Origin of the sequence: Actinomyces israelii, from assembly GCF_030253495.1 — a bacterium.
Taxonomy (GTDB): Bacteria; Actinomycetota; Actinomycetes; order Actinomycetales; family Actinomycetaceae; genus Actinomyces; species Actinomyces israelii.
On record NZ_CP124548.1, the window covers coordinates 1,317,311 to 1,374,981 of the forward strand.

Here is a 57,671-nt window from a genome sequence, read left to right on the forward strand (position 1 = left end):
CGCGGGGTTTACATCAACAAGATCCTCGACGGCCTCGGAGAGTACGGATCATCCCTGCTCGCGCGGGGTTTACCGGCCTGTGGACGAGGACTGATTAGAGGCGCCGGATCATCCCCGCTCGCGCGGGGTTTACTTCTTGCCAGCGACCTTCGTCTGAACAATATACGGATCATCCCCGCTCGCGCGGGGTTTACCGCTTCGCCGCGCTTTTCTTGACGAGTCGGGTCGGATCATCCCCGCTCGCGCGGGGTTTACCTGAGACCCAGCACTGTCAGAGATTGCGGCAGAGGATCATCCCCGCTCGCGCGGGGTTTACGGCAGGGACGTGGCTGACCTGCTCGACCCGGCTCGGATCATCCCCGCTCGCGCGGGGTTTACGCAGCCAGGGCGCCGCCGAACACCTTCAGCACGGGATCATCCCCGCTCGCGCGGGGTTTACTGAGGTCGGTGATGCGGTTCTTGCCCTCGTGAAGGATCATCCCCGCTCGCGCGGGGTTTACGCGAGACGGGGATTGGCCTGGACCGGTACCCGATGGATCATCCCCGCTCGCGCGGGGTTTACCAGGTCGAGAAGCATATTGAGCGCCTGGAGAACGGATCATCCCCGCTCGCGCGGGGTTTACGAAAGCCAGAACCTTCAGTCCTAGGCGGCGGTATGGATCATCCCCGCTCGCGCGGGGTTTACATTATGTGGTCTGCTTCTGCGCTGTCTGGTTGCGGATCATCCCCGCTCGCGCGGGGTTTACGCCACGGCGACCGGCCGCCGCCTGGCTGCCGCCGGATCATCCCCGCTCGCGCGGGGTTTACCAACCGAGAAAGGCACATCGATCTTGATGGGCAGGATCATCCCCGCTCGCGCGGGGTTTACTCGCTTTTCGCGGAGTATCAGGCGAATGGTGGCGGATCATCCCCGCTCGCGCGGGGTTTACCGGCATACACACCTTTAGGTATTTTTGTGACCTCGGATCATCCCCGCTCGCGCGGGGTTTACGGCCGTCGGCCTGATCAGTCATCCGGGGCCGTGGGATCATCCCCGCTCGCGCGGGGTTTACTTAAGAATTTCCAGGGGAGGGGTGCAAGATGGCGGATCATCCCCGCTCGCGCGGGGTTTACGAGGGAGTCCTTGAGGAAGTCGGCGATCGCCCGGGATCATCCCCGCTCGCGCGGGGTTTACGAGGCGGTCACGAAGCTCGCCGCCAGCCAGGGGGGATCATCCCCGCTCGCGCGGGGTTTACATCACGATCTCAACCGACGAAACCGTGGACGACGGATCATCCCCGCTCGCGCGGGGTTTACGGGCCCAGATCCAACGGCGAGCTCTTCCGCCGGGGATCATCCCCGCTCGCGCGGGGTTTACTCCTTGAGACCGCCGACGATCGTGGCCTGGAGGGGATCATCCCCGCTCGCGCGGGGTTTACTCGCCGACGACCGCAGTGCCAGGGATGGTCGCGGGATCATCCCCGCTCGCGCGGGGTTTACCAGGTGGAGGCTAGGGGCGGGTCGGTGAAAGCCGGATCATCCCCGCTCGCGCGGGGTTTACAGGAAGGACCTGGCGGCCACACAGTCACGGTCCGGATCATCCCCGCTCGCGCGGGGTTTACACGTGGGCGAGGTCCTCTCCCTGAAGAATGTGAGGATCATCCCCGCTCGCGCGGGGTTTACTGCATCAAACTGTCCTTGTGCTCATCCACCGAGGGATCATCCCCGCTCGCGCGGGGTTTACTCGGTGTTGAGGCGTGGGCCGCGGCCTTTAATGGGATCATCCCCGCTCGCGCGGGGTTTACGGCTGAGGGCAAGGACACTCATGTGATTCTGCGGGATCATCCCCGCTCGCGCGGGGTTTACCGGATGCTGAAGCGGATTTTGTTGACTGTCGCGGGATCATCCCCGCTCGCGCGGGGTTTACTCGTTCTCTGAGACATTCAAGTGCACGATAGTGGGATCATCCCCGCTCGCGCGGGGTTTACACAAAAATTGCGCGCTCGAAATCACACTCGTGCGGATCATCCCCGCTCGCGCGGGGTTTACGTCGAGCCCCGCACCGAACGGGTCAAGGGGAAAGGATCATCCCCGCTCGCGCGGGGTTTACTCGTTCACCGGCACCGCAATTGTCACCGGATTCGGATCATCCCCGCTCGCGCGGGGTTTACTGGAGACGTACGCCAACCCGGAGGACCTTGTTGGGATCATCCCCGCTCGCGCGGGGTTTACCCATCGCGGTACTCGCCGTCGCCGACGCGAACGGGATCATCCCCGCTCGCGCGGGGTTTACGACGACAGTGAGGATGATGGCAGTATTGACGCGGGATCATCCCCGCCCGCGCGGGGTTTACTGTTCCGGATCGCGGAGAAAACACCGTTCGAGGGGATCATCCCCGCTCGCGCGGGGTTTACTCCGCCGCGGCCGATCATACAGACGTGCCCGTCCGGATCATCCCCGCTCGCGCGGGGTTTACACGCGGCGCCCGATCCAGGACATGCTTTTCGACGGATCATCCCCGCTCGCGCGGGGTTTACATGTCACGGTACCTGCCCGACGAGGTCACGAAGGGATCATCCCCGCTCGCGCGGGGTTTACCACTGGCCCGCCGCCATCGCGGCATCACGGACGGGATCATCCCCGCTCGCGCGGGGTTTACGAGGGCGGGCTTCCCGCTGATGACGTAGATCGCGGATCATCCCCGCTCGCGCGGGGTTTACGACCCGTGGGGAACGATCGCCCCGGAACCGCCAGGATCATCCCCGCTCGCGCGGGGTTTACGTGCCGTCAGCTGCACCGGGCGCTCGAAGAGGCGGATCATCCCCGCTCGCGCGGGGTTTACAACCCCGCCCGCGAGGGGCGGGGTTTTCAGCAGTGGATCATCCCCGCTCGCGCGGGGTTTACCTCGTGCTCGGTCCGCCTATGCCAGTCCACCACGGATCATCCCCGCTCGCGCGGGGTTTACCTCCACGGGCAGGCGGACGACGACACAGGGCCCCGGATCATCCCCGCTCGCGCGGGGTTTACGCCCTGGTGAGGTCCTGGGTCTGGGTCTGGGCGGGATCATCCCCGCTCGCGCGGGGTTTACCCGGAGAGTGAGACCGAGGCGTGTATGATGCTCAGGATCATCCCCGTTCGCGCGGGGTTTACGTTTTCGCTCATGTCCATGTCCTCGATCTCTGGGGATCATCCCCGCTCGCGCGGGGTTTACCTGATATCGGTCACACCATCAACCCACGTCACCGGATCATCCCCGCTCGCGCGGGGTTTACTCTGCCAGACGTCTAGCTGCACTGTGATCTCAGGGATCATCCCCGCTCGCGCGGGGTTTACGAGGAGGAGCGTTTTCACAGTGAGGTGGGGGAGGGATCATCCCCGCTCGCGCGGGGTTTACCGGAGGTGAGGTGGGACTCAACGTATCGGGACAGGATCATCCCCGCTCGCGCGGGGTTTACTCAGGCGTCGTAATAACAACGAGATCATCCGGGGGATCATCCCCGCTCGCGCGGGGTTTACGGATCAAGGAAAAGCACATTCCGTGCATCCAGGGGATCATCCCCGCTCGCGCGGGGTTTACTCCTATCTATTAGTGTTGGTCAGAAAAGTGGTGGGATCATCCCCGCTCGCGCGGGGTTTACGCAAAACTTTTCCTGAATTCTTTATATGGGAAAGGATCATCCCCGCTCGCGCGGGGTTTACTTGATGATGTTTCGAATTGCCGAAAAAACCCCGGGATCATCCCCGCTCGCGCGGGGTTTACCCGATCCTGTTAATCAGAGCGTCGGTGAACTCAGGATCATCCCCGCTCGCGCGGGGTTTACCCCGCGTAGGCCTGCACCTGCTTGATGAGCATCGGATCATCCCCGCTCGCGCGGGGTTTACCCGGGCATGATCCCCCACTGTGCGAAATATGGGGGATCATCCCCGCTCGCGCGGGGTTTACGCCACGTCCGTTGCGGCGGTCGCATAGTCTTTAGGATCATCCCCGCTCGCGCGGGGTTTACTTTTTGAGCAGATCGTGGACGGCCAGCCGGCTAGGATCATCCCCGCTCGCGCGGGGTTTACAGCAAGTTCGCCGACACTCTTTCTGAGATGTATGGATCATCCCCGCTCGCGCGGGGTTTACCACTGAGCAGCTGAATGCAATGAAGGCCGCCAAGGATCATCCCCGCTCGCGCGGGGTTTACGACGTGAAAGTCTTGTTCTCGCTCCCTGCGCGCGGATCATCCCCGCTCGCGCGGGGTTTACCGGATTCGTTGCACGTGATCGGCCGTGAGCCGCGGATCATCCCCGCTCGCGCGGGGTTTACCGCGTACTGGTCAATGGCCTTCTGGCGGCGGACGGATCATCCCCGCTCGCGCGGGGTTTACTCAAGACGAATGACCATATTGCGGGTCAGGCGCGGATCATCCCCGCTCGCGCGGGGTTTACCGGATTCGTTGCACGTGATCGGCCGTGAGCCGCGGATCATCCCCGCTCGCGCGGGGTTTACCGCGTACTGGTCAATGGCCTTCTGGCGGCGGACGGATCATCCCCGCTCGCGCGGGGTTTACAGCAGGCGAATCGTGTTCAGAACCCTTGAGTCGGGATCATCCCCGCTCGCGCGGGGTTTACAATAGCACAACCTATAGCGGGGAGGTGATGAAGGGATCATCCCCGCTCGCGCGGGGTTTACCAGGCTCAGACGGCGGCCGACATGACGAACGCCGGATCATCCCCGCTCGCGCGGGGTTTACCACAGTGGACCCGAAGGACGTGCCCGAGGGGAAGGATCATCCCCGCTCGCGCGGGGTTTACAGAGAGTACTCCGGTGCGTCGAACTTGTGGCGCGGATCATCCCCGCTCGCGCGGGGTTTACGCGGATCCGGGCCCCCTATGGTGTGGGCGTCCAGGATCATCCCCGCTCGCGCGGGGTTTACATGCCGCGGCCCGCCCTCTAGACCGACCGTCGGGGATCATCCCCGCTCGCGCGGGGTTTACAAAGGAGGGCCGCCCCACCCGGGGCGGCCCTCCGGATCATCCCCGCTCGCGCGGGGTTTACACCGGCTGGACACTCCACACCCTCAGACACCGAGGATCATCCCCGCTCGCGCGGGGTTTACGCAATGAGCACCGAGGCCATCATCACCAGCAACGGATCATCCCCGCTCGCGCGGGGTTTACTGCCGGTCGCCTATGGCCAATCATAGTATCTAGGGATCATCCCCGCTCGCGCGGGGTTTACTGATGGAGGCCGTCGCCGGCGCCGCCACCACGGGGATCATCCCCGCTCGCGCGGGGTTTACAGACGATTTGTCTGAACATGACCGGGCGGTAGGGGATCATCCCCGCTCGCGCGGGGTTTACGCAATGCCGAGCCGGTCGATGTGCGGCATCGGCGGATCATCCCCGCTCGCGCGGGGTTTACAGTCATGCGTGACCAGCGCCACACCAATCTCGCGGATCATCCCCGCTCGCGCGGGGTTTACTGGTTGGGCTACCGCCCGGTAGGAAAAGGGTGCGGATCATCCCCGCTCGCGCGGGGTTTACCGTGCTGTGCGCATGGGCCGGCGTGTCTGGCTGGGATCATCCCCGCTCGCGCGGGGTTTACCTTCGATGCTGGCAGGCTGGATCAGTCCTATTGGGATCATCCCCGCTCGCGCGGGGTTTACCCTCTGAAAACCCCCGCCCCTCGCGGGGCGGGGGGATCATCCCCGCTCGCGCGGGGTTTACCACGCGCGCACGCGTAGGCGCACACACCCTGAGCGGATCATCCCCGCTCGCGCGGGGTTTACAGACGATTTGTCTGAACATGACCGGGCGGTAGGGGATCATCCCCGCTCGCGCGGGGTTTACGCGTACTGGCGGTTCCGGTCGAGGCCCGCGGCCGGATCATCCCCGCTCGCGCGGGGTTTACTGCCTGTGATTACTGCGATTCCTCGCATGATGCGGATCATCCCCGCTCGCGCGGGGTTTACCTCACCTTCAAGCCCTACAAGCACCAGCGGCTCGGATCATCCCCGCTCGCGCGGGGTTTACCGCGCCGTCGCCCCTGCGAGCGTCTCCTCAGGCGGATCATCCCCGCTCGCGCGGGGTTTACAGGATGACTCGTTCGACCCCTGGAACCCGATGGGGATCATCCCCGCTCGCGCGGGGTTTACGATGAAAGGAGAACAGGAATGAGTGGCCTCGTCGGATCATCCCCGCTCGCGCGGGGTTTACTCAACAGTGTCCTCACGCCACACGGACGCAATCGGATCATCCCCGCTCGCGCGGGGTTTACTTACCGGCCGTCATCGCGTAGAGCGAGCACCCGGGATCATCCCCGCTCGCGCGGGGTTTACTTCTTTTCAATATTGGTTTTTACATGGGGGTTGGGATCATCCCCGCTCGCGCGGGGTTTACTGACGGTTCCGAAGGTGACATGGGTCGACGGCGGGATCATCCCCGCTCGCGCGGGGTTTACGCCTGGAAGGTCGCCGAGATCTCAGAATTGACCGGATCATCCCCGCTCGCGCGGGGTTTACCCACCGCCACCGCCACCACCTTCCTCGTTCTTCGGATCATCCCCGCTCGCGCGGGGTTTACCCTGGACTCGTCCGGCGTCAGCGGGCACACGACGGGATCATCCCCGCTCGCGCGGGGTTTACCGGTACTCTCGCACGTCGATCGCCACGCCACGCGGATCATCCCCGCTCGCGCGGGGTTTACGATCCTTCCCCCTCGGCGACGACCCAGCCGCTGGGATCATCCCCGCTCGCGCGGGGTTTACGCCAGCAGGGCCGAGGCGAGCCCGTAGAACGCCGGATCATCCCCGCTCGCGCGGGGTTTACACATGATCGAGGCGTCCCTCGTGTTCGAGGGCGGGATCATCCCCGCTCGCGCGGGGTTTACAAATTCTTTGTATCCGTATGTGATGCACGAGCGGGATCATCCCCGCTCGCGCGGGGTTTACATCAGCGCCTCCGCACCGACCACGCCCTCAACCGGATCATCCCCGCTCGCGCGGGGTTTACCACCTGCGCCACAGGCGCAGGCAGTCGGCGTGAGGATCATCCCCGCTCGCGCGGGGTTTACCACAGCCAGATCGAGCCGCCAGTCGGCAAGCCGGGATCATCCCCGCTCGCGCGGGGTTTACTGCCGCCCATGCTGCATCCTCTCGACGTGAAGGGGATCATCCCCGCTCGCGCGGGGTTTACGTCCGGGGAGGGGTCGTCCTGCAAGAGACAACGGGATCATCCCCGCTCGCGCGGGGTTTACAATGTGACCGGTAAGAATGTCGATAATATTGAGGGATCATCCCCGCTCGCGCGGGGTTTACTACGATATCTGGGGGGTGGAGTGGCGGGGCGGCGGATCATCCCCGCTCGCGCGGGGTTTACGCCTCCTCGTCCCTCACCATCATGGTCTCCTCGGGATCATCCCCGCTCGCGCGGGGTTTACGCGGGAGGATCGACCTGATGAGAGAGCCGATGAAGGATCATCCCCGCTCGCGCGGGGTTTACGACCAGAGAGTCGACGCCCCGGTGGAGATCCAGGGATCATCCCCGCTCGCGCGGGGTTTACGTGGTGAGGCGTGGGTCGTGGGGCGAGACCTTCGGATCATCCCCGCTCGCGCGGGGTTTACGTGAGCAAATCGTAGTTAGCCGCCTTCATGGCGGGATCATCCCCGCTCGCGCGGGGTTTACACCGAGAACGAGAAAGGAACACAATGAGCACACGGATCATCCCCGCTCGCGCGGGGTTTACGCTTCGTTCTTAATGCGGGCGAGCATCTCATAGGGATCATCCCCGCTCGCGCGGGGTTTACTCGGGGTTCGCGTACGTCTCCATGTGTGCGGCGGGATCATCCCCGCTCGCGCGGGGTTTACGCGAAGCTTTTCCTGAATTCTTTGTATGGGAAAGGATCATCCCCGCTCGCGCGGGGTTTACCTCTGTATCCGTATGTGATGCACGAGCGCCCGCGGATCATCCCCGCTCGCGCGGGGTTTACGTGACACGATCGAGGAGGTGCAGACCGGCCTCAGGATCATCCCCGCTCGCGCGGGGTTTACAAGGAGAAGCGGCAGAAAGCAGCAAGAAAGGGCGGATCATCCCCGCTCGCGCGGGGTTTACGGTTGTGGGTGAGGGGAGCGTGTATGACGTGAAGGATCATCCCCGCTCGCGCGGGGTTTACGTCACCTTGTCGGTGACGAGTGTGGACTGGCGCGGATCATCCCCGCTCGCGCGGGGTTTACATGTGTTTAATCTTGTGACCGACGCGTGGCGTAGGATCATCCCCGCTCGCGCGGGGTTTACGTTGACTACGCCGTGTGGACGCCTAACACGCACGGGATCATCCCCGCTCGCGCGGGGTTTACTGATGTGCCTTCTGGCATCTCACAGGAACTTGAGGATCATCCCCGCTCGCGCGGGGTTTACCCTCAGACACGTACCGCAGCGTCTCCGGAGAAAGGATCATCCCCGCTCGCGCGGGGTTTACGGATATTCCTTTCTCGGTAGTTAATCAGTTCAAGGATCATCCCCGCTCGCGCGGGGTTTACTTGACAACGTTGAGTTTGGTCTTTACTTCAGTGGGATCATCCCCGCTCGCGCGGGGTTTACTTATGTCTGTTAATGGTGAACATGATCCGTGGGGGATCATCCCCGCTCGCGCGGGGTTTACGGGGTTGGCAGGCTCTCAAAATTAATCGTCCCCGGATCATCCCCGCTCGCGCGGGGTTTACGGCCATAGTTTTCCCAGGCGTTCTCGGCGGCAAGGATCATCCCCGCTCGCGCGGGGTTTACCGAAGATCACTGTCTCGGTGACTCTGGGCTACAGGATCATCCCCGCTCGCGCGGGGTTTACTCACCGTCACCCGGGAGCGCCTGATTATGTCTGGGATCATCCCCGCTCGCGCGGGGTTTACGGCAGTGCATATCGACGATAGGGACTCGCATCAGGATCATCCCCGCTCGCGCGGGGTTTACACGTACCGCAGCGTCTCCGGAGAAATTCCCGTAGGATCATCCCCGCTCGCGCGGGGTTTACTCGTTGGGGCCGAGCACTACCGCAACATACTGGGGATCATCCCCGCTCGCGCGGGGTTTACTGAGCATACGCGGTACTAGCGCCGCGGAGCGCCGGATCATCCCCGCTCGCGCGGGGTTTACCAAAGAACCAGGTCGACTACATCAGTAAGCAAAGGATCATCCCCGCTCGCGCGGGGTTTACCTCATTCTCCGTGTGGGAGGCTGTTCATGCTGTTGGATCATCCCCGCTCGCGCGGGGTTTACGGCACGTGAGTTTTGGTCAGGCGAGGAACTGGAGGATCATCCCCGCTCGCGCGGGGTTTACAAGTTCTCCGTTCCCGTCCACTGCCCAAATGACGGATCATCCCCGCTCGCGCGGGGTTTACCCGACGCGAACGTGCCCGACGAGGAGGAGTAACGGATCATCCCCGCTCGCGCGGGGTTTACTTCAAGAATTTCCAGGGAGGGGTTGAGATGGCTGGATCATCCCCGCTCGCGCGGGGTTTACCCGACTGGCGCGGCACTGAGGCTAGGCCTGGAGGGATCATCCCCGCTCGCGCGGGGTTTACAGATCTTTGGGAATCAGAACTCTGGTTGGGTTGGGATCATCCCCGCTCGCGCGGGGTTTACCCCACGCCTGCCTTGCGGCCCTTCTGGGCCCTCGGATCATCCCCGCTCGCGCGGGGTTTACGCGTTTTCCGCGGGCGGGGGTGAGTGAGGATGGGGATCATCCCCGCTCGCGCGGGGTTTACCACAGTGGACCCAAAAGAGGTACCCGAGGGAAACGGATCATCCCCGCTCGCGCGGGGTTTACGACGATATTCAAGAGGAGTTCCCGGGCTTTGAGGGATCATCCCCGCTCGCGCGGGGTTTACTCTCAGGGTGTTCATGGGAATTGCGTAGGTATAGGATCATCCCCGCTCGCGCGGGGTTTACGTGCCTCCCGATAACTTGCAGGTAATGTCTAAGGGATCATCCCCGCTCGCGCGGGGTTTACTGAATAGTGATCACTTTAATATTGTCGGCGACCGGATCATCCCCGCTCGCGCGGGGTTTACAGGAGTCGATACGCGAATACGTCGACCGGCATCGGATCATCCCCGCTCGCGCGGGGTTTACATAGAGGACCTCGTCAGCGCGCGGGCGGCGACGGGATCATCCCCGCTCGCGCGGGGTTTACCCGTCTATTCCCGAGTTTACTAAGCGACACAAAGGATCATCCCCGCTCGCGCGGGGTTTACTGGTGGTGCCGCGTCGACTGCGCTTATGGGTGGGGATCATCCCCGCTCGCGCGGGGTTTACTCTCTGCCGCCGACCAGGTAAAAGAAGGGGACCGGATCATCCCCGCTCGCGCGGGGTTTACGCGTCGAAAAGCAGATTCTGCTCCAGATAACGCGGATCATCCCCGCTCGCGCGGGGTTTACGACCTCCTCTCCAAGTTCCCCTCGGGCACTTCCGGATCATCCCCGCTCGCGCGGGGTTTACTCGCGTCCGTGTGGCGGGAGGACACCGTCGACGGGATCATCCCCGCTCGCGCGGGGTTTACGGTAAATTCCGTGGGATTGTTGTACATGTTAAGGGATCATCCCCGCTCGCGCGGGGTTTACGCCTAGTACCTCATTACCCATATAAGTTACTCCGGATCATCCCCGCTCGCGCGGGGTTTACACTTATTTCCACAATCTTGGGTTTGATGGTTTCGGATCATCCCCGCTCGCGCGGGGTTTACGCTTCGGTCTCATTCTCCGGGTCCATTCCAAGGGATCATCCCCGCTCGCGCGGGGTTTACATCTCAGCGTCACTTTTTGTGCCGGCGGTTCTTGGATCATCCCCGCTCGCGCGGGGTTTACAACCGACCGTCCCGCCGCGCCTGATAGAGCAGGGGATCATCCCCGCTCGCGCGGGGTTTACACCTGCAAGTTATCGGGCGGCACCAGAGCGACAGGATCATCCCCGCTCGCGCGGGGTTTACGGTAAATTCCGTGGGATTGTTGTACATGTTAAGGGATCATCCCCGCTCGCGCGGGGTTTACCCGGCGCGAGAGAAATCAGCCGCAAGAAGCCCGGGATCATCCCCGCTCGCGCGGGGTTTACAAGGGTCGTTTTGTTGAGATCCCGAAGGAGAACGGATCATCCCCGCTCGCGCGGGGTTTACCCTGAGGCATCTGCGACTGCACCGTCCTAGATGGGATCATCCCCGCTCGCGCGGGGTTTACATATTGGGGACACCGACTATGCCGACAACGAGAGGATCATCCCCGCTCGCGCGGGGTTTACGCAGGCTCAGACGGCGACCGATATGACAAATGCGGATCATCCCCGCTCGCGCGGGGTTTACTTAACAACGGCTCCCGCAATAATGCTGAGTGTAGGATCATCCCCGCTCGCGCGGGGTTTACACATCTCCTTATATGATGCTTGAAGTGACATGCGGATCATCCCCGCTCGCGCGGGGTTTACAGCAGTGCGAGCCTGCTTACACGCCTCTGGGTAGGATCATCCCCGCTCGCGCGGGGTTTACTTATCACAGCGCCGGACACTCTTTCCCTGGGCAGGATCATCCCCGCTCGCGCGGGGTTTACTGCGCCATCTTCGAGTGGGGCGGTATCTACGCGGGATCATCCCCGCTCGCGCGGGGTTTACGTCGCCCTGGTCCCCCTTGTCGCCTTTGGGGCCGGATCATCCCCGCTCGCGCGGGGTTTACGCGTTTTCCGCGGGCGGGGGTGAGTGAGGACGGTGGATCATCCCCGCTCGCGCGGGGTTTACTCTTCGGGGTCGGCAGGCTCTCAAAATTAATCGTGGATCATCCCCGCTCGCGCGGGGTTTACTAGTAGAAGACACACAGTGCGTCGAAAAGCAGAGGATCATCCCCGCTCGCGCGGGGTTTACGAAGTATCCTATCTCCTGCCACTTCCTGTCCCCGGATCATCCCCGCTCGCGCGGGGTTTACTGCGCCATCTTCGAGTGGGGCGGTATCTACGCGGGATCATCCCCGCTCGCGCGGGGTTTACACTTGGCGATCCTTGGAATCCCAACGACCACCCACCCTACCAGACGGCTTCCGCCTTCACTGCTGACCTAGCGCCCGCTCGGAGGCGTTGCGGTAGCGCCGCCGTCGAGCGGCGATCGACCATGACTCCTTCGGGGGTCTGACGGCACCGGGGATCGCCCGTGATCCTTCGATCTGCCGGTATGGCGTGCGCATGACCAGGCAGCCCTCAACGTCGACCGGCTCGCGCTCATGCCCCAGCGACGCGATCGCGAAGCGCTGCTCGGAGCGCACCGACCAGATCAGCAGGGCGCGCCCCTCGCCGATGTAGGCGCGGACCAGCTCCCACAGCTGCTCGCGCACACGGGCCGAAAGGCGCCCGACGAAGACCCCGGGAGAGACCTCGAGCAGCCAGCGGGTCATGGAGCCGCGCAAGGAGGCCGGGGCCGCTGACAGGATCAGCACTACCATCCTCCCGCATCCTCCCCGGCGTAGTTCGAGCCACCGGCAACAGCATGCCGCTGATAGTCCCACAGGGAGACCACATTGACACCCAGGTCCTCGGCGTCCTCGACCTCGAACAGCCGGTAGATGTCCCTGACCGTCCGCTCGATGATCTTCAGCTCGAAGACCTTGTCCCTCACGCGCCGCCTGGTCGTCCCGGTGAGGTCGTCCATCCCCTCGGCGACCACATCGAAGGCGATCGGGATCGTGGTCTCGGCCTTGTACAGGTCCGCGATGTCGTACACGAAGGAGCGCTCGTGCCCGGTGTGAACGAAACCGAGGCCCGGCGAGCAGCCCAGGGAGACGATCACGCCGTGGACGATCCCGTACAGTGCGGCATGCGCGGCCGACAGCGCCTGGTTGATCGGGTCCGAGGCCTCGAAGTCGTCGGGGCGGTAGTCCCGCCGCGTCCACGGGACGCCGGTGCGCCGGGAGTTCTCCCGGTACACCTGGCGAACCCGGGCGCCCTCCCGGCCTCTGAGCTGCTGCATGGTCAGCCCGTCGACGTCCTCGCCGCTGAACCGCATGCAGTACATCTCGCGCGCCACGCGCAGACGCTTCTGAGGCGAGGAGACACGGGCCGCCTGCTCCACAAGCAGCCGGGTGGAGGTCGCCAGCGACCGGCCGTGCGCGTAGTAGCGCACGCCGCGCTCACCGACCCAGACCGCCGTCGTCCCGCACTCGCCGAGCAGACTCATCGCCTGGTGGCTCACTGACGTCCCCGGCCCGAGGAAGACCGCCACTAGCGACGCCGCCGGGACGTGGATGGTGCCCTTGTCGTCGCGGGCGGTCAGGGCACCATCCTGCCGGTGGACGACGCAGTGTTCCAGGTAGAGGAAGGACATCCGGTCCTGGACGCGGGGGAGCGCCGTCACGGGGACCGGCAGCATCCTGGCCATCGTCAGTCCTGCCTCACCCGAGCTAGCGTCATGAGCCCGCAGCCGTAGGCCTTGGACCGGCCGATCCCGGCCACGAGCGCGCGACGCAGCGCCTCGGCGTCGGTGACGCGCAGAACGCCCTCGTAGACGGTCCGGTTGATCGTGACGCGGTCGCGCGCGCGACAGGTCGGATTCTCCCGCCTGAAGACGGGCCGCTCCCGGCGGACGACGACGACCGAGATGTCGGCGCCCTCGTCATCGACCGGCGCGAGCCCGAACCCGTACCCCGGGGCACGGGCGACCAGCCACTGCCGCTGCTGCTCGACCGTGACGTGTCCGAACCGCTTTCCGCGTGCGCCCGGCCCTCGGGAGGCCGAGTAGGAGGGGTTGGCCGCCAGGCGGAAGGCCCACTGCTGCCCGGCTCCCAGCCGCTCCAGGAACGGCGAGTAGTCGAGGGTGCGCGCTTGCTCGCCGGCGGTCCCCGCCTCCTGGATGATCTGGGAGCAGTCGGGCTCCGACGGCGAGAGCAGGTACAGCGACGCCGTCGTGCCCCGGGCCCTTCCGTCCACCCTCCACAGGACGCGTCCGGGCCCGTCCCCGTCGTCGCCCCCGGTGGCCTTCAGGACGACGGCGTGCATGACCTGGGGCGAGCCCAAGTACTTGCGTGCGAGGCGGCGAGCCGGATCGAGCTCGATCTTCGTCAGAAACACAGGCCCGCCTCCTCCAGCTCAGCCATGGGATCGTGCGCGTCCGGCTCGGGGGCTCCGACCCGCACCATGAGCCGTTCGACCTCCCGGAAGCCGTAGTCGCGGCGTCGGGGGTCGAAGGACAGCGGGACGTCCCGACTGCCCCGGGCGTCGCCCGCCCGCTCCTTGATGGGCACGGCCTCCTGGTCGATGAGGATCTCCGCGTCGAAACCGTCGCGGCGCCGACGACGGAACCACTCTGAGGCGAGCCACGGCTCGGCCCGGAGAGCGTCGAGCAGCGCCGCCTCCCGCAGCCCCAGGGACACCGGGAGGGTGGGCGGGCAGGAGCGCCTGCCGAGGTACAGCGGGAAGGCCGGGTGCCGCAGGGCCTCGTCAATGCCCTCCAGGAGTGCCCGGTCGCCCTCGATGCCGGCGAGGAAGACGGCGTCGGCCAGGTAGTAGCGGTTGGACAGCGGCATGGGCTTGCGGCCGTCGGTGGGCACGGCGGTGTGGAAGTCCCGGATGACGCTGCCGGGCTGGTCCTTGCGCACGCCGAAGCGCAGGGCGAGGAGGTCCTCGATCGGATCGGTTCTGCGCCGCCCGACGGCGGAGGCCAGCATGCCGATGACGCCGCTCTTGGTCGGTGCGAGCTCGGTGGCCCTCACTGTGAACCGGGACTTCACCCCCCACGCCTGCATGGGGCCCGCGAGCCGTAGGAGGAGGACAGCCATCAGGCCCGCTCCTGACCGGGCAGGCGCGGAGCCACGACCTCGCGGACCCGCTCCGGCAGGTCGGTGAAGGACACCCGCTCCCCGAGCGAGGCGACGGCGTTGCTGTCGGTGAGCGCGACGACGAAGCTGCGCAGCGGCTCCAGGCCGTAGTTGTCCTCGATCGTCGCCGCGTGCCGGGCCAGCGCCTCCACCGAGCGGGCCACGTATCCGTGGGCCGCGTCCGCGGGGACCGCCTCCTCGAAGGCCCCTGCGAGGGAGACGGGCTGGTCCTCGCGCACAGCGACGACGACGGCCTCCGGGACAGTCCGGTTGGCGAAGGTGTTCTGCTTGCCGGTGGGCATGGACAGGCAGAAGCCCCTGATGAAGACCTCCAGCGCCCGCAGCGTGGCCTCACTGTCCCCGAGGTTGTGCCGCAGCAGGTCCACGTTGACGGTGGCGTAGCGGTACATGGTGGCCGAGGAGAACTCGACCGTCCCCATCATGCCGGCGCCGGCGTCCTCCTCCTCGGAGCGGCTCTTCTCGTCGTCCACGGCGGTGAAGAAGTCGTACTCGTTCTCCGCGGCGTGCGTAGAGATGGCGTGGGCCACCTGGCAGGCGGCGTCGATATTGAGATCGGTGTTGTCGGCGACCATGCGGCCGAACAGGGCGATATCGACGGCGTGCGCCTCCTTGAAGATCTTCTTGACCGCCTTGGCGTCGAGCGTCTCGCCACTGCGCGCGGCGGCGATGGCGAGCTCGGCCAGGCGCGCGATCTGGCTGGTGGACAGGAACAGGAGGTAGCCGGACTCCAGCGGCCCGTCCTTCTTACGTGGGGCCGAGAGCTTGATCTTGGCCAGCTTGAAAACTTCTCCGACCAGGTCGAGGGCACTCTCCGCGAGGTCGGGGGCGTCCTCAGCGATCCGGGCGGCGAGCAGCTCGGCAACCCGCTTGGTGCGCACGCCGACGTCGGAGGCGTCTAGGAGGTTGTTGAAGTACAGGCGGGCGGCCCGCTTCCAGGACTGGCTGGAGACCCGCAGGCGCCGCACGCCCCCGTAGACGGCGGACTTGGGGGAGCCCGAGTCGTCCCGGTTGACGCAGGAGGGAGGAAGGCTCTGGATGACGTGGATATCGACGTAGGTGCTCATAATCAGTTCTCCGGGATCGGTGTGGTGGTGTTGTGGTCGGTGCGGGGCGCCGCGTCGGCGTCGTCGGCTGGGGACAGGGAGTAGTACTGGCGGGCCCAGGCGAGGCGGACCTGCTTGGCCCCGTTCGGACGCTGGAAGCGGGCGATGCTGTCGGCGAGCATGGCGTGGTCCAGGGCGATGTCCCGGGCCCTCAGCTGCGAGACGAAACCCCGCAGGTGGTGGCGCAGCTCGGCGACGGTGGCCGAGGTGACCAGGGCGTTGAAGCGCTTCTGGGCGGACGGGTTCTCCTCGTCCCATCCCACCAGCTCTCGAGCGGCCCGGCCCAGCCCGACGCCGGGGCGGAACATGGGCGTGGTCCGGGACTGCTGGTGCACGGCGTAGAGGGTCATGGCGGTGTGGACGGCGATCTCCTCCCGGGTGGGGGCGTCGCCCGCATAGTCCGGGACCTCCACCTGGGTGAGCTCCCAGGTATCGGGCACCTCGCCGGGCTCTCTGGCCACGGCGCCGCGCAGCGCCGCCAGCTCCCCGCGGGCCCGGGCCTCATTGTGAAGGTAGCGGTTCTGCAGGCCGTTCGGGCCTGCGATGCGCCGGTCCACAAGGCGGCCAGTATCTTCCAGGCGGGGCCGCCGGGGCCCGGGCGGTGCGGCGCCCGCAGTGTCCGGGGGCGTGCTGGTATCCGACGTCGTCATGCCGATGTCCTTTCTCCGTCCTCGACGGGTGCGTCCTGTGGTTCGGGTGGCGGCACCGCCTTATTGAGGGCGGCGCGGAAGTAGACCAGAGCGCGACCGATGTCCATGCGCCCCCTGCCCTCCCCGCGCCCGGCGAAGGCGGTGTCGGAGGCGGCGGAGGCGAGCGCCTCCTGCTGCCTCCAGGCCTCGGAGCGCAGCAGGGTGCGCCACTGGTCGCGGGCCACAGCGGGGTCGGCGCCATCGAGAGAGGCGAGCCAGGTGGGGAAGTTCTCGTCAATGACCTGGTAGAAGGCGGCCCCGGCGCGGCCCCGTGCGGCCGAGGCCGTGTCCGGGCTCCCGCCCCGTGCCCTGTCCAGGTTCGCGGCCAGGTTCCGCAGCGCGGAGGCGACGCCCTCCGTCTCCTCCATGGCGTCGTGGACGACCCCGACCAGCCGCCTGCCGCTCGGGTCGAGCAGGCCGGCTGGCAGCGAGAGAGTGTCATCGACGAGCTCGGTGACGACCGCTTCCTGGGCCCCGTACTCCATGCCGACGGCGTGCAGGGGGATAAGTCCGCTCAGCGGCACAATGCCTTGGAGCATGAGCTCCTGGTAGAAGGAGACGACGCCGGGGGAGCGGTACCGGGGCACGTCCCCGGCTCTCTTGATCGTGACCCGCGGGCTCAACTGGGCGACGAGCGTGGACAGGCCCCGCCAGAACGCCCGGTCCGTGGGCAGCTTGCGCGGCATGTAGACGGTCGCCTTGAGCTTCCTGGTCTGGGGCTCGGAGTAGCGCCAGGCGGTCATGGGCTCGACCAGGTAGCGGTTCTGGGGGGTCGCCTTGTCCCCGTTGCCGAGGAACAGGCTGGTGACGCGGGTGTCGCCGTGGAGGAGGACGCGGCGCGTCTGCCACGTGTAGCAGGAGACGGGCCCGGTGGGCTCCAGGGTGAGCGAGCCGGCGGGGGTGTCCGCCTCGCGCTCCCACGGGGGCAGGTCTGCGGCCGGGTCCACGTCGAGGCCGTCGACCTTCTCGCAGACCACGGTGTTGAGCAGCAGCGTGCGCTCCAGGTCCTCCCCGTTCACGGTCACGACGCCGATCTGCCCCGTCCATCCCGGGCCGATGGGGTACCCCTTGCCTCCCTTGACCCGGGGATCGCCGACGGCGCCTGTGCGTATGCCGGAGGGGTCGAAGGCGTGGACGTGCACCAGCCACCGGGCCGCCTCCGCCCAGCTGATGGACTCCAGGCCCTGGGCGATCCGGGTGGTGAAGAAGGGATCTCCGTTGGGGACGTCCGCAATGAGGGACTCCAGGCCGGAGACCTTCCCCGAGGCGGCGTGGATCCCCGCCACCTGGAAGAAGGGGCGCTCCGGGTCGCGCAGGTCGAAGCGGTCCCGATAGCTCTCGAGGTAGGCGACGGCGTCGCGCCCGAGCCTGCCGGGGTCGTCCCAGTACTCCTCCCAGGTGTCCATGTCCTCGGGCCCGCCCATGGCGCGGTGGCAGACGGCCAGGAGCAGGCGCAGGATGGCCACGTCCTGGCTGGCGATCTCGCCGTGGATGCCGGCGATGTCCGCCGCCTCGCGGAAGACGGCCAGCAGCGAGACCTCGTCGGACGCCCCGTCGAGCCGGGTCACCCGTATCCAGGGCTCGTCCAGAAGATTGAAGCTGGGCGTTGTGGGTGTCATTGGGAACGGACCTCCTTCAGTCCGGTGGAGGGGGAGTACTCGAGTACGGTGCCGGCCAGCTGCGCCCGGCCGTCCTCCAGGAGAAGGAACAGCTGCCCCTGAAGGTCGCGGTCATCCTGCCAGGCGGGTACGACACGAATCTCGAGCTCTTGGATGACCTTGTCGATGACGCGCGCGTTGGACAGGCTCGCGGGCAGCCTCACCGCGGACATCACCATGGCGCGCACGACCTTCGGGTCCGGGACGCGATCGGTCGGGATCATGCGCCCCGGTTCGCCAGACCGGCGCTGCAGGGTGCGCAGCTCCTCCTGGCCGCCCACCCGGCGCAGCTCCAGGAGGATGACCTCCAGGGAGTCCTCGCCGTCGCGGACCTGGGCACGCCCCTTGTCCTCACTGTCGGAGGCGGTCGTGTGCAGCCAGCCGATCAGCGAGGTGCGCGCGCCCGCACGCTCCGGCTCCTCCAGGAGGAATGCCTTGGCCGCGTCGTGCTTCTTCTTTCTCTGCACGTCGTGCTCCTGGCGGGCCTGGGCGACGGCCCCCTGCCAGCGCGGCGGTACCGGGGCGTCGGTTCCGTAGACGGCCTCAATGAGGTCGTGGACGTCGTCGGGCACGGTCACGATGCCGGGGCCGCCGAGCACCCGGTCCAGGGCGGCCGCGCTCATGAGCATGTCCTGCTCCCCGTAGATCGCCTTGGCGCCGGCCTCCACGGCCGGATCGTCCGAGGCGGTGGCGGGCAGCCAGTCCACGTAGCAGGTCGGCGTGGTGAGCCGGACGGGCCGCCGCCGCTCATGGCGGTGAAGGCGCCCCATGCGCTGGAGGACCAGGTCAATGGGGGCCAGGTCACTCACCAGCAGGTCGAAGTCGACGTCGAGGGACTGCTCCACCACCTGCGTGGCCACAACGATCGCCCGGTGCGGCCGGCTGGGGCGGGCGCGCGGCGGCCCGAAGCGGCGGCGGAGGTCGTCGTCCTTGGCCAGGCGGTCGCGGATGGTGAAGCGGGCGTGGTTGAGGCTCACGTCCTCGCCGAAGGTCTCGCGCAGCAGCTCGTAGGTCTCCTGGGCGCGCCGCACCGTGTTGCGGACCACGAGCGCGCACCCGCCGTCGGCGAGCGACTCCGTCAGGAGCGGGACCAGGGCGTCCCTCGTGAGCCGCCTGACGCGCACCGTGCTGCGACGACCCGACGCCGACGTCGGGACGACCTCGGTGCGTTCGCGCCCCGCGGTGACCAGGCAGGGAAAGGGCGTGCGCAGGGCCTCGGGGGCGGGCCGCCTGGGCACCCGCTCGCCCGCGGCCAGGCGCAGGCCGCGCCGGTAGGCGTCGACCAGGGCGGTGCAGCGCGCCTCGGACAGGGTGGCCGACAGGAGCACCACGGGCACCCCGTAGAAGGCGAGCCAGGTCAGGGCCCGGTCCAGGTAGACGTTCATGTAGGTGGAGTAGGAGTGCACCTCATCGACGACGACCACCTTGCGGCTCAGCCCCAGGTGCCGCATGGCCAGGTGCGGGGAGCGCATGGCCCCGAAGAGCAGGTGGTCCACCGTGGTGACGACGAAGTCGGAGAGCATCGCCTTCTTGCGCCCGTTGAACCAGGACAGGATGGCCAGGTCGGCGCGACGGCGGGCCGCGGCGCCGAGGGGCTGCCCGCCGCGGGCCTCCTCCTCGTCCCAGCCGATCCCCGCGGGCCGCGGTGCGCCCTCCTGGCCGCCGAGCGACCCGAGGAGCCGGTCGCGGATCTCATAGCCGCGCCGTCGCAGCGGTCGGGCCTCCTCGTTGAGCCGGGCGCGGCCGTGCAGGAGCTGGACTGCGAAGTCCGACGGCGCACCCCCGGCGGCGTAGGCCTCCTCGATCCGTTCCAGCCAGGACAGCTCGCGGGAGAACATGGCGTCCGTCGTCGCCTGGGTGGGCAGGGCGAACAGCACCCCGGCCCGGCCGGTGCGGGCGGCGAGCACCTCGGCGGCCATGAGGGCGGCCTCGGTCTTGCCCCCTCCCGTGGACTCCTCGACGACGAGCAGCCCCGGCAGCTCCATGGCGCGGGCCGCCGCCAGGGTGCGTGCCTGCACGTCGGTGGCCCGGGCGCCGGCGGGCAGGTCGAAGCGCCCGGCGAGCAGGGAGTCGGGGTCGGCGCCGTCGTCGCGGGGGCGCCACGGCGCGGGGATCTCCAGGCGGGACAGGCCGGCGGCCGCGCGTCCGGCGTGGGCGCCGGGCGCGAGCAGGCGCGCGCCGTCGTCGTCCAGGGGCAGAAGAGGGAAGTACGCCTCCGTGGAGGCGATCCAATCCGCCACAATGACCAGGCCCGAGAGCTCGACGAGGAAGGGCTGGGACCACCGTCGCTTCGCCCAGCCGGGCAGCAGGGGCTCCGCACCGGTGCGGGCGGTGACCAGGTCGAGGAGCTCGCGCCGGGCGGCGGCCCACGCGTCATCGCCCAGGAGGTGCTCGTGCCCGCTGAGCTCGTTGGTGAGGGCCGCCTTCGTGGGCGGGATGCCGTGGTGGGCGCCGACGACGGATGCCAGCGCGTTGGCGGGTCCGTGCCCCCAGCCGTGCTCGCCCGTCAGCCAGGACCTCAGGATCAGGTGGCCCGCCAGGGCGTGCGGGACCCTGCGGCGCTCGAGGGGGTCGATCTGCTCGTGCCTCAGTCCCACCTCCTTCATGCGGTCATCCAGCTTCCCGACCTGGCAGGAGAAGGCCGGGGTGCACTTGCCGATGTCGTGGACGCCGGCGACCCAGGAGGCGAGGAGGAGGAACTCCTCCGTTGGGCTCAGGTCTGAGGCGGAGCCCGCGAGCTCGCGCTCAATGAGGTCCCGGGTGGTGGGCGCCAGCCAGCGCCCGGCGAGGTGCTCGGCGAGAGCGGCGGCGTCGAGCAGGTGCAGCCAGAGCGGGAGCCAGTGGTCGCTCTCCGGGTCGTAGCCGAATTTGGCCCATACGGACCGCGCGCGTGCTGAGAGCGCCACGGGGGGGCTCCTCTCTGGAAGTTTCCTTGGGATGAGGACCGAGCAAGATTATTACTCGGGTCACACCCGCGTACGTACTGTGACTGAATCGTTACGTGAGAAGGGGCGGTGGTGTGCCGTAGGTCCGTGACGCTTGGTAGCGAGTCTTCGTGTCCGTTACGCGGCGCCCCGACTTGGGGGCTTGTGTGGAGACGGTTAGTCTGGGTGCGGACGCAGTGGCACCTGCGTCCGCACCCAGCGATGGCCTCCCTACTGGTTACCGGAGGAAGGAGGAAATAACAGCAGTCGCAAGGTTGATGCAGCTTGCGAGGAAGCGGAGCCTGTCCGGGCTCCGCAACCAGTTTTGTTTTTTGGTCATGAGGGTCACCTCCTTTCGACAGAGGAAGTCTAACGTGTACTGGCTGGCAGTACCCTGGTGACGATGATGTGTGATACCTCATATGGAGTGGGGTTAACCCAGACCTCGCGCTAGCGGGGATGAACCTGTGTAGTGGCTGGCCGTCGCGTTCACCTCGCGGTAGCGGGGATGCAGTGAGCGATAACGCTGTGGAGTGCTCGCACTAGCTGGGGCCTCTCGTCGACGATGGCGAGAGGCCCCGCGTGTCTGAAGGTCCGGGGTTCTAGTCGTGTAAGCCACTCGGCAGTGGCGACGGTTGCGGCAGGGGCGGCGTCGGGTCCTCATGCCGCGGGGGCCGTTGGGCTGTCAGCGAGGGACGCTCATCAGTAGTCCTCTGCCCCGGCCCCGGTCCAGTGTCGCCGCTAGCCCGTTGCCTCTTAGTGCTGTACGGAGGGGCCTGGTGGGCTTGGCTGTCATCGCTAGGTGCGGAACCGAGCCGATCTCGGCGAGAGGGGGCCGAGGGGTGTGGGGGGCGGGGTGGTCAGCTGGACTGGAGGACGGCCTTGAGCGGGGCGTAGTGCTCCTTGACCGCCGCGCGGTAGGCGTCGCGGTCGCCCGCGCGGGCGGCCTCGAGCATGGCGCGGTGCGCGCTGGCCGTGCGCATGATGTCCTCGGGGCGCGGCGCGTCCAGCATTGGCACCGTCAGCGTGTGCACGGCCCAGAACGCGTCCGTGAGGTGGCCGAAGAGGTGGTTGGGCAGGGCCTTCAGAAGCATGGAGTGGAAACGGTGATCCTGCTCGGTGAAGGTCTTGCCCGCGGCGGCGAGCTGCTCCATCTGCTCGACGACGGCGTCGATCGCGCGGTTCCTGCGCCCCTTCCAGACCCTGATCACCTGCTCGGCGAGCGAGTCGTCCAGGGTGGCGCGCACCTCGACGACCTCGCGCAGGGCCTGGTAGTCGTCCCCGGGCTTGAGCAGGCCGCGGAAGACGAGCGACTCCACCATGGGGCGCATCGATATCTGGCCGACGAACATCCCGTGCCCGTGGCGCACCTCGACGATGTCGAGCGCCACCAGCGTGCGGACGGCCTCGCGGACGGACGAGCGGGACATGCCCAGATCGGTGCACAGCTGTGACTCGGTGGGCAGCGGGTCCCCGGGGTGGAGGTGGGACTGGAGGATGTAGTCCTTGATGGCGTTGATCGCGGTCGAGGCCTGCGTCGTTGCAGTCCCGTTCATGGAGGCGTAGGCGCCTCGCTTCGTTTTCATGGCAGTCATTGTGGCCAGAATTCCATCGTTGTGCTCGCTTGTCCTGTGTCCGGACCCTGGGCCGGGCCTCCGCCCGGAGGGTGTCACGACACGAAAGCGTAAACGATGTGGTCAGATGTCCTCCGAGCTGCTACAGTCAGCCTATCAACGTCAGACAACAGACGTCAGACTTCAGGAGAACATCAATGGCGATCTCAACTCCGCGTACTTCCCGCCGCGACTTCATCCGCCTCACGTCCACCATGGGGATGGCCGCGGGTTTCGCCGCAGCCCTGGCCGCGTGCGGCGGCTCGTCCGGCGGCTCGGGCTCGGGTTCTGGGAGCGTCAACCCCGACGGCACCATCACGGCGGGCATCTCCTACGAGCTGGGGACGAGCGGCTACGACCCGATGACCACGACCGCCGGCCTGACCGTCGCCGCCAACTGGCACACCATGGAGGGGCTGACCGAGCTCGACCCGGTCAGCCGCGAGGCCTACGCCGCCCTCGGCAAGGAGCTGCCCGCAAAGGTCGATGACACGACCTATGAGGTTACCCTGCGTGAGGACGCCAAGTTCTCCGACGGCAGCGACGTGACCGTCGACGACGTCGTCTTCTCCTTCGAGCGTGTTCTTGACCCGGCGAACAACTCGCTCTACAGCCAGTTCCTCACCTTCCTGGAGTCGGTGAAGGCCAAGGACGACGCCACGGTCACCATCAAGACCAAGCACCCCTACTCCCTGGTCGCGGAGCGGCTCAGCACCGTCAAGATCGTTCCCCGGGCGGCGGTCGAGGCCGACCCCAAGGCCTTCGACATGAGCCCGATCGGGTCCGGGCCGTACAAGATGACCGACAACAGCGCCGCGTCCCAGACCATCGTCTTCGAGCGCAACGACAGCTACAACGGCTCCCACCCCGCCCTCGCCAAGAAGATGACCTGGCAGATCCTCGCCGACGACACCACGCGCACCAACGCGATCGCCTCCGGCACCGTTCAGGCCATCGACACCGTGCCGGCGACGAACCTCGGCGCGATGACGGAGCCGATCACGGTTGCCGCGGACAAGGGGTTCAGCCTCGTGTTCGTCATGTTCAACCACCAGGGGGCCTTCGCCGACGTCAAGGCGCGCCAGGCCATCTTGTACGCCCTGGACTACGAGAAGATCTGCACCACCGGCATGGGGACGCTGGCCACCGCCGCCACATGCTTCGTGCAGGAGGACCACCCCGCCTACAAGCAGGCCTCAACGGTCTACACCTACGACGCCGCCAAGGCCAAGTCCCTGCTGGCGGAGGCCGGAATCACCTCCATCGAGGCCATTGCCACGGACCACGGCTTCTTCTCCGGTGCGCGTCCCATCATCAAGGAGAACCTCGAGGCGCTCGGCGTCTCCGCGAGCTTCACCGAGAAGAAGTCCAAGGAGCTCTACGACTACATCAAGGCCGGGGACAAGTGGGACATCGCCATCGCGCCCGGCGACCCCTCGGTCTTCGGCAACGACGCCGACCTGCTCATGCGGTGGTGGTACAGCGCCGACCTGTGGGCCAACGACCGCATGCACTGGAAGGGCGCAGAGGCCTACACCAAGCTCCAGAAGATTCTCGACGAGGCCGTCCAGATCGAGGGCGAGGCGCAGATCGCCAAGTGGCAGACGGCGTTCGACCTCATCGCGGAGAACGTGCCGCTCTACCCGATCTTCCACCGCACGACGCCGACGGCGTACAACAGCCAGACCCTCGTGTCGTTCCGCAGCGTCAGCTACCCCGGCCTGTCCTTCGTGGACGTCGGCTCGACGCAGGCCTGACCGGCCCTCCCCGTCCCCCAACCGTCTTCCTCACCCGGCCGCGCGCCGCCCCGCGCGCCTCAGGGACGCCGCGGCCGGGCGCAAAGACAAAGGAGCACCCCAGTGTCCAACCTCCTCCGCCTGATCGGGCGGCGCCTGCTGGCGCTGCCGGTCATGGTGCTGGGCGTGACGCTGCTCGTCTTCGTCGTCATGTCGTTCTCCACCGCAGACCCCGCGGTCCTCGCGCTCGGAGAGTCGGCCACGCCGGAGGCCCTCGAGCAGTATCGCGAAGCCCACCATCTCAACGACCCGCTGCTCACACGTTTCTGGGACTATCTCGTCGGCCTGGCCCACGGCGACCTCGGCACGTCCTTCACCGGCGTGAGGATCTCCGACATGGTGTCGACCGCCTTCCCGATCACCCTCCAGCTGACATTCGTCGGCATCCTCGTCGCAGTCGTGGCCGCCACCGTCCTGGGCGTCGTCGCCGCCCTGTACCGGGACAGGACGCCGGACCAGGTCATCCGCGTCATCTCCATCCTGTGCCTGGCCACGCCCTCGTTCTGGCTGGCGCTTCTGCTCATCCAGTGGTTCGGCGACATCCCCGGCGCAGCGGGCGCCTTCCCCTCGCTGGTGACCAGGTGGACTCCCTTCAGCGACGACCCGGCCGCCTACGTGCGCCAGATCTTCCTGCCCGCTGTCGCCATCGCCGTGCCGAACACCGGGACGCTGACCCGTGTGGTGCGCACGGCCATGGTCGAGGAGCTCGACCGCGACTACGTGCGCACGGCCATCGGCGCCGGCATCCCCAAGCGGGTCGTCGTGGCCCGCAACGTGCTGCGCAACGCCCTCATCACTCCGCTGACGGTGCTCGGCCTGCGTCTGGGCTACGCCATGGGCGGGGCGGTCGTCATCGAGATGATCTTCAACATCCAGGGCATGGGGCAGCTCATCTTCCAGGGCGTCACCCGCAACGACGTCAACATCGTCCAGGGCGTGTCCATCACCGTGGCGCTGGCATTCATCATTATCAACATCGTCGTTGACATGCTCTACGTGCTGGTCAACCCGAGGATCAGGAGCGTCTGATGCTGCACAGCCGCACACTCGACAAGGTCTCCAGGCCCGGCATGCGCTTCCAGGGCTGGAGGAGCCTGCCCACCGGCAGCAAGATCGCCGTCGTCGTCCTGCTCATGATCGTCGCCATGGCGGTCCTCGCCCCGCTCGTGGCCCCCTACGACCCCGGCGCCACCGGTCTGGCGACCGCGGAGACGACCGTCCACGTGCAGGGCGGCCCGGACATCGTCACCTACGACTCCGCTGTCCGCCCCTCGCTGGAGCATCTCTTCGGGACCGACAAGCCCAGCCGCGACATCTTCTCCCGAGCCGTCTACGGCGCCCGGGTCTCGCTCGTCGTCGGCCTGAGCGCCACGGGCATCGCCCTGGCCCTGGCCTCCGTCCTCGGGGCCATCGCCGCGACCAGCCGCAAGTGGGTCGGCGAGGTCGTCATGCGCGTCCTCGACGTCCTCATGTCTTTCCCCGGCATTGCCCTGGCAGCTGTCCTGGTCCTGGCCATGTCCTCGCGCCTGCCGATCGTGCCCGTCATCATCCTGGCGACCGCCGTCGTCTACACCCCGCAGCTTACGCGCGTGGTCCGCGCGAACATCCTGGCCCAGTTCGGCGAGGACTATGTCGCCGCCTCCAGGGTCATGGGCGCGCGTGTGCCCTGGATCCTGGCCAGGCACGTGGTGCGCAACTGCATCGCTCCGATCATGGTCTACGCCACGGTGCTCGTGGCCGACGCGATCGTCTTCGAGGCCTCGCTGTCCTTCATCGGCGCCGGCATCACGTCGGTCAACACCCCTACCTGGGGCAACATGCTCTCCGAGGGCAAGGAGCTCCTGCTGTCGGGCCACTGGTGGCCGACCTTCTTCCCCGGCCTCATGATCCTCATCACGACCCTGTGCCTCAACGTCCTGGCCGAGGGGCTGACCGACGCCATGGCCTCCCCGCGCATCCGCGCCCGCGTCGACGTCGGGGCCGACGAGGAGGCCATGAGCGCCGAGACCTGGGACGAGGCGGACCCGGCCGTGCGCGACAACGCCGACGACGCCGCCTGCGCCATCCCCGGGAGCCGGAAGAGCGCGCTCACCGGCCTGATCGGGCCGGCCGCCGAGGAGGTCCCGCTCGCCGAGCGCCTGGCCGCCCTGCGCACCGCCGAGCTCGCCCGAGACGACCGGCTCGTCTACGCCGATGCGCAGGCCGAGCCCGTCCTGGAGGTCAGGAACCTGTCCATCGCCTTCCCGATCCAGCACGGCGACGTCAACATCGTCGATAACGTCTCCTTCTCTGTGCGCCCGGGCGAGACCATGGGGCTGGTGGGGGAGTCCGGCTGCGGGAAGTCGATCACCTCCATGGCCGTCATGGGGCTGCTGCCCCCGACGGCGCGCATCACCGGTGAGATCCTGTTCAAGGGCGCAAACATCCTCCAGATGACCCCCGAGGAGCACAACGCCCTGCGCGGTCACGAGATGAGCATGATCTACCAGGACGCCCTGTCCGCCCTGAACCCTTCCATGCTCATCCGCTCCCAGATGAAGCAGCTCACCCGGCGCGGCGGGACCCGCAGCGCCGAGGAGCTCCTCGAGCTCGTCGGCCTCGACCCCGTGCGCACCCTCAAGAGCTATCCGCACGAGCTCTCCGGGGGGCAGCGCCAGCGCGTCCTCATCGCCATGGCTCTGACCCGTGACCCGAGCCTGATCATCGCCGACGAGCCCACCACCGCCCTGGACGTGACCGTCCAGAAGCAGGTCATCGACCTGCTGGGCGAGCTGCGCGAGAGGCTCGGCTTCGCCATGGTCTTCGTCAGCCACGACCTGGCTCTGGTCGCCAAGGTCGCCCACCGCGTCACCGTCATGTACGCCGGACAGGTCGTCGAGCAGGCCGCGACCTCCGAGCTGCTGACCAACCCCGTCCACGAGTACACCCGCGGCCTGCTGGGGGCGGTCCTGTCCATCGAGGCGGGATCCGAGCGCCTGCACCAGGTGCGCGGCACCGTCCCGAGCCCGAAGGAGCTCGTCAAGGGCGACCGCTTCGCCCCCAGGTCCTCCCACCCCGAGGTCGGTCTGGACAGCCGGCCCGTCCTCAAGCCGGTGACCGGAAGCGCCGAGCACTACTACGCCATCACGCCCGAGCTCGAGGCGGTTCTTAAGAAGGAGGCGCACTGATGCCCGACGACACCGCCGGCGCCTGGAGTCCTGAGACCGACCCGGTTATCGAGCTGCGCCATGCGCACGTCATTCACAGGTCCCGTACCGGCAGGCTCTTCCGGCCCGACACGGTCCACGCCGTCAACGACGTCTCGCTGAGCGTCAGGCGCGGCGAGACCCTGGGCCTGGTGGGGGAGTCCGGCTGCGGGAAGTCGACCACCGCCCGCATCATGGTCGGTCTGCAGCCCCTGACCCGCGGTGAGGTCTACTTCAAGGGGCGCGCTCTGGGGCGCACCGCCGCGGACCGCAGGGCCTTGGGGCGCTCGGTCTCGGTCGTCTTCCAGGACCCGGCCACGGCGCTGAACCCCCGCATGATCGTGCACGACACCCTCATCGACCCGCTCAACGTCCACGGCATCGGCTCGCCCAGGCAGCGCGAGGCCAAGGTCAAGGACCTCCTCCACCTGGTCGGCCTGCCGCCCAGCGCCCTTGACGTCCTGCCCAGGCAGATCTCGGGCGGCCAGCGCCAGCGCGTGGCCATCGCCCGCGCCCTGGCACTGGATCCCGACATCATCGTCGCCGACGAGCCCACCAGCGCCCTGGACGTGTCGGTGCGCGCCCAGGTGCTCAACCTCCTCCAGGACCTCAAGGCCGCCCTCAGCCTGGGGCTGGTGTTCATCAGCCACGACATCAACACCGTGCGCTACGTCTCCGACCGGATCGCCGTCATGTACCTCGGAGAGATCCTCGAGCTGGGCGCTGCCGAGGAGATCTTCAACAACCCCCGGCAGGAGTACACGCGCACCCTGCTCGGCGCCGTTCCCTCGCTCCTCGAGGCCTGAGCCCCGCACCGACCCGCCCGCACCGAACTCAGGGAAATACTTAAGGGAACTCAAAGGAAAACCGCACATGGATACTCGTTTCACCGGAGTCATTCCACCGCTCATCACTCCGTTCACCTGGGACGGCGCCGTCGATCTCGATGGCCTCGACCGCGTTATCGAGCACCTTATCGCAGGAGGGGTCAACGGACTGTTCGTCCTGGGCTCCTCCGGTGAGACGGCCTACCTCACCGACGCCGAACGCGGCGCCGTCGTCGAGCGCGCCGTCGCCACGACGGCCGGTCGCGTGCAGGTCCTGGCCGGGGTGATCGACACCACGGCGCGCCGCGTCATCGAGCAGGCCCGCCGAGCCCAGGGCCTGGGGGCGGACGCGGTCGTCGCCGCGTGCCCCTTCTACGCCATCAACGACGCCGCCGAGATCGCCGACCACTTCCGCGCCATCGCCGCCGCCGTCGACGTCCCGCTGTTCGCCTACGACGTCCCCGTCCGCCTCAACGGCGTCAAGCTCAGCCGCGACATGCTCGTCCGACTCGGCGTCGAGGGCGTCCTGGCCGGGGTCAAGGACTCCTCGGGCGACGACGTCGGCTTCCGCCGCCTGGTCGCCGCCAACGAGGCCGCCGGTCACCCCCTGGCCCTGCTGACCGGGCACGAGTGCGTCGTGGACGGCATGCTCCTGCTGGGCGGCGACGGGGCCGTGCCCGGGTACGCCAATGTCGACCCGCGGCCCTACACCGACATGTGGCGGGCCGCCCGCAACGGCGACTGGACCGAGGCCCGTCGCATCCAGGACCGGATCTGCGCCGGCTTCGAGATCGTTCACGTGCCCCAGGGGCGCTCCGGGGACGCCAGCGGCATCGGCGCCTTCAAGACCGCCATGCAGGCCATCGGCATTATCGACACCAACACCATGGCCTTCCCCGTCAAGGCTCTCCAGGGAGAGACCAGGGACAGGATCGTGGCGATCGTGCGCGAGCAGGGTCTGGTCTGAGATGGCGGCACCGACTGACGCGGCCCCGGTCGGGCGGCCCGGGGCCGCGGCCCCGGTCGTCGGCGTCGACCTGGGCGGCACGAAGATCGCGACCGCCCTCGTGGCCGCTGACGGCGCCCTGCTCGGTCCCGTCCTGGAGGCTCCCACCCCGGCGCGCGAGGGGCCGCGGGCCGTGCTGGACGCCGTCGCCTCCCTGGTGGCCGACCTCGTCGATGCCAGCGCCCGTACGGCCTCTGGGGCGCTCCCGGCGCCGACGGCGGTCGGGATCGGCTCGGCGGGTGTCATCGACTCGGGTCGGGGCGTGGTCGTCTCGGCCACCGACGCCATCGCCGACTGGCCCGGCACCGACATCGCCTCCGCAGTGGCCGGACGGCTCCTGGCCGCGGGCACTGCGCCGCAGGGCGTGCTCGTGCACGTCGACAACGACGTCAACGCCTACGCCGCGGGCGAGGCCTGGATCGGCGCCGGTGCCGGCGCGGCCGGCGTCCTCGTGGTCGCTGTGGGCACAGGTGTCGGCGGAGCGGTCGTCCTGGACGGCCGCGTCCACCACGGCGCCCACTTCCTGGCCGGGGAGATGGGGCACATGCCCTCCGGCCCGGCGGGCGCCGAGCCCTGCACCTGCGGGCGCACCGGCCACCTGGAGGCTGTCGCGGCCGGGCCCCAGATCGCCCGCCGCTACCGCGAGGCCACCGGTGCCGGCGTCACTGGCGCCCAGGAGGTCGAGAGGCTCGCCGACGCGGGCGACGCCGTCGCCCGACGCGTCTACCGCGAGGCCGCTGTGGCCCTGGGCGAGGCGATCGCCGCCGTCGTCACCGTCCTGGACCCCGAGCGCGTCATCGTCTCCGGCGGCCTGGCCCGCTCCGGCGAGCTGTGGTGGGGGCCGCTGCGCGAGACGGTGCGCGCCGAGGTCCTCGATCTCGTGGCCGGGGACCTCGAGATCGTCCCCGCCGCCCTGGGTGCCGCCGCCCCGATCGTGGGCGCCGCCCACCAGGCCCGACTGCGCCTGGCGGCGCATCTCGCCGCGGGCGCCTGAGGCCGTGGCGGCCCGGGCGCCGGTCCACCCACCCGACCATTGGAGGAAGCACCCATGACCGCACTCGACCCCGTGCTCGAAAAGCTGCGCGGCGGCCTTATCGCCTCCGCCCAGGCCTACCCGGGAGAGCCCATGCGCGACCCGCGCACCATGGACCAGGTCGCTCAGGCCTGCGTCGCCGGGGGCGCCGTTGGCATCCGCGCCCAGGGGCTGGCCGATCTCGCCCTGATCAACCAGCACGTTGAGGTCCCCGTGATCGGCCTGTGGAAGGACGGCCATGACGGCGTCTTCATCACCCCGACCCTCACTCACGCCATCGCCGTGGCCGCCACGGGCTCGCCCATTGTCGCCATCGACGCCACGCGCCGCCCCCGGCCGGACGGCCTCACCTTCGCGCAGACGGTGGCCGGTCTCAAGGAGGCGTTCCCCGGCGTCCTGGTCATGGCCGACTGCGGATCCCTGGACGACGCCCGCACGGCGCAGGACGCCGGCGCCGACGCGCTCGGAACCACGCTCGCCGGCTACACCGGGGAGCGCCCCAGGACCGAGGGCCCCGACATCGAACTCATCGACCAGGTGGCGGCCATCGCCGAGGTCCCGCTCGTCGTCGAGGGCCGCGTGCACACCCCGGCCCAGGCGGCCCTGGCCGTGGAGCACGGGGCCTTCGCCGTCGTCGTCGGCACCGCCATCACCCATCCCACGACCATCACGTCCTGGTTCGTCCGGGCCGTCAGCGCCGGCCCCCGCTGAGCGCCCGCCGACGGCACGCTGCCACGCTCCGGGACGCCGTGGTGACTGTGACTCGTGTGACCAACGAGGTGGCGAAAGATCACAAAGTGGCGCGCCACGCCGAGAAAGCACCGTCATATCTGACAAAACGACCCATTTATGCATAGCGTTGCCGTCAGCGGCACCGCATCCCGGTGCCCACCAACGACCGAGAGGCAGATATATGTCCGTCAACCGTACCGAGCTCATCGCCGCCATCGCCGAGGAGGCCGAACTCACCAAGGTCCAGGCTGATGCTTTCCTTGCTGCTTTCCAGAAGGTTCTCGTGGAGAACATCGCCAAGGGTGAGGCCGTCAAGATCACCGGCCTGATGGGTGTTGAGCGTGTCGAGCGTGCTGCTCGTACCGGCCGTAACCCCCGCACCGGTGAGGAGATCCAGATTCCCGCCGGCTACGGTGTCAAGCTGACGGTCGGCTCGGCCTTGAAGAAGGCCGTTGCCAAGTGACCTCAGCGTGAGGACCCGGTGCCGCTGAGTGCGGCCGGACCGCAGACGTCAAGGCGCGTCGCCTCTGGGGGCGCCGCGCCTTCGTCATGCCCGTCGTTCGGCGCCTCGGCCGGGCGGGGGACCCGGCCCCGCGTGTGGCTCGTTCCCGGGGAGGATGGTCGCGCGGGCCGACCCGCATAGCCTCGGTCGCATGGACTCCTCACCTTCTCCCCGGGCTGGGGGCGCCACGGCTCCGGCGCTGGCCCTGGACGGACTGTGCAAGGCCTTCGGGCAGAAGGTCGCCGTCAACATGCTCTCCCTGGCCGTCCCGGCCGGCTCCATCTACGGCGTGGTCGGCCCCAACGGGGCCGGCAAGACCACGACCCTGTCCATGGCCACGGGACTGCTGCCGCCCGACGCCGGCCGCGCCGTCGTCCACGGCATCGACGTGTGGGGCCGGCCGGCCGACGCCAAGGCGCGGCTCGGCGTCCTGCCCGACGGCCTGCGCACCTTCGACCGCCTGACCGGGCTGGAGCTGGTCACCTACGCCGGGCTGCTGCGCGGCCTGGAGCGCGACGTCGTGGTCGCCCGCGCGAGCCAGCTCCTCGATGTCCTGGACCTCAGGAGCGCGGGCCGTACGCTCGTGACCGACTACTCCGCCGGCATGCGCAAGAAGATCAACCTCGCCTGCGCCCTCGTCCACGCGCCCGCCATCCTCGTCCTGGACGAGCCCTTCGAGGCCGTGGACCCGGTGTCCGCCCAGACGATCCAGTCGATCCTGGCCGCCTTCGCCGCCGACGGCGGCACCGTCATCATCTCCAGCCACGTCATGGCGACCGTGCAGCGCTTCTGCACCCACGTGGCCATTATCGCCGCCGGTCGGGTCGTGGCGGCGGGCACCACCGCGCAGGTGGCCGCGGGCGGGGACCTGGAGGACCGCTTCACCGAGCTGGTCGGGGCCCCGGAAGCAAGGGAGGACCTGTCGTGGTTGCGACCCTCGTCCGCCTGAGGTGGAGGCTCACCCTCAACGCCCTGAGCCGCAGCGTGTGGATCCTGCTGGCCTCCCTGCTCGGCGCCGCCTGGGCGCTCGGCACCATTATCTCGGTGGCCGCCGGCGCCGTGGCACTCGGTCTGCGAGCCCCGGTGCCGCTCACCGCCACCCTCATCGGCGCCCTGGGGGCGCTGACCACCCTGGGCTGGGTCCTGGTGCCGCTGCTGCTCACGGGCGTGGACTCCACGCTCGACCCCCGGGCGCTCGCGCCGTGGATCGCGCCCTCGCGGTCCCTGTCGGCGGGGCTCGCCGTGGCCGGGGCGGCGGGGGTCCCCGGCCTCGCCACCGGCGTCTGCCTCGCCCTGCCCGCCCTGGCGTGGGCTGCGGGCGGCCACTGGGGCGCCGCCGGTCTCGCCCTGCTCCTGGCCCCGGTCGCCCTGGCGACCTGTGTTCTCGTCTCGCGCGTCGTCGTGATCGGTCTCGGCGCCTCGACCACGCGCCGGGGGCGGGACCTCGTCGGCGTCATCGGGGGACTGGCCCTCATCGGGGTCGCCCTCCTGCCGAGCCTGCTCAACCTGGTCGCGGCGCGCTCGGCGGGGCTCGGCGGCTCCGCGCTCATGACGCTCATGAAACTCGGCAGGGTGCTGTCGCTGAGCCCCTTCGGGTGGGCCTTCGCGGCCCCCGGCTACCTGGCGCAGGGACGGGCCGGGGCGGCGCTGGCCCTGGCGGTCGGGGCGCTGGCGCTCCCGGTCGCGCTGGCGCCGCTGTGGAACAGGATCGTGCGGCGCGTCATGTCCGGCAGCCGGGCGGCCGGGCGGCGCTCACGCCCGGAGCGGGCGGCCGCGCTCGGACGGACGCGGGCTGCCGCCGACGACGCGGACGCTGCGGACGCTGCGACGGCTGCGCCCCTGCCGTGGCACCGCCGGCTGTCACGGGTCATCCCCTCGCCGGCCGCCGCGATCGCGGCGCGGTGCCTGCGCTACTGGCGGACCGACCCGCGCTACCTGGTGCTCGGGGTCTCCACCGTGCTCGTCATACTCGTCGTGGGCGTCGTGACGGTGCTGGGCTTCCGGCAGGGGGTCGAGGAGAACGTGGCCTTCGAGACGGCTCCGGCCGGCGCGGCGCTCGGCCGGGCCCCAGCGGCGCTGCTCGGGGTGCCGGTCGCGATCGCTCTGATGTCCGGCTGGGTGCTGCACGACGACCTGGGCTACGACTCCACCGCCCAGTGGATGCATCTGAGCGCCGGGGTGCGCGGTCTCGACGACCGCCTGGGGCGCGTGGTCGCAGCCGCCCTGTGGCAGCTGCCCGTCCTGGCGGTCGTCACCCTCACCCTCGGCGTGTGGACAGGGCGCTGGGAGATCGTTCCCGCCGTCGTCGGGGCCCAGCTCGGCCTGTACGGCGCCGCCGCGGCCTGGTCGAGCGTGATGAGCGCGGTCCTGCCCTATGAGGTCAACGCGCCGGGGGAGAGCCCACTGAGGTCGCGGTCCTCGGGAATGATCCTGGTCGCCTCCCTGGTGCAGATGGCCGGCATGGCGGTGATCGCCGGGCTCGCGCTGCCGGTCGCCGTCGGGCTCGGCGCCCTGATGGCCACCGGTGCCTGGCAGTGGGGCTGGGCGCTCCTGGCAGGTGGAGCGCTCTGGGGCGCGGGGCTCGCCCGGGCCGGCGTCGTCGTCGGCGGGCGGGTGCTGGACCGGCACTGGGTCCGGGTCCTCACCGTCGTGCGCACCTGGCCCGGGCACGCCGAGACCCGTTAGATGAGTGGTTCCGATGGGGCGCGGGCCGGACCCGCGGCGCCCCTTCACCGATCTCGGCGCGGAGGTGAACCGATTCCGAGCCGGAGTACGACCGATCTCGGCGAAGGGTGACAAGGCGTCACCCACTGTCTTAAGGTTCTGGGGCCGGAGCGCGCCCTCGTGCCGCCCGGCACCGAGGGCCCGCTCGGGCCGAGATCGTCCCGCACCGCCGAAGAGGAACAACCTATGAAGCTCGTCATCCTGGACACTGCCGAGGCCATCGCTGAGCGCGCCGCCGACGCGATCGAGGACCTTCTGACCTCCAAGCCCGCCGCTGTCCTGGGAACCGCCACGGGATCGAGCCCGCTGCCCCTCTACGACGAGCTCGCCCGCCGCTGCAAGGCCGGGCGCATCTCCTTCGCCCAGGTCGAGGGCTTCATGCTCGACGAGTACGTGGGCCTGCCCGAGGGCCACCCCGAGCGCTACGCCACCTTCATGGAGCGCAACCTGCGCTCCCGCGTGGACATGCGCCCCGGCGCGCTGCACGGCCCCGACGCCCTGAGCGAGGACCTCCAGGCCGCCTGCGACGCCTACGAGGCCGCCATGGCGGCCGCCGGCTACTGCGACCTGCAGATCCTGGGCATCGGCGCCGACGGCCACATCGGCTTCAACGAGCCGGGCGGCCCGCTGGACTCCACCACGCACATCGACGAGCTCACCGAGCAGACCCGCCGCGACAACGCCCGCTTCTTCGACGGCGACATCGACGCCGTCCCCACCCGCTGCATCACCCAGGGGCTGGGCACGATCATGAGGGCGCGCAGGCTCGTGCTCATCGCCACCGGCGAGAACAAGACCGAGGCCATTGCCCACCTCGTCGAGGGCGACATCGACGCCCAGTGGCCCGCCACCGTCATGCAGAACCACGCCGACGCCCTCGTGCTCGTCGACCCCGCCGCCGCGAGCCTGCTCAAGAAGCAGCACTGAGCGCCTGAAGCCCTCTGCGCCCGTCCGGCCGTGGCGCGGTTCACAGCGGCATCCGCTGTCATCGGATGCCGTGGGACCGTCGAAGGCCGTGGGCGCCCGGCTTACACTGGCCTCATGAGTGAGTCGTCTGCACCCACCAGCGGAGTCCCCAGCGACCCGGAGGACCGGCCGAGCCAGTCGGCCGGGACGGCCGTCCTCGAGCGCGAGGAGCTCCAGTCCACCGACGACGGCGACGCCGACCGCTTCGCCCACTACGTGCGCAAGGACAAGATCGCCGCGGCTTCCGCCACCGGGCGCCCGGTCGTCGCCCTGTGCGGCAAGGTGTGGACTCCCGGGCGGGACCCGTCGAAGTACCCGGTGTGCCCCACCTGCAAGCAGATCTACGAGCAGATGAGGCCCGGCGGTGGCAATGGCGACGGCCCCCGCTTCCCGCGCTTCCCCTTCTCCAGAGGCGGTCGGTGACCGCCGTGCGAGGCTCCCGGGCGCAGCACCGCCCGACCCAGCCGTCCATCTTCGCCGCCGAGAACCTTCCGCCCGCCTACCCGCAGCGCGCCGCCTGGGGCACGTCGCGGCCGCTGCGGGCCTGGCAGGAGGCCGCGCTCAAGGCGTACCTGGCCGACATGCCCGAGGACTTCCTGGCCGTGGCCACGCCCGGGGCGGGCAAGACCACCTTCGCCCTGCGCGTCGCCACCGAGCTGCTCGCCGCCGGCGACGTCCACAGGGTCACGGTCGTGTGCCCCACCGAGCACCTGAAGTACCAGTGGGCCGAGGCGGCCGCCCGCGTGGGCATCCGCCTGGACCCCTCGTACACGAACTCCCAGGGGGCCCTGGGCCCGCGCTTCGACGGCGTGGCCCTGACCTACGCCCAGGTCGCCGCCAACGCCAACCTCCACCGCGCCCGCACCGACTCGACCCGCACCCTGGTGGTCCTCGACGAGATCCACCACGGCGGGGACGCGCTGAGCTGGGGCGACGCCATCCGCGAGGCCTTCACGCCGGCGCGCCGCCGCCTGGCCCTGACCGGCACGCCCTTCCGCTCCGACGAGTCGGCCATCCCCTTCGTGCGCTACGTCGAGGAGGCCGACGGCGCCAGGCGGTCCCGGGCCGACTACTCCTACGACTACGCCGACGCCCTGCGCGACGGGGTCGTGCGCCCGGTGATGTTCATGACCTACTCCGGCCAGATGCGCTGGCGCACCAGGGCCGGCGACGAGGTGGCCGCACGGCTGGGGGAGCCGCTGACCAAGGACATGGAGGCCCAGGCCTGGCGCACGGCCCTGGACCCCTCGGGGGAGTGGATCCCCGCGGTCCTGGCGGCCGCCGACCAGCGGCTGAGCGAGGTGCGCCGCCAGGTTCCCGACGCCGGAGGGCTCGTCATCGCCTCGGACAAGAGCTCGGCCCGCGCCTACGCGGGGCGGCTCCGCGCCATCACCGGGCAGGCCCCCACCGTGGTCCTGTCCGACGACGCCGGCGCCTCCAGTCGCATCGAGACCTTCGCCGCGAGCCAGGACCGCTGGATGGTGGCGGTGCGCATGGTCTCCGAGGGCGTGGACGTGCCGCGCCTGGCCGTGGGGGTGTACGCGACCTCCGTCTCGACCCCGCTGTTCTTCGCCCAGGCCGTCGGGCGCTTCGTCCGCTCGCGCGCCCGCGGCGAGACTGCCTCGGTGTTCCTGCCCTCCGTCACGCCCCTGCTGGGGCTGGCGGGCGAGATCGAGGTCGCCCGCGACCACGTCCTGGGCGGCGCCGGGCCCGCCGACGAGGACGAGCCCTTCACCCCCGAGGAGCGGCTCGTGGCCGAGGCCAACAGGGCCGAGAAGGCCTCGGACGACCTGCTGGGCGCCTTCGAGGCCATGGACTCCACCGCCGAGTTCGACCGGGTCCTGTTCGACGGCGGGGAGTTCGGCACCGGCGCCGTGGTCGGCAGCGTCGAGGAGCAGGAGTACCTCGGCCTGCCCGGCCTGCTCGAGCCCGAGCAGGTGACGGCCCTGCTGCGTCAGCGTCAGGACAAGCAGATTGAGGCCCAGAAGAAGCAGGCTGCCGCGGCCGCCAAGCGCCGGGCCGGCTCCGGCGTCGACGACGCCCGGCGCCGTGCCGCCGCCCGCAAGGAGCTCAGCCGGCTCGTGGCCGCCTGGGCGCGCCGCTCCGGCCAGCCCCACGGCGTCATCCACAACGACCTGCGGCGCGTGTGCGGCGGTCCCGAGGTCGCCCAGGCCTCCACCGAGGAGATCGTCAGGCGCGTGGAGACCCTGCGCCGCTGGTTCGTCGGCAAGCGGTGAGAGGGCTGAGAGGGCTGAGAGGGCTCGGCCTTCGGCTCACCGGCTCCGCGCGGGCCGCCCTCGGTGCGCTGCGCGCTCAGCCCCTCAGGGGCCGGCGGCCGTCGAGGTCCACGTGGCGCGTGGGCACCGCCGGCTCTCCCTCGCTCAGGCGCCAGGCGTCGTAGGGCAGCTCGGCGCGCGAGGCCCGGTGCCGCTCGGCGGCGGCGGCCAGTGCGCGCGGGCCGCGGTGCTCCTCGACGACGACGCCGTCGTGCACCAGCTCGACCTGCAGCGGGCGGGCCCCGGCCTCGGCCAGGGCCGCCAGCGCCTCGTCCTGGTCCTGGGCCGACACGACGAGCTCCTCGGCGGCGGAGCCGGTGCCGTCCATCACGCGGCCGGCCCACTTGCGCCCGCCGACGGTCGCCTTGCCGCCCTCGGAGAACTTGGCGACCTCGTGCATCTCGCCGTCGGCGCCCGCCCGCTCGACGAGCTTGTAGATCAGGGCGGCGGTCGGTCGGCCGGAGCCGGTGACCAGCTTGGTGCCCACGCCGTAGGAGTCCACCGGCGCGGCACCCAGGCCCGCGATCGCGTACTCGTCCAGGTCGTTGGTCACCGTGATCCTCGTCGTCGTCGCCCCCAGGGCGTCGAGCTGGGCGCGCACCTTGAACGCCTCGGCGACCAGGTCGCCGGAGTCGAGGCGCACCGCGCCGAGCTCGCCGCCGCCGTCGCGGGCCGCCCTGACGGCCCGCTCCACGCCGCGGGCGATGTCGTAGGTGTCGACCAGGATCGTGGTGCCCGGCCCGAGGCTGGCCACCTGGGCCGCGAAGGCCTCCTCCTCCGAGTCGTGCAGCAGGGTGAAGGAGTGCGCGGCGGTGCCGACCGTGGGGATCCCGTAGCGCATGCCGGCCTCCAGGTCGCTGGTGCCCACGAAGCCGCCGACGACGGAGGCGCGGGCCGCCGCCACCGCCGCCTGCTCGTGGGCCCGCCTGGCCCCGAAGTCCACGCAGGGCCGGCCGTGCGCGGCGATCGTCATGCGGGAGGCCGCCGAGGCGACGGCGCAGTCGTAGTTGTAGATCGACAGGGCCAGGGTCTCCAGGATGCAGGCCTCGGCGAAGGTGCCCTCGACGGTGAGCAGCGGTGAGCCCTCGAAGTAGCACTCGCCCTCGGCGTAGCCGCGGATGGTGCCGGAGAAGTGGTACTCGCGCAGGTAGTCCAGGGTGGCGTCGTCGACCACCTGCGTGCGGTGCAGGAAGTCGATCTGCCTGCCGGTGAAGGCGAAGGCCTCCACGGCGTCCAGGAGGCGGCCCGTGCCGGCCACGACGCCGAAGCGCCGGGAGGCGGGCAGCCGCCGCCCGAACAGCTCGAAGACGCTGGCCCGCTCGGCGGTCCCCGAGCGAAGCGCCCCCTGGAGCATGGTGAGCTCGTACATGTCGGTGAGCAGGGACGTGGTGGGAGCGGTCGGATCTGTGACGCGCTGCGTGGGTGTCATGACTCTTAACCTATCCCGAAACTCGGATTACGGTGCAGCGTGTCTGCCCCAGCCTTCTCCCGGCCGCTACGCTGGTGGTCATGTCCAACGCGCTGCACGTCGTCGAGCCCGACGTCCAGGAGCGTGCACGCAGCGCCGCGCAGTCCCAGTGGCGCACGGTTGTCCACGACGACCCGGTCAACACCATGGACTACGTCACCTGGGTCTTCCACACCTACTTCGGCTTCCCGCTGCCGCTTGCCCGCCGTCGCATGCTGGAGGTGCACACCCGCGGGCGCGCCACCGTGTCCACCGGGGCGCGTGAGCGCATGGAGGTCGACGTCACCGCCATGCACTCCTACGGCCTGCACGCCACCCTCGAGCCGGTGGGGGACGACGCCGTGGAGCGGGGCCGTTCCTGATGCGCGGCTTCGGCAAGGCGATCGGCGGCTGGGAGAGCCACCTGGAGACCTGGGAGCGGGAGTACCTCGCCGGCCTGCTCGAGCAGGTCGCCGTGCTGCTGGCCGCCGACGGCCCTGCCGAGCCCGCCTCCGACCGCCCCGGGGGCCGTGAGGACGGCGCCCCGTTCCCGCAGGCCCGGCTGCGGCGGGGCGAGAGCACTCGTGACGGCGACGTCCTCGCGGCCCTGGACTTCGACCCGGACCCGCAGGAGCCCGCCGCCTCACGGGCCTCGCAGTCTCCGACGTCGGCCCCTCCCGCGCTCGCACCGGTGATCGACGTGCTTCTGCCCGACGCCTCCGAGAACCCCGAGGTCGCGCTCGAGGTGGCGTACCTCACCCGTGCGCGCCTGCGCGTCCTCAAGCACGAGCGCCTCAAGGCCGCCATCGCCGAGCTGCTGGAGCCCACGGGCGCCGGCGGCGCCGTCCACGTCGCCCGCGGGCACGAGCAGGAGTGGCTCGGCGCGCTCAACGACGTGCGCCTCGTGCTCGCGCAGCGGCTCGACATCGACGGGCCGGAGGCCGCCGAGGAGGCCCACGCCATCGCCTGGCAGGAGGCCCCCCGGGATGAGGACGACGACTCCCGCTGGCGCCGCGGCCTCGCCCTGTCCTACAACATGCTCACCTGGTGGCAGGAATCACTGGTGACCGTGCTGCTCTACGGCTGAGCCGCCGCCTAGTCTCGGACGCGTGAACGACGCGCCGATTGGGATGTTCGACTCCGGGGTCGGGGGCCTGACCGTTGCGAGGGCCGTGCTCAACCAGCTGCCCGGCGAGCAGATCCTCTACATCGGGGACACCGCCCACACCCCCTACGGCCCCAAGTCCATTGACGAGGTCCGCTCCCTGGCGCTCGGAGTCATGGACGAGCTCGTCGGGGCCGGCGTCAAGATGCTCGTCATCGCCTGCAACACCGCCTCGGCGGCGGTCCTGCACGACGCCCGGCGCCGCTACACCCAGGGCCGGGGCGTCCCCGTGCTCGAGGTCATCCACCCCGCCGCCCGGGCGGCCGCCCGGGTCACCCGCAACGGCCGTATCGGCCTGATCGCCACCCAGGGAACCGTCGACTCGCACGCCTACGACGACGCCCTGGGGGCCGTGCCCGGCGTCGAGCTGTTCTCCGAGGCGTGCCCGCGCTTCGTCGACCTGGCCGAGCGCGGCGTGACCACCGGCCCCGAGGCGCTCACCACCGCCGAGGAGTACCTCGCCCCGGTCAAGGCCGCCGGCGTGGACACCCTCATCCTGGGCTGCACCCACTACCCGCTGCTCATCGGCCCGATCTCCTACGTCATGGGGGAGGATGTCACTCTGGTCACCTCGAGCCTGGAGACCGCCAAGGACGTCTACCGCGAGCTCGCCCGGCGCGACCTGCTGCGCGATCCCGGCGCCGCCGCGCCGCAGCACGAGTTCCGCTCCACCGGGGACCCCGAGTCCTTCGTGGTGCTGGCCCGGCGCTTCCTGGGCCCCGAGGTCAGGCGCGTCCTGCGGGCCGGCCCGGCGTCAGGGGCGGGGACGGCGCCCCCGCCCGGCGGCGCCGTCCCCGGCGCCGCCGCCCACGTCCCCCTGCCCCCCCAGATCTGACCCCACAGGACTGAGTCAAGGATCCCGTATGAAGCTCACGATCATCGGCTGCACCGGAAGCATGTCCGGTCCCGACTCCGCCGCCTCCTCCTACCTGGTGCAGGCCGATGGCGCGGACCCCGGCGGCGAGGTGCGGACGTGGTCGCTGGTGCTGGACCTGGGGCCGGGCGCAATGGGGCAGATGCTGCACTACCTCGACCCGGCCGACCTGGATGCGATCGCGATCTCCCACTGTCACGCGGACCACATTGTCGACCTCGTGGGGATGCACGTCTTCCGCCGGTGGAACCCGACCGGGGCGCTGGGGCCCGTGCTCACGCTGGGGCCCGGCGAGCTGCCGAGCCGCCTCAACGGCGTGGACGGCACACCGCCGGAGGAGACCTACGCCTCCGAGTTCACCTTCCGCACCGCCGTCGTCGGCGAGACGGTGCAGGTCGGGCCGATGACGATCACGCCCTACGAGGCGCTCCACCCGGTCGAGGCCTACGGCTACCGCGTGGAGGGGCCCGGGAAGGACGGCCAGAGGCGCGTCAGCCTCGCCTTCACCGGCGACACGGACCTGTGCGACGGCGTGGAGGCCATGGCCGACGGCGTCGACCTGCTGCTGTCCGAGGCCGCCTTCCTGGAGGGGCGCGACACCTACCGCGGGATGCACCTGACCGGCAGGCGCGCCGGCGAGCTCGCCGCGGGCACGAGCGGCAAGGGCGGTCGGATACCCGCGGGCCGCCTCGTGCTGACCCACATCCAGCCGTGGACCGACCCCGCCGACACCCTCAAGGAGGCCGCCGAGGCCTACTCCGGCCCCCTCGAGGCCGCCACCGCGGGCGCGAGCTGGGAGATCTGAGCGAGACCGGCACCAGCCGTCCGCGCCCTGCCGGCCTGCGCGGCCCGGCGCGGCGGTAGGCTGAGCCGGTGGCTGCGCAGCGCGGGGACCGTCGACCGGGGCTGACCTACAGCCCGTCAGTCCCCGACGGGCCGGATCGCCCCTGGACCCGGGGGCGCCGCACCCGGTGGTGGCTCGTCGTGCCGGCAGACCTGGCCGCGGCGCTGCTCGTGGCCCTCTTCGCCGCCGCCTCGCTGCACGACGCCTCTCAGGCCCCGGCGCTGGCGGCGCGCACCGCGGCCGCCACCGCCCTGGCGTGGGCGGTCGCATGGGGCGCGCGGCGCGGACGCGACCACCTGGAGGTCCTGTGGCCCGAGGGGACGATTGTCGTCGGCGTCACCTGGGGCGCGTGCGCGGCGGCGCGCGGCCTGACCGGTGGGGAGATCGTCTCCTTCTCCTTCATGACGCTGGCCTTCCTGGTCGTGTTCCAGGGCGGGTGGCGCTGCCTGTACGGCTTCGCCAAGGCCCACGACTCGCTCGTGCCCAAGGCGGTGCAGCGCCGGCTCGATGCCCAGGAGGCCCGGGGCGGGCCGGGCGGGCCCGTAGCTGCGTCGGCGGCGGACGTACCCCTCCCTCTCGAGCGCGGTCAGCTGCTTGGACAGGGCCGAGTCGGACGTCCCGACGGCCTCGCGGAGCTCGGCGAAGCGCATCTGGGCCCGGCCCTGCACCGCCCCGACGGATCGCAGCGCGGCGCAGACCCGCAGCCTGCCCAGCGGGTGGATGACGGGGTCAAGCACGGGGACGAGCCGCGGTGAGAAGAGTCCAGTCGCACAGGGCGCCCGCCTGCTCCCTCCGCCCGCGCCGGGCCGCCGCTCATCGCGCGGTGCCGCCCGCATTCGGCGACGACGGCGCGAGCAGGGCGGCGAGCACCGGCGCCAGGGCGCGCAGAGCCCGGCCGCGGTGGGAGATCGCGTTCTTCTCCGCCGGGCTCATCTGCGCCGTCGTCCGCCCCGCGCCGCCCGGCGCGTCCTCCTGGACGGGCACGAAGACCGGGTCGTAGCCGAAGCCGCCCTCGCCCCGGGGCTCGCCCAGGAGGCGGCCCTCCATCGAGCGCTCGATCCTCGTGACCGTCGGCCGGTCGTCCGGGCCGGGGGCGGCCAGTACCGCCGCGCAGGTGAAGCGGGCGGTGCGGTGGGGGTCCGCCACGTCGGCGATCTGGTCCAGCAGGAGGCGCAGGTTCGCCGCGTCGTCACCGTGGCGGCCGCACCAGCGGGCGGAGAAGATGCCGGGTGCGCCGCCGAGCACGTCCACGCACAGGCCCGAGTCGTCGGCGACGGCGGGCAGGCCGGTGGCCCGCACCAGGGCGCGGGCCTTGATCTCCGCGTTGGCCGCGAAGCTGAGCCCGTTCTCCACGGGCTCGGGCGCGCCCAGGGAGCCGGCCGAGACGATCGAGCGCGGGTCCAGCCCGGGCGCGAGCGGCGCGAGGATCGCCCGCAGCTCGGAGAGCTTGCCGGGGTTGTGGGTGGCCAGGACCAGCACGGCCCCGTCGGGCGCGGTCACGGCCGCCGCCGACGCGCTCACGGGGTCCCCTGACCGGCGTCGTCGCCGGTCGAGACCGTGAACGGCTCCCGCCCCGGACCGGCCAGCGCCCGGGCCTGCAGCGCCGTCAGCTCGGCATTGCCCTTGGCGGCCAGGTCCAGAAGGGCGCACAGCTCGTCGCGGTTGAAGGGGACGTGCTCGGCCGTGCCCTGCACCTCGACGAAGTGCCCGTCTCCGGTCTGGACGACATTCATGTCGGTGTGGGCGCGCACGTCCTCCTCATAGGGCAGGTCCAGGCAGGGGACGCCATCGACAATGCCGACACTGACGGCCGACAGGGAGTCCGACAGAACCGGCCTGACCGCCCGCGGCCTGATGTGCCCCTTGTCGGCGCCCCAGGCGACGGCGTCGGCCAGCGCCACGTAGGCGCCGGTGATGGCGGCGGTGCGGGTGCCGCCATCGGCCTGGAGGACGTCGCAGTCCAGGGCGATGGTGTTCTCGCCCAGCGCGGCGACGTCGATAATGCCGCGCAGGGAGCGCCCGATGAGGCGGGAGATCTCGTGGGTGCGCCCGCCCACCCTGCCGCGCACCGACTCCCGGCTGCTGCGCTCGGAGCCGGCGCGGGGGAGCATGGCGTACTCGGCAGTCACCCAGCCCTCGCCGCCGCCCTTGCGCCAGCGCGGCACTCCCTCGGTGAAGGAGGCCACGCACAGCACCCGGGTGCGGCCGAACTCGATGAGCGCCGAGCCCTCCCCGTGGTCCAGCCAGTTGCGGGTGATGGTCACGGGGCGCAGCTCGTCGGCCGCGCGCCCGTCCTTGCGGGTCGTCTCGGGGGACTCGGTGTCTGTCACGGCGTCAGGCTACCGCTGCGCGGGCGCGCGGAGCGTCCCGATCCGGCCCCGAGGCGGCCCCCTCCCGGCGACCTCGGGAGTCGGGGCGGTCCCGCTGGCCGCGGAGGGTCACAGTATGGTCAAGAATGCGGATCTCCGGCCGCTTCCGCGGGCCGCGGGGGTATACCGGAGGGGTCCTTGCACACTTCCCACCCCCGAGGATCCCGTCATTATGATCGTCTCCCAGATCGGTTCGCGTCGCCCGAGCAGGCTGCTGTCCGCCGGCGGCTGGCTCATCGCCCTGGTCGTCGTCCTCGCCCCGGCGGCTGCCGGGTGCGACGACTCCGCCGCGCATGAGGCCGCCCCGGCCAGCGCCGCCGCCACGACCCCGGCCGCGGTCGAGGTCCCGGACGTCGTCGGCATGAAGGGCGACGACGCGGCCGATGCCCTCAAGAAGGCGGGGCTCTCCAAGGGCCCGAGCTATACGGACGCCGACGGCGAGGAGTCCGTGCGGGATCCGGGAAACTGGTCCGTGACCGCGCAGAACCCGGCGGCGGGCGAGCAGGTCCCGGCCGACCAGGTGATCACGCTCACGGTCAACCACGACTCCGCCGATGCGGCGGCCTCGGCGTCCGCGTCCGCTGCGGCTGAGGCGGCGGCGTCCGCGGCGGCCTCGGCGTCCGCGTCCGCGTCTGCGGCGGCGGCGTCCGCTGCGGCTGAGGCGGCGGCGTCCGCTGCGGCGGAGCAGCCCGCCCAGGAGCAGCCCGCCCAGGAGCAGCCCGCCCAGGAGCCCCAGTCGGAGCCGGAGGAGCAGGCCCGCACGTACTACGCGAACTGCACGGAGGCGAAGGCCGCCGGCGCGGCACCGCTGTACCGGGGCGAGCCTGGCTATCGGGATAAGCTGGACCGCGACCACGACGGGATCGCCTGCGAGAAGTGAGCCGTCGTCGGTCCTGTGCGCAAGAAGGGACTCGAACCCTCACGCCCGAAGGCACCAGAACCTAAATCTGGCGCGTCTACCAGTTCCGCCACTCGCGCTTGTGCGACTCACCCTACCGCCTCGAGGTCCGCAGTGCTCACGCGCAGCCCGCGCCTTCAGGGAGTCCCGGAAGTCGCAGGCCTCCCTGGTGCAGCCGGGCGCGGAGGCCCTGGGGCAGAAGTGGACGACGACGCCGTGCTCGGCTGCGTCTGAGATCGGCCAGGGAGGCCTCGGCGCCGGCTGGGTCGGGAAGGGCGAAGTCGGGGGCCTCGTCGCCGATGGCGAGCTGGGGCACGGCGTCCTCCTCTGCTGGTGCGACGGGCGCTGAACGGACTTGCGGACAGAGCGGGACCGCTCGGCGCGCCGGGCGGTCCCGAGCGGTCCCGCTCATTGCCATAATCCGGGACCGGACTTCCGATTGCGACTCGTCCTAGGCCGCCGGCGCCAGCGCCTCCTGCGCGGCCGCCTCCTGCGCGGCCTGGACGCGTTCGAGAGCGCGCTCGAAGCGCGAGGGCGACACGGCGGCGCTCAGCGAGCTCAGCTCGGCGCGCGCGGCCGTGAGCTCGCGCTCGGCGGCCTCTCGGCGAGCCGGGGCGGTCGTGGTGCTGTGCGTACTCATCTGCGTACTCATCTGTTCTCCTTCTCCTCATAGCCCCCGCGGGGGCTCCTCGACGCCGGGCGGAGTGCAGGTGGATCCTGCGGCCCGGCGGTGCTGTGGCTGCGGGGCGCCGCCGCATGAGTCGGGCGGCGGCGATCCCCCGGTGGTCGGGGCCGCAGAGAATCGCTGCGGCGCCCACGACCGACGCACGGATGAGCGATGTCGCGAGCTGCGGTCGATGAGGGCATCCTCCGGACCGTCGACGAACTGCGATGCCGTAGAGGGCCGGCGGCCTCCGGGCCGCGCGAACTGCCCGCTCACCAGGCGCGAGATCGCAGGTGCACTCCTGCGACCTCCGCCCGGCCCGTGCGTGGTACCCCCTCAGGGACTCGAACCCTGGACACCCTGATTAAGAGTCAGGTGCTCTGACCAACTGAGCTAAGGGGGAATGCCTTATTGTCTGATGATCACCGCCGCGCCCGCGCAGGAGCCCGGTAGTGGTACCCCCTCAGGGACTCGAACCCTGGACACCCTGATTAAGAGTCAGGTGCTCTGACCAGCTGAGCTAAGGAGGCGCGCACCAGACCGCATGTGCCTGGCGACGGTGGAACACTTTACTTCCCGCCGGCGGGACTGTCCAATCCCGAAAGCGCTGAATCGCCCCATTGTGCGGGAAGTCTCAGGGACGGTCGTGGCGTCCGCGGGGTCCGAGCTCGACCGCGAAGCGGTCGGTGGCGGTGATGAGCGCGGACAGGGTCTCCGGCTCGCTGTAGGAGTGCCCCGACGCCGGCGAGATGCGCAGCTCGGCCTCCGGCCAGGCGCGGTGCAGGGCCCAGGCCGTTCCGATGGGGCAGCACATGTCGTAGCGGCCCTGGACGATCACCCCGGGGATGCCGTGATCGGCCAGCACGCGGGCGCCGTGGAGGAGCCGGCCCTCCTCAAGCCATCCGCGATGGATGAAGAAGTGGTTCTCGATGCGGGCGAAGGCGAGGGCGAAGGCCGGGTCCTGAACCTCGTCGATGTGGGCCTGGTCGCGCAGGAGCGTGGAGGTCGCCGCCTCCCAGGTCGTCCAGGCGACGGCCGCCGGGCCGTGGACGGCGGGGTCGGGGTCGGCCAGCAGCTCGTGATAGCGCTTGATGTAGCCGCCCGGCCCCACGTCCCGGCCGGCGGCGGCGACGTAGCGCTCCCACTCGTCGGGCCAGACCATGTCGGCGCCGCCCGCCTCGTAGTACCAGTCGAGCTCGCGCTTGCGCAGGGTGAACACGCCGCGCAGCACCAGGGCGAGCACCCGCCCCGGGTGGGCCTGGGCGTAGGCGAGCCCCAGGGTGGATCCCCACGACCCGCCGAAGACGAGCCAGCGCTCGACCCCCAGGTGCTCCCGCAGCGCCTCCATGTCCGCCACCAGGTGCCAGGTCGTGTTCGTTGACAGGTCGGCGTCCGGCTCCCAGGCGTGGGGCAGGGAGCGCCCGCACCCGCGCTGGTCGAACAGGATGATGCGGTAGCGCTCGGGGTCGAAGACCCGGCGGTAGTCCGCCGAGCAGCCCGCGCCCGGCCCTCCGTGGACGAAGACCGCCGGAACTCCTTCAGGGTTGCCGCAGGTCTCCCAGTACACCCGCTGGCCGTCGCCGACGTCGAGCAGGCCCGAGGCCGTCGGCTCGATGGGCGGGTAGAAGCCGCGCGGCGATGGCGGGGCTGGGGGCGCGGGGGCTGCGGGAGATTCCGAGGGTCCGGTCGTGTCTGCCATGGGCGCATTGTGGCACCGATGGCGCGAGCTGGGGGGACGACCGGCATCACGGTCCCCTCCGGCGTCGAGGACCTACCGATGGCTCGGGCTGGGGGAGACGACCGCGGGGCTGGGCCCGGCCGAGCCGCGGCTGATTCACGCCGGCAGGATGCGCCGCGGTACCGTGGGGCCCGTGACCACCCCCATCGTGACGCTCGCGACCTGCGCCGACTATCCCATGCTCGACGACGACGACCGCGGTCTGCCCGACGCCCTGCGGGAGCGGGGCATCGAACCGCGGGTGGCCGTGTGGAACGACCCGTCAGTCAGCTGGGACGACGCCGGCGTCGTCGTGCTGCGCTCGGTGCGCGACTACGCCAAGAGGCGCAACTACTCCAAGTTCCTGTCCTGGTCCCGGTCGGTGCCGCGCCTGGCCAACCACCCCGACGTCGTGAAGTGGAACTCCGACAAGCACTACCTGTCCCGCCTGGCCGAGCTCGGGGTCCCCATGATCCCGACCACCTGGCTCGAGCCGAGCGCCGGCTACTCCAAGCACCAGGTCCACACGCGCTTCCCGGCGCACGGCGACTTCGTCGTCAAGCCCGCCGTCTCCTCCGGCGGGCGAGGGACCGGCCGCTACACCGCGACGAACGCGCGGTCGCGCGCCGAGGCGATCAACGACACCATGCACCACATCGGACGAGGCCGGTCGGTCATGGTCCAGCGCTACCTGGAGGAGGTGGACCGCAAGGGCGAGTTCTCCCTGGTCTACTTCAACGGCGTCCTGTCCCACGCGGTGGAGAAGGCGCCCATGCTCCACCCGTCCTTCCGCTCCGTCGACGAGGTGCACGAGGAGATCGTCACTGCCCGGGAGCCCAGCGAGCAGGAGTGGCTGTGGGGCGAGCGGGTGCGCAAGGCCATTCACGGCCTGATCAAGGAGCGCTCGGGGCGCGACATCCAGCTCCTGTTCAACCGCGTCGACGTCGTCGCGGACGGTCAGGGGAGCTTCTACCTCATGGAGGTCTCGCTCATTGACGCGGGCCTCTACCTCGGCTCCACGCCGGGCGCCCTGGACAACTTCGCCGACGCCATCGCCCAGCGCGTCTTCTGGTGAGTCGCGAGGGGGCGCGATGACGCCATCGCGCCACGTACGTGCTCACCATCAACCAGGTGCACAGCCGTCGCTCCCCGGACCGAGTCCCCGAGCTGCTCGTCGCGCTTGCCGATGTCGGCGTCTTAGCGCCTTTTGAGCGCACCGTGGGGGACAAGGTGCAGGGCGCGCCCGCTGATGCGGCGGCAGCGCTGGCGGCCGGCTGCTCTCATCGAGGCCCTGAGTCATGGGCCGGAAGGAGTCCCGTCGTCCCGTCATGAGCCTGTCCTCGCTCGGCACGGCCCTGTGGGCGCTGCTGATCTCGCGCGGGCCTCCGGGAGGCTCCCCCCGCAGGATGAGGACGTCGGGCGTGCCGTGGTGTAGACAGTCCCCATGCGCACACTGCTCAACCTCATCTGGGTGGTCCTCGGCGGCTTCTGGCTCTGGCTGGGGTACGTCTTCTTCGGCATCATCGCCTGCGTCTTCATCATCACGATCCCGGCGGGGGTCGCCTCCTTCCGCATCGCCGGCTACGCCCTGTGGCCCTTCGGGCGCACCGTCGTCACCAAGCCCGGGGCGGGTGCCGTGAGCTGCCTGAGCAACGTGATCTGGTTCCTGGTCGCCGGCGTCTGGCTGGCGATCGGCCACCTGACGACGGCGGCCGCGCAGGCCGTCACCATTATCGGGATCCCGCTGGCGATCGCCAATGTCAAGATGATCCCCGTGACCTGCTTCCCCTTCGGCAAGGAGGTCGTCCCGGGTGACGGCCTCCTGTGAGGCTCCGACCGGTGCGGCGAGCCCGCACGGGCCCCGGACCGTCAGGCGGTCAGCGGTGCGAACGCGGCGCCCGTGACCGCCGCGAGGCGGTCCGGGGCGAGCGCCACGCTCATGCCACGTCGTCCGCCGGAGACCAGCACGCGGTCGAGCGCCTCGGCCGAGTTGTCGATGACCGTCGGCAGGCGCCTCCTCTGGCCGAGCGGTGAGATGCCGCCGACGACGTAGCCGGTGATCCGCTCGGCGGCGGACGGCTCGATGAGAGCCGCCCGCTTCATCCCCAGCGCGTGCGCGGCCGCCTTGAGGTTCAGGCGATGGTCGGCGGGGATGACGCACACGCCGACGTCGCGGCCCTCACCCACCAGCAGCGTCTTGAGCACGACGGCGGGGTCCTCGCCGAGCGCCCGGGCCGCCTCGAGCCCGAAGCCGAGCCCGGAGCGCTCGTCGTGAGCGTAGGTCACCATCTCGTAGGGCGCGCAGGCCTCCTCGAGCGCCCTGATCGCCGGAGTCGCCCCCGCGTGCCTGCTCCTGGTCTTCCTGCTCATGACGGCGACCCTACTCGCGCCGGGGAAGGGGCGGGCGGCCCCGACCGGCGGGGCGAGTCCCTCAGGGGACGGCCGTGAGAGGGAGGCCATCGATGCCCGGTGCGGGCTTCGGTTAGCGTGTCGCCATGCGAACTCATTCGACTGAAACCGGCCCCCCGCGCGATCACGTCGGCCTGTCCGAGCTGCTGACCGGCGGCCCCGTGGTCCTGGACGGCGCCATGGGGACCGAGCTCGGCGCCCGGGGGGTCCGCACGGCTCAGGAGCTGTGGTCCGCCGTCGCCCTGACCGAGGCGCCCGAGGCCGTCACCGCCGTTCACACGGACTATCTCTTCGCCGGCGCCCGGGTCATCTGCACCAACTCCTACCAGGCCACCGTCCCCGCCCTCATGCGCACCGGGCTCACCGAGGCGGAGGCCCGCGGAGCTATCGCGACATCCGCGCGCCTGGCCCTCGACGCCCGAGACCTGCACGTGAGCGCCCACCCGCGGGAGACCGTGCTGGTGGCGGGCAGCCTCGGCCCCTACGGAGCCTACCTGGCGGACGGGGCCGAGTACACCGGCGCCTACACCACCAGCGACAGCGACTTCGAGGCGGTCCACATCCCTCGCCTTCAGGTCCTGGCCGAGGCGGGGCTGCATCTTTTCGCCATCGAGACCCAGCCGCGCCTGGACGAGGCCCGCTGGCTCGTCGCGCGGCTCCGGCACATCGCCCCCGAGGCGGAGTGCTGGGTGTCCTTCCAGGTCCGCCCCGACGGCGAGCACCTGGCCGACGGTACCCCGCTGGCGCGCGCCGTGGCGTGGGCCGACGCCGAGGACGCCGTCGTCGCCGTCGGCCTGAACTGCGTGGCCCCGGCGGTCGTGGACCAGGCCCTGCCGGTGCTGCGCTCGGCGACCGGCAAGCCCCTGGTCGCCTACCCGAACTCCGGGGACGCCTACGACCCGGCCGCCAAGACCTGGCACTGTGTCCGCGGGCCGGAGCGGTTCACGCGGTTCACGGCGTCGGCCCCCGCATGGCTCGACGCCGGCGTGCGGCTCATCGGCGGCTGCTGCCGCACGACGCCGGTGGACACGGCGGTGCTCCACGACCTCGTCGTCGGCGACTGAGGAGGAGCCGTCCGGGGCGTCAAGAGCCCTCCAGGGACCGGGCAGTGCGCAGAAGCCCGCGCAGGGCGCGCAGAACGGCGTCGCGGTGCTTGCGACTGAGGATCCAGGCGGGCAGCTGGTGGCCCAGCTCGCGTCCCGTCGGCCGCAGGCGGGCCCCTACGAAGCCGAGGAGGTACTCGGCGTGCTCGCTGTTGGCGACCCACAGCGTGTGCCCGGCGCACGGGACGCTGAGGTAGAAGGGCAGGCCGTACAGGGCGTCGACGCCGTCGGAGACCCTCACCAGGCTCGTGCGCCCGGTCAGGACCATGGGCGTCCCGCACGGGCAGCGCCGTGCGGGACGCGAGCCCGGGGACAGGTGCAGCACCACCGCCCGGCGACGGCCGCAGGCGGGGCAGCGCCACGTCGTGCGGACCTGGACGGGCCGTGCGGGACGGGGGCGGTCGCCCTCCCACCTCCAGCAGCACCCGCAGAAGTAGCCCGACCCGGCTCCGTGGGCGCTCCAGGTGCAGCGGGTGCAGAACACCCCGCGCCTCACCACGTGCGCGGGGCCCGAGCAGGCCGGGCACACCACCCACGTGTCGAGGCGCGGCACCGCATAGAGGACCGCTGAACGTACTGGACTCCCTGGACGTGCCGGGCTCATCGCGCCAATCCTCTCACCATGCGCCGCGGACCCGCGCTCAGTCCTGCGGACCGACCGACAGCAGGTGCACCACGGCCCGCTCCTCCCGGTCGCACTCGGCCAGGTCCACCAGGGCCACAAGACGCCAGTCGTGGTCGCCGTCGGGGTCCTCGATGATCTGGGTGACGAGCCAGACCGGCCTCCCCGAGGCCGCCAGCGCCTCGCGCAGCCGCGCCGAGACACCGGCGGCCGCCAGCGCGGCGTCGTCCGGGGCCTCCTCCAGCGGCGCCAGGGAGGACGCCCGGGCGGCGGTGTCGGTGCCGATCCAGTCGTACTCGTCCCAGTACCGGGCGAGTACGCCGTCCCAGCGCCCCTCGCCCCAGCCGGAAGGGGCGTCGAGCCGCCCCAGGCCCTCAACGTCGTCGCGCGCCATGAGCTCGACCCGCCGGAACATCTCCCGGCGCACCGCCACCCGGAAGGCGTGGAGGTTGCGGGTCAGGGCCACCCTGCCGTCGGCGCCGGCCCCGAAGGCGCGCTCGACGCCGAGGGAGTCGTCGGCCCCGGGGCGGTCGTCCTCCAGCAGCCCCGCGACCTCCGCGGCCCGGCCGGACTGCGCCGCTCCCAGGGCCTCCCACTCGTCCAGCAGCGAGGAGTCCACCGCGCGCACCAGGGCACCGAGCCAGTCGATGAGCTCATCGACCTCGGGCGTGCGGTGCTCATCGGGCACCACCTGCCGCAGGGCCCGGTAGGCGTCGGTGAGGTAGCGCAGGACGACCCCCTCGCTGCGGCCCAGCTCGTAGCGGGAGATGAGGTCGGAGAAGGTCATGGCGTTCTCCACCATGTCGCGGACCACCGACTTCGGGCGAAGCTCGTGCTCGGCGATCCAGGGGTTCGCCTGCTTGTACATCTCCAGGGCCGGGGCCAGCAGGTCCGCCAGCGGCCGGGGCCAGGTGATCTCCTCCAGGGCCGCCATGCGCTCCTCGTAGTCGAGTCCCTCGGCCTTCATGGCGGCGACGGCCTCCCCGCGGGCGGCCCGCTGCTGGGCGTACAGCAGGGGGCGCGGGTCGTCGAGCGTGGCCTCCACCACGGAGACGACGTCGAGAGTGTGCTCGGGGGAGTCCGCGTTCAGCAGGTCCATGGCCGCCAGGGCGAAGGGGGCCAGCGGCTGGTTGAGGGCGAAGTCGCCGGGCAGGTCGACCGCCAGTCGCAGGCGGGGGCGCCCGTCGGCGGCCGCCCGGGCGGACGAGACGTGCTCGACGACGCCGGCCGTGCGCAGCGACTGGTAGATCCTGATGGCGCGCCGCACGTGCCTGCGCCGCTCGGCCTCGCCCTCGTGGACGCGGGCGAGCAGCACGGCCATGGCGGCCACCGGGTCGCCGTCGCGCTCCATGAGGCCGAGGACCATGGTGGTGGTGACCTGGAACTGGCTGGTCAGGGTCTCCGGGGCGGCGTCGCGCAGGCGCTCAAAGGTCTTGTCGGTCCAGCTGATGTGCCCCTCTGGGGCCTTCTTGCGCACGATCCTGCGGCGCTTGCGCTCGTCGTCGCCCGCCTTGGCCAGGGCCCGCGCGTTCTCGATGACGTGCTCGGGGGCCTGGACCTCCACATAGCCGCGCGTGTCGAAGCCGGCCCTCCCGGCCCGGCCGGCGATCTGGTGGAACTCGCGGGCGGTCAGGTGGCGCTCCCTGGCCCCGTCGAACTTGACCAGGGAGGTCAGCACCACCGAGCGGATCGGCACGTTGATGCCCACCCCGAGGGTGTCGGTGCCGCAGATGACCGACAGCAGGCCGAGCCTCGCCAGCCTCTCGACCAGCCGCCGGTAGCGCGGCAGCATGCCGGCGTGGTGGACGCCGATGCCGCGCCGCAGCAGCCGCGACAGGGTCGCCCCGAAGCCGCCGCCGAAGCGGAAGCTGCCGAGCGCCGCGGCCAGCTCGGCCTTGCGCGCCTTGGCGCCCAGGTCCACGCTCAGCAGCGAGGTGGCCCGCTCGATCGCCTCCCTCTGGGAGAAGTGGACGACGTAGGCCGGTGCCTTGCCCTGCTGCACCAGGCGCTGGAGGAGCTCGCCGATGGGCTCGACGACGTAGTCCATCTCCAGGGGGACGGGCCGCACGGCGTCGTCGACGACGGCGACCTCGCGGCCCGTGCGCTCCCGCATGTCGGCGGCGAGGAAGGACACGTCCCCCAGCGTCGCGGACATGAGCACCATCTGTGCCTGGGGCAGCTCCAGGAGCGGCACCTGCCAGGCCCAGCCGCGCTGCGGGTCGGCGTAGTAGTGGAACTCGTCCATGACGACGCTGTCCACGTCCAGGGCCCCGCCCTCGCGCAGCGACTGGTTGGCCAGGATCTCCGCGGTGCAGCAGATAATGGGGGCGGCGGCGTTGATGGAGGTGTCGCCGGTGACCATGCCGACGTTGTCCGCCCCGAACAGGCGCACCAGCTCGAAGAACTTCTCGCTCACCAGGGCCTTGAGCGGCGCGGTGTAGTAGGAGCGGCCGCCGCGGGCCAGGCTCGCCGTGTGGGCCGCGAGCGCGATCATGGACTTGCCCGAGCCGGTGGGGGTGGCGGCGATGACGTGGCGCTCCTGGAGGATCTCGGACAGGGCCTCATCCTGGTGGGGGTAGAGGGGGCGGCCGGTGGACTCGGCCCACTCGGAGAAGGCGAGGTAGACCTCGTCGGGCTCGGGCACCCGGTCCGGGTCGTCGACGGGGATCAGGGAGTCCAGGAGCGCGTTGAGCGCGGGCGTCGGGCGGGGCGCTGCGGCGGAGGACATGCCCGCATGGTCTCACGGTCGGGGCGTTGCGACCGGCCGACGGGCGCGCGATCGCCCGGCGGCCGGCCGACACCCGGACCGGGAGAGGACCGGGGTGTGACATGCTTGCTGGCGCTCGAGCCACCTCTTGCCGCATAGGGGCTCGACAGCGGCGACCGGCCCGTCCGGCTCGTCATCGACTACGGGGTGCTGGGCCAGGCACCCGTTCCCTTATCCTCCCCTCCTCTCCCCTCTCCCTCTTCGCTCCCCTTCGCTCCCCTTCGTCGAGATCGGTGCGGAACTCGACCGATCTCGGCGCGCCCGGCGCCTCCCGGACCCGACGGCTGCGCGGTCCTAGAGTGGCGGTGCCCGCACCGGCCCGACTCTCGCCGCGCCGGCGTTCACGGACACAGTCACATCCGGCACATCCGGCACATCCGGCTGCTCCCAGGAGGAGACCATGACCAGAACCGAGCGCGCCTACCAGCGGACCTGCCCCGTCTCGCCCGACGGCAACCCCTTCGTCCACAACAACCTCGGCCTGTACACCCACAACCACCCGACCCCGCCGGCGGATGTCGCCGAGCGCAGGGCCTACCTTGTGGGCTCGGGCATCGGCGCCCTGCTCGCCGCCGCCTTCCTCGTCCGCGACGGGCGCATGCCCGGGGAGAACATCACTGTCCTGGAACAGCTCACCGTCCCCGGCGGCTCCTTCGACGGCGCCGGCGACACCGAGCGGGGCTTCATCGCCCGCGGCGGACGCGAGATGGGCCAGCACTTCGAGTGCTTCTGGGACATTATGCGCGAGATCCCCGCCCTGGAGATGCCCGCCCCCTACACCGTCCTCGACGAGTTCCGCACCGTCAACGAGAACGACCCCAATATCGACCCCTGCCGCGTCATCCACCACCGCGGGCACCGCCGGGACACCTACAAGATGGGGATCAACAAGAAGGGGCAGCGCGCCGTCGTCAAGCTCCTCATGGCCAAGGAGGAGGAGACCTACAGCAGGACCATCGAGGACTGGTTCGACACCGACTTCCTGGCCTCGAACTTCTACACGCTGTTCAAGACGATGTTCGCCTTCCAGCAGTACGAGTCGCTGACCGAGATGAAGCGGTACATGCACCGCTTCCTCCAGTACTTCCCCGGCTTCTCCGACCTGTCCTGCCTGCGCTTCTCCCGCTACAACCAGTTCGAGTCCTTCATCGTGCCGCTGACCGGCTGGCTGAAGGACCGGGGCGTGGTCTTCCAGTACGACACGTGTGTGGACGACCTGGAGATGACCATCACCTCCGGCCGCAAGACCGTCACCGCCATCCGCCTCCACCGCGGCGACGGCCAGGAGGAGCGGGTCGAGGTCGGCGAGAGGGACCTGGTCCTGGCCACCATCGGCTCGTGCACCGAGTCCACCGGCTACGGCGACATGGACACCGTCCCGCCCTTCCACACCGACCGGCCCGGCGGGGCATGGACCCTGTGGCGCAATCTCGCCAGGAAGTCCGCGGTCTTCGGCCGCCCGGACGTGTTCTGCTCCGACCCGCGCAAGACCGTGTGGGAGTCCGCCTCCTTCAGCTTCATGGGCGCCGACCACCCCTTCCTGCGCAAGATCCGCGACCTCACCGGCAACGACCCCCTGTCCGGGCGCACGGTGACCGGAGGGATCATCACCGCCGAGGACTCCGGCTGGTGCCTGTCGCTGACCATGAACCGCCAGCCCCAGTTCCGCGCCCAGCCGGCCGACTGGGGCGTGGCCTGGGCCTACGGCCTGCACCCGCACGCCCTGGGCGACTGCGTGCGCAAGCCCATGATCGAGTGCACGGGCGAGGAGGTCCTCAAGGAGCTCTGCTACCACTTCGGCCTCATCGACCAGTTCGGCCGGATCAAGGAGCGCACCAAGGTGCGCCTGGCCACCATGCCCTACATCACGTCCTTCTTCATGCCGCGCCGCGCCGGCGACCGCCCCGAGGTCATCCCGGACGGCTGCGTCAACCTCGGGCTGCTCGGACAGTTCGTCGAGACTCCCGACGACTGCGTCTTCACCACGGAGGGCTCGGCGCGCACGGCCATGATGGCCGTCTACGGGCTGCTCGACCTGGACCGCGACGTCCCGCCGATCTGGCCCGCCCAGTACGACATCCGCGCCCTGCTGGCAGCCGCCAAGACCATGAACGACGGCAGGCTGCCCGGGGAGAAGATGCTCAACCGCTTCCTGCGCGGCACCTACTACGAGGACATCCTGCCCTGAGGAGGGGCGGGCCGGGGCGCGATCGACAGCAGGGGCGTTCCACGAAGGGACCCTCCGCGGGGCGACGGGCGTCAAGTATGAGACGATGCCGCGCGTTCCCATCGTCGTCAGCGCAAAGGTCCCCTTATGGACGCCCTCGCCGCCTCCCTCCAGGCCATTGCCGACTGGATCACAGTCCACATCACCATGTGGGTCCTCATCGCCACCGGCCTGTTCCTCACCGTCGCCACCCGCGGCGTCCAGCTGCGCCACCTGGGCGGCATGGTCCGGCAGGTCGGCGGCTCGCGGGGCGGGGCCCGGGGCGGCATCTCCTCCTTCCAGGCCTTCGCCATCTCGCTGGCCGCCCGCGTGGGCGTCGGCAACGTCTTCGGCGTCGCCGCCGCCCTGCTCATGGGCGGCCCCGGCGCCATCTTCTGGATGTGGGTGGTCGCCCTGGTGGGCATGGCCACCGCCTTCTTCGAGGCGACCCTCGCCCAGATCTTCAAGGTCCGCGCCGACGACGGCTCCTTCCGCGGCGGCCCCGCCTTCTACATGGCCCGGGGCATGAGGAGCAGGGCCCTGGCCGGCGTCTTCGCCGCCATCACCCTGGTCACCTGCGGCTTCGTCATCACCTCGGTGCAGTCCAACGCCGTGGCCGGGACCCTGGTGGCGGCCCTCGGCGGCGGGCAGGAGTCCGCCCTGCCCGGGTTCGGGGGCCTGACCGCCGCCCAGCTGGTGGTCGCCGGCCTCGTCTTCGTGCTCACCGCTGTCG

41 protein-coding genes, 2 tRNA genes, 2 pseudogenes and 1 CRISPR repeat array (2 of these 46 running past the window's edge) are annotated in these 57,671 nt (G+C 70.2%); of the genes and pseudogenes, 24 read left to right on the top strand and 21 right to left on the bottom strand.

Annotated features, from left to right (window positions below; genetic code table 11):
• Positions 1–11,982: a CRISPR direct-repeat array (repeat unit 28 nt; unit sequence GGATCATCCCCGCTCGCGCGGGGTTTAC) (it extends 565 nt beyond the left edge of the window).
• A gap of 56 nt (positions 11,983–12,038) precedes the next feature.
• The 9 genes from cas2e to AIF0345_RS05430 all read right to left on the bottom strand — a co-directional run bounded on the left by cas2e (position 12,039) and on the right by AIF0345_RS05430 (position 22,779).
• Positions 12,039–12,431: a type I-E CRISPR-associated endoribonuclease Cas2e gene (gene cas2e, locus AIF0345_RS05390; RefSeq protein ID WP_268917788.1), complete on the bottom strand. Its 393-nt coding sequence runs from the start codon at positions 12,429–12,431 to the stop codon at positions 12,039–12,041.
• The gene (gene cas1e, locus AIF0345_RS05395) at positions 12,425–13,363 is read right to left on the bottom strand and encodes a type I-E CRISPR-associated endonuclease Cas1e (RefSeq protein ID WP_268917787.1); all 939 of its coding nucleotides are present in this window, start codon (positions 13,361–13,363) and stop codon (positions 12,425–12,427) included. The genes cas2e and cas1e overlap by 7 nt, the downstream gene beginning before the upstream one ends.
• Positions 13,364–13,365: 2 nt before the next feature.
• Positions 13,366–14,052 carry a type I-E CRISPR-associated protein Cas6/Cse3/CasE gene (cas6e, locus tag AIF0345_RS05400; RefSeq protein ID WP_285297552.1) on the bottom strand — a complete coding sequence of 229 codons (687 nt, stop codon included), beginning with the start codon at positions 14,050–14,052 and terminating at the stop codon, positions 13,366–13,368.
• Positions 14,043–14,759: a type I-E CRISPR-associated protein Cas5/CasD gene (cas5e, locus tag AIF0345_RS05405; protein WP_285297553.1), complete on the bottom strand. Its 717-nt coding sequence runs from the start codon at positions 14,757–14,759 to the stop codon at positions 14,043–14,045. The genes cas6e and cas5e overlap by 10 nt, the downstream gene beginning before the upstream one ends.
• On the bottom strand, positions 14,759–15,883 hold the full coding sequence (cas7e, locus tag AIF0345_RS05410) for a type I-E CRISPR-associated protein Cas7/Cse4/CasC (RefSeq protein ID WP_285297554.1): 1,125 nt from the start codon (positions 15,881–15,883) through the stop codon (positions 14,759–14,761). Before cas7e ends, cas5e begins: the two co-directional genes overlap by 1 nt.
• Positions 15,884–15,885: 2 nt before the next feature.
• Positions 15,886–16,572: a type I-E CRISPR-associated protein Cse2/CasB gene (gene casB, locus AIF0345_RS05415; protein ID WP_285297555.1), complete on the bottom strand. Its 687-nt coding sequence runs from the start codon at positions 16,570–16,572 to the stop codon at positions 15,886–15,888.
• On the bottom strand, positions 16,569–18,230 hold the full coding sequence (gene casA / locus AIF0345_RS05420) for a type I-E CRISPR-associated protein Cse1/CasA (protein ID WP_285297556.1): 1,662 nt from the start codon (positions 18,228–18,230) through the stop codon (positions 16,569–16,571). Before casA ends, casB begins: the two co-directional genes overlap by 4 nt.
• The gene (gene cas3 / locus AIF0345_RS05425) at positions 18,227–21,175 is read right to left on the bottom strand and encodes a CRISPR-associated helicase Cas3' (protein WP_285297557.1); all 2,949 of its coding nucleotides are present in this window, start codon (positions 21,173–21,175) and stop codon (positions 18,227–18,229) included. Before cas3 ends, casA begins: the two co-directional genes overlap by 4 nt.
• A gap of 878 nt (positions 21,176–22,053) precedes the next feature.
• Complete coding sequence (locus tag AIF0345_RS05430; RefSeq protein WP_043564588.1) at positions 22,054–22,779, bottom strand: FadR/GntR family transcriptional regulator; 726 nt, start codon at positions 22,777–22,779, stop codon at positions 22,054–22,056.
• Between the two features lie 185 nt (positions 22,780–22,964).
• On the opposite strand from AIF0345_RS05430, the gene AIF0345_RS05435 reads away from it, so the two are divergent.
• The 13 genes from AIF0345_RS05435 to AIF0345_RS05495 all read left to right on the top strand — a co-directional run bounded on the left by AIF0345_RS05435 (position 22,965) and on the right by AIF0345_RS05495 (position 37,814).
• The gene (locus AIF0345_RS05435; RefSeq protein WP_285297558.1) at positions 22,965–24,563 is read left to right on the top strand and encodes an ABC transporter substrate-binding protein; all 1,599 of its coding nucleotides are present in this window, start codon (positions 22,965–22,967) and stop codon (positions 24,561–24,563) included.
• Positions 24,564–24,665: 102 nt separating this feature from the next.
• A complete protein-coding gene (locus tag AIF0345_RS05440; RefSeq protein WP_268917779.1) occupies positions 24,666–25,631 on the top strand; it encodes an ABC transporter permease in 966 nt (321 codons plus the stop codon).
• Complete coding sequence (locus tag AIF0345_RS05445; protein WP_285297559.1) at positions 25,631–27,769, top strand: dipeptide/oligopeptide/nickel ABC transporter permease/ATP-binding protein; 2,139 nt, start codon at positions 25,631–25,633, stop codon at positions 27,767–27,769. The genes AIF0345_RS05440 and AIF0345_RS05445 overlap by 1 nt, the downstream gene beginning before the upstream one ends.
• A complete protein-coding gene (locus AIF0345_RS05450; RefSeq protein WP_285297560.1) occupies positions 27,769–28,593 on the top strand; it encodes an ATP-binding cassette domain-containing protein in 825 nt (274 codons plus the stop codon). The genes AIF0345_RS05445 and AIF0345_RS05450 overlap by 1 nt, the downstream gene beginning before the upstream one ends.
• A gap of 67 nt (positions 28,594–28,660) precedes the next feature.
• Positions 28,661–29,581 carry a dihydrodipicolinate synthase family protein gene (locus tag AIF0345_RS05455; protein ID WP_268917776.1) on the top strand — a complete coding sequence of 307 codons (921 nt, stop codon included), beginning with the start codon at positions 28,661–28,663 and terminating at the stop codon, positions 29,579–29,581.
• 1 nt (position 29,582) lies between these two features.
• A complete protein-coding gene (locus tag AIF0345_RS05460; RefSeq protein ID WP_285297561.1) occupies positions 29,583–30,614 on the top strand; it encodes an ROK family protein in 1,032 nt (343 codons plus the stop codon).
• A 54-nt stretch (positions 30,615–30,668) separates the two neighbouring features.
• Positions 30,669–31,364, top strand: coding sequence for an N-acetylmannosamine-6-phosphate 2-epimerase (locus AIF0345_RS05465; protein WP_285297562.1), 696 nt, complete (start codon positions 30,669–30,671; stop codon positions 31,362–31,364).
• Between the two features lie 202 nt (positions 31,365–31,566).
• Positions 31,567–31,848 carry an HU family DNA-binding protein gene (locus AIF0345_RS05470; RefSeq protein WP_043564601.1) on the top strand — a complete coding sequence of 94 codons (282 nt, stop codon included), beginning with the start codon at positions 31,567–31,569 and terminating at the stop codon, positions 31,846–31,848.
• Between the two features lie 190 nt (positions 31,849–32,038).
• Positions 32,039–32,836 carry an ABC transporter ATP-binding protein gene (locus AIF0345_RS05475; protein ID WP_268917773.1) on the top strand — a complete coding sequence of 266 codons (798 nt, stop codon included), beginning with the start codon at positions 32,039–32,041 and terminating at the stop codon, positions 32,834–32,836.
• Complete coding sequence (locus AIF0345_RS05480; protein ID WP_285297563.1) at positions 32,812–34,572, top strand: transporter; 1,761 nt, start codon at positions 32,812–32,814, stop codon at positions 34,570–34,572. The genes AIF0345_RS05475 and AIF0345_RS05480 overlap by 25 nt, the downstream gene beginning before the upstream one ends.
• Positions 34,573–34,797: 225 nt before the next feature.
• On the top strand, positions 34,798–35,538 hold the full coding sequence (gene nagB / locus AIF0345_RS05485) for a glucosamine-6-phosphate deaminase (RefSeq protein ID WP_285297564.1): 741 nt from the start codon (positions 34,798–34,800) through the stop codon (positions 35,536–35,538).
• Positions 35,539–35,652: 114 nt separating this feature from the next.
• Positions 35,653–36,000 carry a DUF3039 domain-containing protein gene (locus AIF0345_RS05490; RefSeq protein WP_285297565.1) on the top strand — a complete coding sequence of 116 codons (348 nt, stop codon included), beginning with the start codon at positions 35,653–35,655 and terminating at the stop codon, positions 35,998–36,000.
• The gene (locus tag AIF0345_RS05495) at positions 35,997–37,814 is read left to right on the top strand and encodes a DEAD/DEAH box helicase (RefSeq protein ID WP_285297566.1); all 1,818 of its coding nucleotides are present in this window, start codon (positions 35,997–35,999) and stop codon (positions 37,812–37,814) included. Before AIF0345_RS05490 ends, AIF0345_RS05495 begins: the two co-directional genes overlap by 4 nt.
• Positions 37,815–37,890: 76 nt before the next feature.
• Here the strand turns inward: AIF0345_RS05495 and AIF0345_RS05500 are convergent, their stop codons facing one another.
• Positions 37,891–39,282 (bottom strand): nicotinate phosphoribosyltransferase, encoded by a 1,392-nt coding sequence (locus AIF0345_RS05500; protein ID WP_285297567.1) that lies wholly within the window; start codon positions 39,280–39,282, stop codon positions 37,891–37,893.
• An 80-nt stretch (positions 39,283–39,362) separates the two neighbouring features.
• Between AIF0345_RS05500 and clpS the strand changes: the two genes are divergently transcribed.
• The 5 genes and pseudogenes from clpS to AIF0345_RS16815 all read left to right on the top strand — a co-directional run.
• Positions 39,363–39,683 carry an ATP-dependent Clp protease adapter ClpS gene (clpS, locus tag AIF0345_RS05505; protein ID WP_285297568.1) on the top strand — a complete coding sequence of 107 codons (321 nt, stop codon included), beginning with the start codon at positions 39,363–39,365 and terminating at the stop codon, positions 39,681–39,683.
• Positions 39,683–40,387 carry a DUF2017 family protein gene (locus tag AIF0345_RS05510; RefSeq protein WP_285297569.1) on the top strand — a complete coding sequence of 235 codons (705 nt, stop codon included), beginning with the start codon at positions 39,683–39,685 and terminating at the stop codon, positions 40,385–40,387. The genes clpS and AIF0345_RS05510 overlap by 1 nt, the downstream gene beginning before the upstream one ends.
• Positions 40,388–40,430: 43 nt before the next feature.
• Complete coding sequence (murI, locus tag AIF0345_RS05515; protein WP_268917809.1) at positions 40,431–41,300, top strand: glutamate racemase; 870 nt, start codon at positions 40,431–40,433, stop codon at positions 41,298–41,300.
• 28 nt (positions 41,301–41,328) lie between these two features.
• Positions 41,329–42,144: an MBL fold metallo-hydrolase gene (locus AIF0345_RS05520; RefSeq protein ID WP_285297570.1), complete on the top strand. Its 816-nt coding sequence runs from the start codon at positions 41,329–41,331 to the stop codon at positions 42,142–42,144.
• 179 nt (positions 42,145–42,323) lie between these two features.
• Positions 42,324–42,620 (top strand): annotated as a pseudogene (locus AIF0345_RS16815) (DUF3054 family protein); the annotation flags it as partial.
• 159 nt (positions 42,621–42,779) lie between these two features.
• Here AIF0345_RS16815 and AIF0345_RS16820 read toward each other — a convergent pair.
• The 3 genes and pseudogenes from AIF0345_RS16820 to rph form a co-directional block, all read right to left on the bottom strand.
• Positions 42,780–43,019, bottom strand: a pseudogene (locus AIF0345_RS16820) (hypothetical protein); the annotation flags it as partial.
• Positions 42,997–43,704 carry a non-canonical purine NTP pyrophosphatase gene (locus AIF0345_RS05530; protein ID WP_285297571.1) on the bottom strand — a complete coding sequence of 236 codons (708 nt, stop codon included), beginning with the start codon at positions 43,702–43,704 and terminating at the stop codon, positions 42,997–42,999. The pseudogene AIF0345_RS16820 and the gene AIF0345_RS05530, both read right to left, overlap by 23 nt.
• A complete protein-coding gene (rph, locus tag AIF0345_RS05535) occupies positions 43,701–44,513 on the bottom strand; it encodes a ribonuclease PH (RefSeq protein WP_285297572.1) in 813 nt (270 codons plus the stop codon). The genes AIF0345_RS05530 and rph overlap by 4 nt, the downstream gene beginning before the upstream one ends.
• A gap of 211 nt (positions 44,514–44,724) precedes the next feature.
• Here rph and AIF0345_RS05540 point away from each other — a divergent pair, with 211 nt between their 5' ends.
• On the top strand, positions 44,725–45,432 hold the full coding sequence (locus tag AIF0345_RS05540) for an excalibur calcium-binding domain-containing protein (RefSeq protein WP_285297573.1): 708 nt from the start codon (positions 44,725–44,727) through the stop codon (positions 45,430–45,432).
• A gap of 16 nt (positions 45,433–45,448) precedes the next feature.
• Here AIF0345_RS05540 and AIF0345_RS05545 read toward each other — a convergent pair.
• The 5 genes from AIF0345_RS05545 to pip form a co-directional block, all read right to left on the bottom strand.
• A tRNA-Leu gene (locus AIF0345_RS05545) sits at positions 45,449–45,530 on the bottom strand.
• Positions 45,531–45,568: 38 nt separating this feature from the next.
• Positions 45,569–45,766, bottom strand: a complete 198-nt coding sequence (locus tag AIF0345_RS05550; protein WP_404975980.1) for a hypothetical protein — start codon at positions 45,764–45,766, stop codon at positions 45,569–45,571.
• Positions 45,767–45,901: 135 nt separating this feature from the next.
• Positions 45,902–46,102, bottom strand: a complete 201-nt coding sequence (locus tag AIF0345_RS05555) for a hypothetical protein (RefSeq protein ID WP_285297574.1) — start codon at positions 46,100–46,102, stop codon at positions 45,902–45,904.
• Between the two features lie 465 nt (positions 46,103–46,567).
• Positions 46,568–46,644: transfer RNA gene (locus AIF0345_RS05560), tRNA-Lys, on the bottom strand.
• Positions 46,645–46,748: 104 nt separating this feature from the next.
• Positions 46,749–47,813, bottom strand: a complete 1,065-nt coding sequence (gene pip, locus AIF0345_RS05565) for a prolyl aminopeptidase (RefSeq protein ID WP_285297575.1) — start codon at positions 47,811–47,813, stop codon at positions 46,749–46,751.
• A gap of 172 nt (positions 47,814–47,985) precedes the next feature.
• Between pip and AIF0345_RS05570 the strand changes: the two genes are divergently transcribed.
• Both AIF0345_RS05570 and AIF0345_RS05575 read left to right on the top strand, forming a co-directional pair.
• Complete coding sequence (locus tag AIF0345_RS05570; RefSeq protein WP_285297576.1) at positions 47,986–48,906, top strand: ATP-grasp domain-containing protein; 921 nt, start codon at positions 47,986–47,988, stop codon at positions 48,904–48,906.
• A gap of 369 nt (positions 48,907–49,275) precedes the next feature.
• Positions 49,276–49,659 (top strand): YccF domain-containing protein, encoded by a 384-nt coding sequence (locus AIF0345_RS05575; RefSeq protein ID WP_043564627.1) that lies wholly within the window; start codon positions 49,276–49,278, stop codon positions 49,657–49,659.
• A gap of 41 nt (positions 49,660–49,700) precedes the next feature.
• Here AIF0345_RS05575 and ybaK read toward each other — a convergent pair whose 3' ends face one another.
• Complete coding sequence (gene ybaK, locus AIF0345_RS05580; protein WP_285297577.1) at positions 49,701–50,201, bottom strand: Cys-tRNA(Pro) deacylase; 501 nt, start codon at positions 50,199–50,201, stop codon at positions 49,701–49,703.
• Positions 50,202–50,326: 125 nt separating this feature from the next.
• On the opposite strand from ybaK, the gene mmuM reads away from it, so the two are divergent.
• The gene (gene mmuM / locus AIF0345_RS05585) at positions 50,327–51,304 is read left to right on the top strand and encodes a homocysteine S-methyltransferase (RefSeq protein WP_285297578.1); all 978 of its coding nucleotides are present in this window, start codon (positions 50,327–50,329) and stop codon (positions 51,302–51,304) included.
• A gap of 19 nt (positions 51,305–51,323) precedes the next feature.
• Here mmuM and AIF0345_RS05590 read toward each other — a convergent pair whose 3' ends face one another.
• Together AIF0345_RS05590 and AIF0345_RS05595 are read right to left on the bottom strand one after the other, a co-directional pair.
• Positions 51,324–51,947, bottom strand: coding sequence for a hypothetical protein (locus AIF0345_RS05590; protein WP_285297579.1), 624 nt, complete (start codon positions 51,945–51,947; stop codon positions 51,324–51,326).
• Positions 51,948–51,984: 37 nt separating this feature from the next.
• Positions 51,985–54,693 (bottom strand): DEAD/DEAH box helicase, encoded by a 2,709-nt coding sequence (locus tag AIF0345_RS05595; protein WP_285297580.1) that lies wholly within the window; start codon positions 54,691–54,693, stop codon positions 51,985–51,987.
• A gap of 439 nt (positions 54,694–55,132) precedes the next feature.
• Between AIF0345_RS05595 and AIF0345_RS05600 the strand changes: the two genes are divergently transcribed.
• Both AIF0345_RS05600 and AIF0345_RS05605 read left to right on the top strand, forming a co-directional pair.
• Entirely contained in the window at positions 55,133–56,920 is a 1,788-nt protein-coding gene (locus tag AIF0345_RS05600) for an oleate hydratase (RefSeq protein WP_285297581.1), read from the top strand.
• Positions 56,921–57,046: 126 nt separating this feature from the next.
• Positions 57,047–57,671, top strand: partial view of an alanine/glycine:cation symporter family protein gene (locus tag AIF0345_RS05605; protein WP_285297582.1) — the 5' portion only. The gene runs 839 nt beyond the window's last position; 625 of the gene's 1,464 nt are visible here — the first part of the coding sequence; it begins with the start codon at positions 57,047–57,049; its stop codon lies beyond the right edge, outside the window.

Excerpts from the sequence above, each read along its gene's own strand:
- cas2e (WP_268917788.1), bottom strand. The coding sequence starts at position 12,431 with ATGGTAGTGCTGATCCTGTCAGCGGCCCCGGCCTCCTTGCGCGGCTCC.
- cas1e (WP_268917787.1), bottom strand. The coding sequence starts at position 13,363 with ATGGCCAGGATGCTGCCGGTCCCCGTGACGGCGCTCCCCCGCGTCCAG.
- cas5e (WP_285297553.1), bottom strand. The coding sequence starts at position 14,759 with ATGGCTGTCCTCCTCCTACGGCTCGCGGGCCCCATGCAGGCGTGGGGG.
- cas7e (WP_285297554.1), bottom strand. The coding sequence starts at position 15,883 with ATGAGCACCTACGTCGATATCCACGTCATCCAGAGCCTTCCTCCCTCC.
- casB (WP_285297555.1), bottom strand. The coding sequence starts at position 16,572 with ATGACGACGTCGGATACCAGCACGCCCCCGGACACTGCGGGCGCCGCA.
- casA (WP_285297556.1), bottom strand. The coding sequence starts at position 18,230 with ATGACACCCACAACGCCCAGCTTCAATCTTCTGGACGAGCCCTGGATA.
- AIF0345_RS05430 (WP_043564588.1), bottom strand. The coding sequence starts at position 22,779 with ATGAAAACGAAGCGAGGCGCCTACGCCTCCATGAACGGGACTGCAACG.
- AIF0345_RS05435 (WP_285297558.1), top strand. The coding sequence starts at position 22,965 with ATGGCGATCTCAACTCCGCGTACTTCCCGCCGCGACTTCATCCGCCTC.
- AIF0345_RS05445 (WP_285297559.1), top strand. The coding sequence starts at position 25,631 with ATGCTGCACAGCCGCACACTCGACAAGGTCTCCAGGCCCGGCATGCGC.
- AIF0345_RS05450 (WP_285297560.1), top strand. The coding sequence starts at position 27,769 with ATGCCCGACGACACCGCCGGCGCCTGGAGTCCTGAGACCGACCCGGTT.
- AIF0345_RS05455 (WP_268917776.1), top strand. The coding sequence starts at position 28,661 with ATGGATACTCGTTTCACCGGAGTCATTCCACCGCTCATCACTCCGTTC.
- AIF0345_RS05460 (WP_285297561.1), top strand. The coding sequence starts at position 29,583 with ATGGCGGCACCGACTGACGCGGCCCCGGTCGGGCGGCCCGGGGCCGCG.
- AIF0345_RS05465 (WP_285297562.1), top strand. The coding sequence starts at position 30,669 with ATGACCGCACTCGACCCCGTGCTCGAAAAGCTGCGCGGCGGCCTTATC.
- AIF0345_RS05470 (WP_043564601.1), top strand. The coding sequence starts at position 31,567 with ATGTCCGTCAACCGTACCGAGCTCATCGCCGCCATCGCCGAGGAGGCC.
- AIF0345_RS05475 (WP_268917773.1), top strand. The coding sequence starts at position 32,039 with ATGGACTCCTCACCTTCTCCCCGGGCTGGGGGCGCCACGGCTCCGGCG.
- nagB (WP_285297564.1), top strand. The coding sequence starts at position 34,798 with ATGAAGCTCGTCATCCTGGACACTGCCGAGGCCATCGCTGAGCGCGCC.
- AIF0345_RS05490 (WP_285297565.1), top strand. The coding sequence starts at position 35,653 with ATGAGTGAGTCGTCTGCACCCACCAGCGGAGTCCCCAGCGACCCGGAG.
- AIF0345_RS05500 (WP_285297567.1), bottom strand. The coding sequence starts at position 39,282 with ATGACACCCACGCAGCGCGTCACAGATCCGACCGCTCCCACCACGTCC.
- clpS (WP_285297568.1), top strand. The coding sequence starts at position 39,363 with ATGTCCAACGCGCTGCACGTCGTCGAGCCCGACGTCCAGGAGCGTGCA.
- AIF0345_RS05510 (WP_285297569.1), top strand. The coding sequence starts at position 39,683 with ATGCGCGGCTTCGGCAAGGCGATCGGCGGCTGGGAGAGCCACCTGGAG.
- murI (WP_268917809.1), top strand. The coding sequence starts at position 40,431 with ATGTTCGACTCCGGGGTCGGGGGCCTGACCGTTGCGAGGGCCGTGCTC.
- AIF0345_RS05520 (WP_285297570.1), top strand. The coding sequence starts at position 41,329 with ATGAAGCTCACGATCATCGGCTGCACCGGAAGCATGTCCGGTCCCGAC.
- AIF0345_RS05540 (WP_285297573.1), top strand. The coding sequence starts at position 44,725 with ATGATCGTCTCCCAGATCGGTTCGCGTCGCCCGAGCAGGCTGCTGTCC.
- AIF0345_RS05555 (WP_285297574.1), bottom strand. The coding sequence starts at position 46,102 with ATGAGTACGCAGATGAGTACGCACAGCACCACGACCGCCCCGGCTCGC.
- pip (WP_285297575.1), bottom strand. The coding sequence starts at position 47,813 with ATGGCAGACACGACCGGACCCTCGGAATCTCCCGCAGCCCCCGCGCCC.
- AIF0345_RS05575 (WP_043564627.1), top strand. The coding sequence starts at position 49,276 with ATGCGCACACTGCTCAACCTCATCTGGGTGGTCCTCGGCGGCTTCTGG.
- ybaK (WP_285297577.1), bottom strand. The coding sequence starts at position 50,201 with ATGAGCAGGAAGACCAGGAGCAGGCACGCGGGGGCGACTCCGGCGATC.
- mmuM (WP_285297578.1), top strand. The coding sequence starts at position 50,327 with ATGCGAACTCATTCGACTGAAACCGGCCCCCCGCGCGATCACGTCGGC.
- AIF0345_RS05590 (WP_285297579.1), bottom strand. The coding sequence starts at position 51,947 with ATGAGCCCGGCACGTCCAGGGAGTCCAGTACGTTCAGCGGTCCTCTAT.
- AIF0345_RS05595 (WP_285297580.1), bottom strand. The coding sequence starts at position 54,693 with ATGTCCTCCGCCGCAGCGCCCCGCCCGACGCCCGCGCTCAACGCGCTC.
- AIF0345_RS05600 (WP_285297581.1), top strand. The coding sequence starts at position 55,133 with ATGACCAGAACCGAGCGCGCCTACCAGCGGACCTGCCCCGTCTCGCCC.